The following is a 57,671-nucleotide window of genomic DNA, read 5'->3' on the forward strand; positions in this document are numbered from 1 at the left end:
GAAGTATAATTCTACAGTTATCTTAAAAATCTTAATAATCATTATTTTATTCAGATATATGAGCGATTTAATAAACAACGATTCTAACACTGAAAAAGAAGGTTTTTTTTCAGAAAAAACAGGAAAAAGAATAAGCATATTTGGCTTAATTGTAATTGCTATAACAATATTTTTGTACTTGATTTTTGGCAGTTGGTATTTTGAATGGTACTTTGATGAAGCCATTATGGGACAATTTGGTGATTTTATTGGTGGGTTTATTGGTAGTTTATTTTCGCTTGCTGGTGTAATACTTTTTTATGTGGCATTAAAGGAACAAAGAAGGGATATTAATATAAACCAGATGAATCTAGGTCTACAGACTGATGCTTTGAATCAGCAGGTTCTTGAATTTAAAGATCAGAAAGAAGAGCTTGTGGAAACAAGGAAAGTTTATGAAGAGCAGACCAAGTTAATTATGGAACAAACAAATCTCTATAGATTACAGAATCGAGAATTGAAGGAGCAGTCTGGTATTGCCAAAGTTCAACAATTTGATACAAGCTTTTTTTCTTATCTATCTGTTTTTAACAATTATAAAAATTCTCTTAATATTGAAACAAAGAATTTTTTTGGTACACTTACTGATAAGCTAAAGGATGTTATATTAGATGATCGAAGTGTGGGGAAGTCCATTGAAAATATTTGTGAAAAATATTTAGAAATTTATAATGAGAATAGAGATAAATTATCACCTTATTTTAAAACTTTGTATAGATTAATGGTATTGGTAGAGTCCTCCAATATTGATGATTATAAAAAAGTTGAATATTTCAAGCTTATAAGATCTCAGTTATCAGATGATGAATTGCTAATACTAAATTACAACTACCAAACAAATCTTGGAGTTAAGGTAAGATCTTATGTAATTAAATATGAGCTATTAAAACACTTAAATATATTGGATAAGTTTGAATTTGAATGCGGTTTAAGTGGTATAAAAAAGTATAAGCTAGAACAATTTCTAAAATTTAATGAAAGTTTTATAGTTGATGGTTTAAAAGATTTTGGGAATATTGAAACTACAACAGATGTAAATAAATCAAGTCTAGTTAAACTATTTAATTTGGATGTTGAGTTAAAATTAATAATTACAGATAACTTCTTATTTTCTGTAACATTTAAATTAGACGATTTCAATAGTAATACTGAACTTACTAGGGAGCTATTAAAGAAAATTATTAGTCGACATTTATATACAATCCTATTTTTTTCAAAATATCAATCTCCAACAGAGACTGAATTAAATGCTTCTTTTAAGGAGGATGATGAAACTATAGAATTTTTGTTTGCTATTGAAAAATTAGAAAATTTATAATATGAGTAACTTAACTGAAAAAAATTTCATAGATATATTTAAAGGAAGTCTAAAGATTACTCCTAGAACCATATCCATAAAAACATTACTAAGTGAACGCAATCTGCGTAGAATTGATTATAAGCCTTATTATCAACGTAATTATGTCTGGGATAATGTAAAACAGACATTCTTTATTGAAAGTGTAATTTTAGGAACAGAGATTCCTCCATTAATTTTATTTAAATCGGGAACTAATATTGAAGTAATTGATGGTAGGCAAAGATATGAGACTTTAAAAAGATTTATTGAGAATGATTTTTCTCTAACAGAGAAGGGACTTTTGTCGTTACCTGCACTTGCAAAACAAAACTATAATAAATTGAATGATGCTGTTAAAGAAATATTTTGGAATTCTAATATAAGAATTTTTGAATTTGAAGTAATTGTAGGAATTGATGAGAAGTTGGAAGACAAGATTAAGAAGGAGATTTTTAGGAGATATAATACAGGTATTACTTCTCTAACTTCAGTTGAAGTTGATGCTGCAAAATATGACACGGACTATCTTTCAAAATTATTTGAAAAAGAAATTAAAAAAGACCAACAATTTTATTCAAATATCAAAAAATGTTTTTTCGCAAATGACTACGCTACTGCTGATATTATAGAGAAAATGATAGATTTTTTGCGAAGATCATTTATTCTTTCAAAATTTCCAATATCCCAATACGCTAGGGGCACTAGAAGGAGTGAAATAATGTCAATACTTTATGAGACATTTGTAAATACAATTGAAGATCTGGATTCAGAATTTTTGGTATATAAAAAGCAACTTAATAAATTGTTTGCAATTAATAATTTCTTTCTCACTAATGGATTTGATCATAACAATAGATTTATTAATGAAACATTATTATGGGGTATTCGGATTTTAGAACAGGAAAATATTTTCATTAATATATCTGAGATACAACAAGATTTATTGAAGTATTTAAAGGAGCATCAAATAATATATGCAGAAGATAGTGCATATTTTTATAAGAATATAATTGATAGATTTGGCAACATTTCGAAATTTTTTAATAAAAAATATAAATTTGATTTTGAAGTATATTTACGCAAGTCAGATTTTAAAGATGAATTAAAAGATTTACTTCAGACTGACAGTGATGCACAAGATGTATTAAAGAATTTAGCTAATTTAAGGATAAATAAGCCATCCCCAGTTTCAAAGCCTATAGAAGAAATTTTATCTGATGTAAATTCATATAAATATTTAATAAGACCATCTTACCAAAGACAAGAAAAAATATCTGTATTTAAAGCTTCTTCGATTATCGAAAGTATTTTACTAGGCATTAATTTACCACCGATATTTATATATAAAAGAAAAGATAATGTAAAAGAGGTAATAGATGGGCAACAAAGATTATTATCTATTATAGCATTTCTAGGAAGGACTTATGTTAATGAGAATGGGGATTTAACTTATTCAATAAATAATAATTTTAAATTGAAGGGGTTAAAAATTCTTGATAAAAATGGGATGAATTATTCTGCATTATCAAATTTGGAAAAAGATAAGATTTTGGATTTCATTATTGATGAAATTATAATTGAAGAGAGCTTAAATGAACAGTTCTCGGCAACGGATTTATTCATTCGTTTAAATCAAAAACCATATCCTATAAATAATAATTCTTTTGAAATGTGGAATTCCACTGTAGATAATGAGGTAATTAACAAAATAAAAAAAGTCACAGAGGAAAATATTTCTTGGTTTTATAGTAAAGAAAGAACTGAAGGTAAAACTGATAGAATGGAAAATGAAGAGTTAATTACCATTTTGTCTTATCTGATCTATCAATTAGATAAAAACGAATCTTATGACAAGGTGTTAGGTCTATTTTTACGAATAGACCGTATTACCTGTAGGATAAAAAATAAATCATCGATAACAGATTTCTTGACGAAATTAGATGAAAACAGTATGGAAAAGCAGATGTTTATGGATAGTATAGACAAAACAAAAAGACTGATAGAGAAATTTGGTGAGTTATTTAATTCTGAATTACAAAAAGATGAAATAAATGATTTTTTTAATGTTAAAAAAACTAAGTCTTTTAGGAGATCCTATCAAGATTTCTATATAACTTGGTTAGTATTAAATTCTGAGAAGAGCAAAATGCAGCCAAATACAATTAAAAAAACAATAGAAGATATGTTAATTCTCTTGAAAAATGCAAATAATGAAAACGTAGACGATGCCTATTTTGACAGATTTTCTTCAAAATTAAACGCTATTGTTGAAAATTAAGATTATATAGTTTGAAAACTATCAAAATATTTGTTAAGTAAGTATTTTAATCAATTAAAAGCATCATATCTGTAAATATATAAAAGATTATTGTATGTTAGGTATTTACGCAAGAATATCAAAAGAGAAAGAAGAAGGTAAAGATAGATCAATTAATGACCAAGTTGAATTGGGAAAATCTTTAGCGAATAAATTAGGGATTAGTTACAATATATATATTGATGAAGGATATTCAGGAAGTCTCGACATTGATAATCGACCAGGATTAGCAAACTTAGTTGAAGATATATTTGATAATAAAATAACACATGTTTTTTCTTTCGACCAATCAAGATTAGAAAGAAATAATGATATTTGGGCAAAGCTTTACAATTTATTTCAAAATAAGAAAGTTAGACTTTTCTATAATGGTACTGGAGAATTTGATTTTAATAGTGATGAAAACTATTTACAATCACATATTATTTCATTAATGAATAATTTCTACATTAAGATAGGAAGTAGAAAAATCAAAAGTGTATTAAAGAGAAATATAGAGGCGGGTAAAGTACATGCAATCCCCCCTTACGGGTATAAAAAAGATTCTGAAGGGTTTTTGGTTATTGATGAACAGGAGAAAGAAATTATTCACAAAATATTCAGTTTATCATTGGAGGGGAAAGGTACAGATACAATTGCAAATGTTTTAAATGATACAAATATTCCAACATCATATAATAAAATTGGAAAAGGCGTATATACAACAAAAAATAAATATACAGGTGAGATTAAAGAAATAAAAAAAACTGATGCAAAATGGAGAGGAAATACCATAAGAAGCATTTTAAAAAATACCATATATAAAGGGCAAAGAAAATGGAAAGATGAAATTTTTGAATCTCCAATTGTAATTTCAGAGGAATTATGGGATAAAGTGAATGAAAATCTTATTAACAACTCTAATAATACTGGTAAAAAGGTCAATTACAGATATTTACTAAAAGGATTAATCCGTTGTGGAAAGTGTGGAAGGAATATGGTTGGAAGAAGTAGAGAGAACAAAAAAGACCATGCTTATCAATGCTCATCAAAAAGATATAAAGGAGAAAGTTGCGGTAATAGGAGTATCAACATTGATAAGATTGAAGGAATAATTTGGTCAAGATTTTTTAAAGGTTCCGATTTGTTAAACCTTTTACAGAAGGATATTTCAATGAAAAGAGATAATAAAGAATCAATTTCAGAAAATATTTTTGCTGTAAGAAAACAATTATCAAATTTGCAACAGCAGAAAGATAATTTAATTATTGCTGTGTCAAAAGGGTTACTAAGTGAAGAAGAAATAAAAAAGCAAAAAAATAGCATTGATTCGGAAATAAGAGGGGCTGATATTTTATTGAAAGATTACGAATTACAACTAAGTAATGTAGTTAATAGCGATGAGTTGATAAACAATTATGAAGAAGAATTTGAACAATTTACAGATTCACTTTCATTTTTAGAGCAAAAGGAAATAGTTAATAAATACATCCAGAATATAAAAGTTATTTCTTCTGAAAAAAATCAAGATGTATATTCTTTAATTATAAGATTTAAAATTAAGTCAGAAGAAGAACATTATTTATTCTTTAGAAAAAAAGATTTACTTTATTCCATTACAGATAATGAACTTTTATTTTCCAAGTATTTTAACAGTAAAGCGGAAAATATGATAGATTTTATTGAGAGTTCAATTCTGGAAAAAATTATCTTTATTCCGTCTGAGGAGAAATTTGTTTTACCTCCATATATCCAAAATGGAGAAAATTTACAAATTATTAGTAACTCTATATATCCCTATGGAAACATTCAAAATTGGACTTCTGGAAAAATAATTGAATTTTATTCCAAAAATCCCGAATTACTATGTAAAGATTCAGGATTAAGCACATTATCAGTTGCTAGGGAGAAAGACTCTTATGCATTTTTTTGTGAAGAATATAAACTATATAAAAATAAACCTCTTGCTAGTTGGGTAAATATATGGCTTAAGAACCAAGCACTTTTTTCACCTTCTGAACAGTCCCCAAACTAACATTACATAGTTTAGCTGTATTTCTGAGGGATTGACCTTTATTTAAAAATTTAACAATTTCCTTATATTTTTCTAAAACTTGCTCATTGGTCTCAACAGAACCTTTAAGCCTACCTTTATAAACACCTTTAGCAACAGCAATTTTTATACCTTCCCTTTGTCTTTCAAGCAATGTTTCCCTTTCCATTTCTGCAATATTAGCCATTACAGATATAATTAACTTAAAGGCAGAATTAGGCTTTTTATTGACTAAACTTTCAATTCCGAGGTTGTCCACCTTTAAAGTAATTTTCTTGTCATTAAGAAGCTCTAAAGTGGCTAAAATGTCAAATAAATTTCTGCCCAACCTATCAATGGAATGAACATTAATATAATCTATATTTCCTTTCTCAATATCTCTTATTAGTTCTTTTCCTTTTTCTCTTTCCTTAAATGGAATTGCCCCACTAATAATATCAATGTATAGCTTTTCATCAGGGTAACTTTTCTGTAATTGTCTTTCCGTCTTTTGGTTAGCAGTGGAAACTCTTATATATCTTGCTTTCATTTTGAAATAACTATAAAGTGTGATAAATTTAATGTGGGTATATTTGACACATAACTAAGCTCTTATTAACTTATTTTGCTAAGTAAAAACCGTATTTTATTTAGAGTATAATCTAAATTTGATACATTTATAAACTCAATATTCATGCCAATTAACAGAGGTTTTAACTTTAAAATAAAAGTTTTAGAAATATTTTCAAGCATAAACCGCCACAAACAAAAACTGTCATAAAATCAAACTATAAAACCAACAGTCTAAAAGAATATCATCATTAAAAAAGAGTAAGTGGAAAATAAAAACAGATCCAGAAAAACCAAATAAAACAAAATCTACTTTTGAGAAAAGATTTGACAGTTGGTGGGGGGATATAAAATTTTTTTAATTTAATGGCATGGTTAGGGGGAAAGTGGGTTGAGTCTGTACAATCAAAATAATTTTACTGGTATTAAATTGTTACAAATTCTACTATAAAGTAACATATGATTTTTTGAGAGATATTTAGAGGGGGGAATTTGTAGGAGGAGATTCACCAATGTGTTTTTTCACCCCAATAAAAAAAGGGTAAAAATTTTTTGATAATTGTTTATTCAAATGACCCAATTCAATTATTAGAAGTAGATTCTAATTTGTAAATTGCTGGTAAATTAATAAATATGGAAGAAACTAATAAAACATTTGAATTACATTTAAACGAATATATTATTAAAGGAATAATTACTTCGCTCAATGATGAAGAAATTGACACAATTGAAAATTTAGGAAGTAAAGAATATTCAGAAGCTGTTTTCAAGGTTATGGTAAGCTCTGAGCCTCTAGTTGATTTAGAGCTATTTAATATTTCCACTACAAAAATTTATATTGTTGGCTATAAAGGTAGAGAAGGACAGTTAGGCTATCTAAAAAATATGCAATTCATTCCAGATGATGAAGAAAATCACTTTGTAAATGTTATAAGTACAAATATTTTGAGTGTCTTGATGCTAAATGGAAACTCTGGGCATTTTACTTCGAAATAAATTTAAGAATATAGAATGAAAAATATTTATTTTAATACTGAAAATGTTGAATATGTAATTTTAGAAGTCGAAAACGATCAGAAAATAATTTCTGGAATTGAAAGTTATGTGAAGACAGATGGGAAATTAGAAGAAATCTTGTTAAAAACCTATTTTAATGACTTTCAATATATTCTTTTAGGAAAGTTATCTGACACATTTCTTTATTCAAAAATTCACGATTATGAAATTAATACTAAAGAAAAGTTTCAAAGTTTTATTTCAACGAACCATATAGAACTTGATAAAAATAAAATATACTATTTATTTAAAAAGAACAAAAATGGCTAATGTAAAAATTATTAGAGAAGTTACAAATGGATCTCCTGGAAATTGGAGACTTTGTTTTCAGTGGTGTGAGTATATTTATGATAATGGTTCAACAGAAAAAGGATATAGATTCATATGGAGAAGAGATGATGATACACTCCAAGCTGCAAGAGGACAAGCAAGAATACCAAGTTTCAGAGATATGCAAGAGTTAATTTTTCTTGCTGCTCAAGATGGATGGTTAGCAAGTATAGAATAAATACACTATACCTAGTAAATAACATTTAAAGGAACAATTTTTGCTTATGAAACACAGATTACAAAAATTTATATCTTTGTAATTCAAATTTTATCGAAAAAAGAAGCATAGCTTTTATTTTGTTTATAGAAATCTGACAGTTTCAAAAAACGATACAAAATAAATAGTTGATGACTCGTGCTATATGGCATGGGTTATACCTATTTGTATCGTTGGGTTTTGTCAGAACCTCTATAAGCAAGTATGGTTGATCCCATGCTTTCTTCATTTATAACCTTTCACTTTTGGGACTGAGTGAGTAAAATATTCACTTATGAAAAAACTATTATTCACAGTTTTTACAGCATTATCATTTATTGGTTGTTCAAATCACGATGATGAAAACACACAAACAACAACCAATCCAGTAGCAACACAGTATTTCCATCCTCCAACGTGGATTCAGGGGAAATGGCAGAAAGACGGTACGGCACTCTACAAGTTTACTAATGATGATTTTTATACTATTGCAGGGAGTATCGAAACAAGTTATAAATCAATATTACAGCAAGGTGCAAGTTTAGGAGCCTCTTCCAGTGTTCCAGAAAATATTTCCGAAACTGTATATGAATTTACGATTAAATCAGGTTCTGCAAATGCAGAATACAAGTTCAAAAAGATCAATTCTACCACAATTGAATGGGTAAATTATCCTTATGCTTCAACAGTAGGTGCATTTTATTTAACTAAACAATAATAATACTATCATGAAAAAGTTTTTATCAGCATTAGTAATTATTGTTTCAACAATAACTTTTGCACAACAAACAGAAAATCCAAAACAAACTGTCAAAGAATGTGATCTACCCTCCAATTATCAGGAGCCAAAACAAGACAAAAAAATCCAGTCTTGGTTAAAACGAGGTGATGCTACTATTGAAGATTTAAGAAAACATATTGCAGTTGAAAATGACTGTAACGAGAAAGATGTAATCTTTTTAAGAATTTCAGAACAGAAAGGAAATGGAATGTATTCCGTTTGCGTTGAAGGAAAGCCAATGAAATACAAACGTATGGGGACAGTTTTTATGGGTGCAGGGGAAAATCCTTTTAATGTGGCAAAATAATGGAAAATAGTGCAGAGTTACAATTAAAAGAGACTATCAGCCAAATGGTCGAAAAGTGTCTTGTAGCGGATCTGAAGGACATATTTATGGGTAAGAAAAACTATAAATCTAGCCTTGAACTCATTCTGGATTATGAGAAGTATTGGAATACCTCAGTCAATGAAATTTCAATGACTGCCAAAATTTCTAAAATCAAAATACAGGCTATTATCAGTGAAACATTTCAAACTATTAGAAAAACTTATCATCAACAGCCTATATATAGTGATTTAAGTCATATCATAGACAAGTATGTGAATAAATTAATTTCAGATCTCAACCATACAATCTCCAACTATTTAAAAGAAGACATAAAAGCAATAAAATACAAAAACAGTGATGATTTGAAGTTTATTTATGAAAATATGATTAATCACTATTTCATAAAAACTTTGAATATGAAAGAAAAATTTGCAAAAGGTTATTCGATTGAAGAAAGCCTTACAGAAAAGGTTATTCACAATATTTTTTATCAACTTAATAAAGATTATACCAAGGAGAGCAATTCAAGTGATTTGAGTTTACAAAGCCTTCTATTAAAAATGGAAAATATAAACACTAAAAAGAATTAAAATCCAATATGAAAAATCACAAAATCCATTTAAAACAATACGACAATCTGTTTCCTACTGATAAGGAAATTCGGATAGCACTACGAAAGTTAGGATTAAAAGATGTTGCATTCTCCATATTGAAAACTGTTGAGTTTGCCGAATTATCTGAAAAAAATTTAAAAACTGTCATTACGAGCAAACCTCAAAGTCCTTTAGAGGAATTATTAAAGACTCAACTTTTAAAATAAAAAACGTCAAGTTTTGACGTGATGCTAAAATATATTGTGAAAAAACTATACAAATTGTTATTTTCGTCATTCTATGGCTAAAAAGCTTTTTGATACAATGTATTTGGATTGGTTGGTATCTTTGAAAACTGAATGATTAAAATATAAAGATACAAGATTACACAACTAATAACTGTCAGATATTTATAGAGAAAATATGTTTTATTTCAGAACATCAATTTAGTATCTTTGAAACACCTGATTTAATAAAAAACTAATATTATGCAAATTGATATTGCTGGAAAAGTAAGAGAGAAAAAACTTGCTCATAATAATGTCCTCCTGCCTTTATATGAGGCAATAGTTAATTCAATACATGCAATTGAAGATGCAAAATTAAGTGAAAAAGGATTAATTGAAATTGATTTAATAAGATTAAACCAAGAAGAGTTCCCTTATGATGATTTACAAAAATTACCCCCTATTATTGATTTCCATATAAAGGATAATGGCATCGGATTTAATGAAGAAAATTATGATTCTTTCAATTTTGCTCATTCATCATATAAATTTGAAAAAAGAGGAGGGAAAGGAATAGGACGTATAACTTGGCTAAGAGCCTTTGAAAAGGCAATAATTGAAAGCCAATTTAAAGAAGGAGAAGTATTTAAAAAAAGAACATTTAATTTTGTACCAACTAAAAAAGGAATTGAAAAGGAGTCTTTAATTGAAATTGAAAGTAAAGAAGATTTTTGGTCAACAATTGTAATTTTAAAAAACTTAAAAGAAAATTACAGAAGATGGTGTAACAATAATTCCGAAGATATTGCATTTAAAATTATAGAGCATTGTTTTTCATTTTTTTTAGATTCTAATTGTCCTACAATTGTTTTAAAAGATGTAAATAAACCGATTGTCGTAAATGATTATTTCTCAATGTATATTAATAAAGCTGTTGAAGGAAAACCATTTACTATTAATACAAACAAATTTGATCTTGATATAGTAAAGTTATATAACACAAGAACAGATAATAAAGTACACTTACTTGCGCACAAAAGAGAAGTTATAAATTACCCAATTTCTGATACAATTCCTGAAATACCCGATTATTTTGTTGATGAAATTGGACAAAAATTTTCAATCAGCATATATGTCTCGGGAGATTATTTTGACGAGAATGGAAGGGTGAATGAAGAAAGAACAGGAGTTATTTTTGATAATGAAGAAAGTATGTTTGAAGAAGCTGTTACATTTCAAGATTTAAAAGATGGTGTTGCAGAAATCATTAGGGAACATTTCAAAGAGCATTTGGTTGAGTTTTCGGAGAAAAAATTTAATAGGGTTAGAACCTTTGTTACTTCTCATCCAAGATATAGACATTTATTGAAATATAAGCCTAATGATATTCTCAAAATATCTAATTCAAATGATGATTCAAAACTTGAAGTAGAATTATTTAAGATTCAACAAAAACTTGAATTAGAGGTTTTAAATGAAACAAAAGTTGAATTGCAGGGTATTGAAAACAAAGAGGATAAAATGAACGATGGTTTATATGAAAAAATTCTGGATGTTGGAAACGCTAAGCTTTCAGAATATATTCTACATAGGAAACATATTTTAGATCTGCTTGAATTAAATTTAAGAAAAAAGGAAAATAAATATTCTACTGAAGAAGTTATACATAATCTAATATTTCCACTTCGTAAAACTTCAGATGAAATTTCCCTTGATGAACACAATTTATGGGTGATTGATGATAAATTATCCTTTCATGATTATTTGGCATCTGATAAAACTTTTAAGTCAAACGAACGAACAGAATCAAAATCTACAAAGGAAACAGACTTATTGATTTTCAACAAAGCTCACTTGCTAACAGATGATGAAAAACCTTATTCATCGATAATAATTGTGGAGTTTAAAAGACCAATGAGAAATGATTATACAGATAGTGAAAATCCAATAAACCAGATAAATACTTACGTTAGGGAAATTATTAATAATAAAGTATTGGATAAGGACGGTAGACCTTTTGATATTAAGGATAAAACTCCAATATATGCATATATAGTTTGTGACTTAACCCCTAATATGAGAAAATTTGCTGAGGATCAAAATTTCACTGTTTTACCTGATAATGATGGTTATTTTAATTACAATAGGAATTATTATTTATATGTGGAAATAATCAGTTTTGATAAATTGATAAGAGATTCTAAGAACAGAAATAAAGTCCTTTTTGAGAAACTTAATTTACCAACTGTCTAAATTGAATAAATCAAAATATGTAAGATTTAATATCATAAATGAAGGGTTTTACTATCCATATCACTATAGTAAAACCCTTCATTTTTAATAATTAATAGGAAGAGGGTAAGATTTATTACAATCTTCAAATAGCTGGTTAAATTTCTGAATAATCAAATCTTTTATATATATGAATTTTTTATCCATTTTTTTATCCTCAATAAACTTCAACAATTTCTTTTTATGTCTACTTTTTGTAGATTCTGAAAAATCTTTTCTTTTCCAATAAGAATATTCCAGTTTGTTGCCGAGATTTGCAATTTCTTCCTTAGAAAGTCCCTCAGTAAATCGATCATCAATAATAATAAGATCTTCAAACTTTTTCATAAAATCATTAAATAGACCCAAGTTTTTATGAGGGTCGTATAAATCAAGAAAGTTGATTATTCCTAATTTCTTTAGCTCTTTCGTGTTATACTTCAATTCGACTCTTAATAGTTCATAATCAAGCTTATTTTGTCTGCCTTTATCATAAATTTTAAAGATGTGATTTCCTGATTTAAACTTTTTAAGTACAAAATTTTTGTTATCTTCAAAAACATAATGGGGTTTAAAATTATATAATAAAACATTTTTTTCAATCAGATCCTTTACGTTTATATCTACTGCAAGATTGAACCCAAATTCCAATGATGTAATTTTAGTATCTAAGAAATCATATTCAGGAAATTCATTTAATAATTCATCTAAGGTTTGTACCAGATCACAATAAGAAAAATCGTTATAATTATATTCTTTTCCTGTCATAATTAAATTATGATACTTATGTATAGAATTTTCAATATAAGCACTTTGGGGGTTTATGACATACACCAATGATCCAATTTTTCCTTTAATTGGATAGTATAAGGCTTCTGGATTATCATTTTTTAGATCCTCACTGTCAATAGTACAATTGAATTTTCTATTTTTCTTAATTAAACTTTCAAAATGCATTTTGTCTTTAAAATAAATTCTCAAATTATCCTGCATAGCTTCTTATTTTATGTTTAACAGATAATAATTGTTGATTACTTTTCCAACCTTTATTTTTGAAATAAAATTGCTTCTCATTTTTTAACATTTCTTTGTTTTTCTTTGTCTTCATTTAGCAATTTTAGTGAGCGATTTTGGAACGACAAAAAATGTTAAAATTATTTTAATGCTTTTGGTGTATTATTTTGTATTACAGCAAGTTAATTAATTTTATAAATACCCCCACATTTGATAAAATAACTGACGTAGCATTAGTTGGTGGGGGAAGTTATCCTCAACCAGGAGAAATTTCTCTGGCTCATAACGGAGTCTTGTTTCTGGATGAAATGCCGGAATTTAAACGAACTGTTTTGGAAGTAATGCGTCAACCGTTGGAAGATCGGGAAGTTACTATTTCAAGAGCTAGATTTACCGTTAACTACCCGGCAAGTTTTATGTTGGTTGCCTCAATGAACCCAAGTCCCAGCGGCTTTTTTCCGGATGATCCCAATAACACTTCATCCGTTTACGAAATGCAACGCTATATGAACAAGCTTTCCGGACCGCTTCTTGATAGAATTGATATTCATATTGAAGTTCAGAAAGTTGAATTTGAACAGTTGTCTGAAAAAAGGAAAGGAGAGAAGAGTGAAGATATAAGAAAACGTGTTTTAAAAGCAAGAGAAATTCAGAATGAAAGATATAAAAATCTGAATATAAGCAGTAATGCACAGATAGGACCTAAAGAACTTGAGGCTTTTTGTGAATTAGATGAAACCTCTTTACAACTTATAAAATTAGCAATGGAAAAACTTAATCTGTCGGCAAGAGCATATGACAGAATACTGAAAGTTGCCCGTACTGTTGCTGATCTTGAAGAATCTGAAAAAATTCTTTCACATCATATTTCCGAAGCAATACAGTATAGAAGTTTAGACAGAGAGTTTTGGAATGGCTAATTAAAATTCAGGTATTAAAATATAGGGAGTGAATAGCTAAACTCCCTTTTTTCCATTCAGGATCATTTGTATCATTTTGATTTTTCTGTTTTCTCTGGTTTCCGGTTTCTTTGCTTCCTCTATCCAGCGGATATATTCTTTTTTGTGAGTATAGCTCATCTTATCAAATAATAACTTGGCTTCCGGATTATCATTAAAAACCAAGGTAATATCATTCGCTATTTCAACAATTCGTTCTTCTTTATCTTCAATAAGAGAGACAATTATTTCATCTCCAAAAGTTTTTCCAAGCTTCTTTCTGATCACCTGTGTTATGCCTAAAATATGACAATCAGATTTCATTTTGGCAAGGCTTCCACGATATTCGATTTTATGATCAAATATTGCCTTCACTTTTATCATCCCTTTTTTATTAAACAGTTCTTCTGTGGAAAAGGGAAATTCGACAAATGCGGCATTCATCTCTTCGTTTTGTTTAATAATTGCAGTAAAGTCTATAGGCTGAAGTTTCATAACAGAACAAATTTTAATGATCAAAAATAAAAAAACCGTGAAAGTAAATTTCACGGTTTCAAAATATATCAAAAAAGATTATTTTTTCTTTGTTTTCTTAGGAGTTGTTGTAGTTCCTGAGTTTTTAGTTTTTGTATCAGCCGGAGTGTTTTCATCTCTTACAAGCTTTAATTCATCCACTAATCTTCTTGCACCAGCAAACTTATCAATTGTCCAAAGTACGAAACGAACGTCAACGTTGATTGTTTTCTGCCATTCAGGCTCAAATACGATATCTCCGCTTAATGCTTCACTGTTTCCATCGAATGCAATACCGATAAGGTTTCCATCACCATCAATTACCGGAGAACCAGAGTTCCCTCCTGTAATATCATTGTTTGAAAGGAAGTTTACAGGCATATATCCTTTTGCATCAGCATATTGTCCGAAATCTTTAAGGTTATAAAGATCAATTACTCTTTGAGGAAGATCGAATTCTTCATCACCTTTCTTGTATTTTCCAACAAGACCAGCCATGTCTGTATAGTAGTTATCTGTAACACCAAAGTAGTTTCTGTCTTCTCTGATAGGAAGCTTATCTACTGTACCGTAAGTTAATCTCATCGTAGAGTTAGCATCCGGGTAGAATTTCTTTTCAGGCATTGCTTTCACTAAACCAGCTAAGAATAGACGGCTGTTTTTTGCAAAGTTATCATCTACTTTTACATATCTTTCAGTGCTCATTTTCTGATCAGCAACAATACCATTAGCTGCTTTCCAAAGTGGATCAGCATCAAGTTTTAACGCATCTGGATTTAATAAGAAATTTGTTACAGAGGTTTTGTTAGCAAAAATAGAAGAATAAGCAAGGTTAGATACATTTTTAGCATCTAATCCTAAGATTGTAGCAGACGCCACTTCAGTATTTTTTACTTTAGCTTGGTAAAGACTAGTCATTGCGGCAAGCATTTCACCTTCTAAAGAAGGGCTGAAGTTTTCATAAGCAGCTTTAACCGCAGCTTCAGTTTTAGCTTTCATTGCTAATCTTCCTTGCATATCCTGAGCTGCATAAGCTTTTAATACAGAACCTACTTGTAAAGCAAGAGAAATATATTTAGCATTTCTTGAAAACTGAGAAGCATAGTTTCTTTCAACATTTCTGTCTGAAGTTTGCTTATAATAAGCTCCTATATCTTCTAAAACACCATCATACATGTTGTTTGCTGGCATAGCAGCCCATGTTTTGAAGGTTTCTTCGATTTTCATTTTGTCAGAAATTGTACCGTTTTTCTCTACAGCATCAATTGTTCCTTGTCTGTTTTTCCAGTAGTTTGCTACAGAAGCGTACTGAGAAGCATAGTTAAGCTGAGTAGCTTTATCTTTATCCATGTACTTCTTCATTACATCCATTGCAGTTTTAGAAGCCTCAACCCAAGCTGGGTAATCTTTTCCTACCATCTGCTGAATTCCGTAAGAAGTCAGGTAACGGTTTGTTCTACCAGGATATCCCATGATCATTGAGAAATCGCCAGGCTTAATTCCTTTAAGAGAAACCGGTAAGAAATGCTTAGGTTTCATAGGAACATTGCTTGGAGAATATTCAGCAGGGTTACCAGCAGCGTCAGCATATACTCTGAATACAGTGAAGTCTGCAGTATGCCTTGGCCACTCCCAGTTGTCAGTATCACCCCCGAATTTTCCTAATGATGAAGGAGGAGCACCTACTAATCTTACATCTTTGTAATCCTGGTATACGAAATAGTAGAATTCATTTCCGTTGAAGAAATCTTTTACTACTACAGTATATTTTCCGTTTTCAGAGTTTTCTGTTTGGATTGCTTTAGTTTCAGCATCGATAACAGCTTTTCTCTCTGCTCCGGTCATATTATTGTTTAGCTTAGACGTGATTCTTTGAGTAGCATCATCCATTCTTACTAAAAATCTTACATAAAGATCCTTTGCATTGAACTCGTCTTTTTGCTTCATTGCCCAGAAACCATTCTTTAAATAGTCTTTTTCAGGAGTAGAAGCTGCAGCCACAGCACCATAACCACAGTGGTGGTTTGTGAATAAAAGTCCTTTGTCAGAAACAATCTCACCTGTACAGAAACCACCGAAACTTACGATAGCATCCTTCATGCTGGAATTGTTCACTGAATAAATTTCTTCAGGCGTCAGATGTAGACCCTCCTTTTGCATATCAACACCGTTAAGTCTTTTGATGAGCATTAGCAGCCACATCCCCTCATCCGCCCTCATCTGAGCAAAGCTCAACAAGAAAGTGAATAGTAGAAATAGTCTTTTCATTTTATAAAATAATTTTTGTGATGCTAATTTACTAATTTTTACGAGATTCTGCAGTGGATTGGTATGAAAATGGGATGATAAAGCGCATGAAAAGAATACTATTATCCCTTTTGGCTGTTTTATTTTTAGGAGTTGTTCTAAATTGTTCAGCCGTTCCTCAGGTCAAAGATTACAAGATTCAGAGACAATGGATGTTGGTTTCCCTTGAAGGATTTTCTAAAGACCAGCTCATTGCTCATAAAGCAGAGCTTAATTTGACATCCCCAATAGAAGATGGTAAAATTCAAGGAAGTGTATATATGGGTTGTAATCAAATGTCTTATACCACTGAGTTTAAAGAAAATGGGACTGTGAAAATTTCAAATGGAATAGGCACCATGAAAGCATGCAGCGACATGAATCTGGAAACTGCTTTTCAGAAAAATTTTAATACGATGACAAAATATACTGTAGAAGGACATTTCCTTACTCTGTCTGATGATAAAGGAAACTCAATGAAATTTGTTGCAGCAGATTGGGATTAATTTATCCTGAATAAAAATATAAAAAGTCCGCTACAAAGCGGACTTCTTTTTGTTTGAAAAATCTAGTTTGGTTATCAGCTTTTGAGAGTTACTAGTTTTTGAGGGTCATTAGTTTTTAGGGATTGTTTTTTTTATTTCCTCTAAAGTTGCCGTGTTTGGCAGTCCAATGGTTGTTTTACTTGTGTTCCTAGAATTTATAGTATGAGATGCCTGTCTGTTGGGAATCGTTTTTTTGATGTCTTCAAGACTTGCTGTATTGGGAAGCATTTTGCCTGAAGAGTTGTCTGTGGATTTGGGTTTAGACTCTTTATTTTTAACTTCAAGTCCATGATCGGAAACAAATCCTGTTTGTGTCGTTTTTTTCTCCACATTTTCTTTAGTCTCCTTCAATATCTTTGCTTCATGCTCTTTTACCTGCTTTAATGTTGATGTCTGATCTTCTACAGGAGCAGATTTTGTACTTTCCTGGGCGTAGGTAATCATGCTTAGAAATAATAGCGGGATGATATATGCTGTTTTCATGACGGTTTATTTTATGTTGACTAATACTTGAATTTTTCCAATCTCTTTTTGATCATAATCCTGAAGTGCTTTTCCGATGACCTGTCCTATTTTTACCTTTTTAAGGTCAGCTTTCATTGCAGTACCAGCTTTGGATGAGGTAACCAAGAGATCTCCTCTTTTGATTTTACCGTTCTCCAGACAAACTTTTGTAGGTATAACGCCGATCACGCCCATCGGAACTTTATTGGAAAGGTCTGTATCAATATGTTCCTCAGTAAGAAGTACTCCTGGTTTGGTAGCATACACTCCGGCTACAAGATTAGAATAGGGGCTTGAAGATTTTTCTACCGTTCTGTCAGCTGTTGTTGAAATAGTAAGAATGTCACCCGGCTCATATTCAGAAATATTTCCATTTACATCAAATGCTTCTGCAACATCGGCACCACTGTTTTGTGTACCTCCGTTAAAAAAGCCTTTTCCGGTATTATCTATACGAGCCACATTTACCGTTCCTGGATTTCCAGATTTAAATACGGCAATAGATCCGGCACTATGGGTTTCTGCTGTAAGGACAGGATTAGTATTGGATGTATTAAAATTGACAAGTCTTGCTGCCCGTCCGGTTCCAAAATTAGGAACCCATGCGAAAAGAGCGTTTCCTGATCCGTCTGCTGTTGTTTCAACTCCATCTCCTGTATTGGATGCGTTGGCGGTGATTCCATTCCCGTTTCCATCTGCAATAGCAACTAAAGCAGGTCCGTTTCCGGCGGGGTTACTTGCATGAAATAAGCCACCAAACCCTCCTGTTCCTGAAGATATTCCATAAATACCGGCAGTTCCGAAATTAGCAAACTGAGAATTGACTTCTCCTTTTACTGCAGGAGATGTACCAGTAACCCTATCTACTTTAAAACTTCCGGCAGTACCATTTCCTATGGTCTTTACTGTTACGACATCACTTGTGTTATTTTCATTGAAGATTTCAAATCTACCAGCTCTTCCGGTTGAAAAAGAAGGAACCCATGCATACAAAGCATTTCCTGCTCCGTCAATATTGGTTTCCACACCATTTCCGTCTTTTCCGGCATTGGCTGTAATAGCATTTCCGTTTCCATCTGTAAGCGCAATTAAGGAAGCTCCGTTTCCTGAAGGATTGGATGCATAGAATAATCCGGCACGTCCTCCTGTTCCTGAAGACACTCCAAATACTGCTGCTGCTCCAAAGTTTCCGAAAATAGTGTTCACTTCCGCTCGTACTGCCGCTCCCACACTGTTAGTATTATCAAGCAGGAAAGAAGAGGCATTTCCTTTTGTATTGTCTGGAATATTACCATTTCCGTTTGATTTAACTTCAAAAGTATTGGCTTCGGTATTAGATTGATTTGTATTTTCAAACCTACCAGCCCGTCCGGTACTGTTGTTTAATCCTACCTGTCCATATACACCAACTCCGGTTCCTGCTGTATTGGTAGCGATGAAACCTCTTACTCCATAACCTCCGCCATCATTTCTTCCAACGACGGCTCCTGCGATATCACTTGTGGTAAGCCCTACAACAGCTTCTCCATTGCCATTATTACTACCCAACACCCCGGCAGAAGTCTGCGCACTGGTTGATCCTCTGAGGGCAATACCTGCTCCTGTAGAACTGGCTACACCATCACCATTACCTGATGTAGTAACGGTTACAACTGTTCCGTTTCCTACACTGGAAACATTGAGAGCGTTATTATTATTGGCATTATTGAAAATGGAAATACTTGCTGGAATACCATTATTACTGGTTGCTGTAAGTCCGGTACCTGTATTACTGTTGGCATAAACTCCGGTTCCGTTTGCTGTAGCGTTACCATAGACACCTAATCCGTTTGGAGTGGTACCATAAGCACCCCAGCCGCTTCCAGCCTGACTTCCCCATACTCCAATTCCAAGTCCTCCGGTTCCGTTATTAATTCCCCGAACGCCGCTGGAGAACCCACCTGGTGCTGTATTGCTTACAATACCTCTCACGGCGGTAATACTTGATGTGGTTGTATTGTTGACTCCTTCCAGTGAGGTTCCATCTCCGTCATTTGTTAATGAAAATAGGGTAGATGCATTATTAACCGTATTGGTGTAAGGAATGGTGAAACTGCCACCACCGCCACCTGCCGATTTTGCATACATAGCATAAGGTACACTTAATAGCTGGCTGGTTCCTACTATTGTATAGCTGGTTCCACCTGCTGGGTCAGTTTCTGTTTTTAAATAATAACTTCCTGAAGACCAGTCAATAGAAGCAAACGTTCCTGAAAGTACAGTTCCAGTACCTATTTCCATACTGATTAATCCATTGGCATTGGTATTTCCGGTAAGTCGTTCCGAATAAACAGCTGCTCCTGCGGGTGAGCCTTGTAGTACACTTACTCTAATGGCTATTGCCTGATTACCTAAAAGCTGTCCGGAACCATTTCTGATTACTGCTTGGTAGCTCATTTTTTCTGGAGCCTGTGAAAGCCCCATAAAGAGCCCAGACAAGATCCAAAACATGGATAATATTTTTTTCATGGTGATTATTTTTTAATGATTTTAAAGGTCTTGATGTTTTCTCCCCCCTGATTGATCCTTATGATGTACATTGCAGATGGTAGAGAAGAAAAATTAAGCTCGGATTTTGATTGTAAAATCATGTCTTTTTTGATCAGCTTCCCTTGTGAGTCGAAAAGCTGATATTCTGAACCTTTATAATTATTTGTGGTAAAATCAAGATACAGATAGTCTTTGAAAGGATTAGGATAAATTAAAATACCTTCAAGGTTTGAGTACGGTTCGAGGGTGGCAAGTGTAATGATTTCGTAAGGTTGCTGTACACCCTCCATGACCTGAGGATCAGTACCTTTGAAAAGATATGTGATCTGACCTACACTATAACAGCTTGAGCCATTACCTCCTGAGGCATCCGTTCCGGTTGCTAATACTGCTGATTGGGCATGCAGGATTGAAGCGGGAAAGATGAACAGAATACAATAATAGATAGATATTCTTTTCATGAATAACAGTTTTAAGTTACTAATAAATGTCTTTTCTCAATGTGAAATTTGGGAAGACTAAATTACTGCCTATCAGAATTGAATAAGAGAAAAATAGACGAACGGCAGAAATAATCGACCAATAGCATTTGGTGAATTATTATTGGAAATCAGTGCTTGATTTTTTAGGATTCAAAAAAGGAAAGATTATCCTTGTAGGTCCTTCCGATAGGAAGTTTGATCTGGTGTATCAGTTCTATTTCATGACAGTTTTTCCCACGGATGAGATGACGGGGTACAGCATAGCTCCGGTGGATTCTTACAAAAGAGTCAAAAAAGCTTTTATGAAGAAGATTACCTAGAGAATCCAGAATACAATGCTTTTTTTCAAGGGTAATAATTCTGGTATAATCTTTTAACGCTTCCAGATAGAGAATATCTGTTTTTCTGACCTGAAAAATATTGCCGCTTTCTTTTAATTTGATAAAATCCTGCCCTAGGATGGCATCGTAGCATTCACACTTTTCTTTTGCCTTAAAAAACTCAAACAGTCTTTGCATAGAATAATGAAAACGCTCTTTAGTTAAGGGCTTGGTAATAAAATCCAAAGTGTCCATTTCAAAAGCAGATGCAGCAAGTTCGGGATAAGAACTTACAAAGATGCATGCCGGTATTTTTCTTGCCAGTTTTCTAAATTCCAGACCACTCATAGCTTTCAGATTAGTTCCTGTGATGAGAAGATCAATGGGAAGTTCGAGATAAGGAATTGCTTTTTCTGCCGAATCAAAAGAAGCAACAATTTCAATATTTTCATATTGTCTGAGATAACGCTGAAGAACCAGCCTGTCCAGTTCATCATCATCAATAATCATACATTTGATATAGGGAATCATGATCTTCTGGGGTGTTAATTTTTAATTTAAATATTTAAAAATCAGAAAATTATTACATAAAGTTATTGATTTTTTATAAAACAATACGTATGTCAACTTAAATTTATATTAAAAAGTGTTATTAAATAAAAATTGATTTTGTTTTTTTTCTGAAAAATATTATCTTGTAAAAATCATAAACATAGACAGAACTTAATGTTAGAAAAGAAAGAACATAATTATGAGAAAGCAGTCTTGGTGGGAATTGTAACCCAACATCAGGACGAAGAAAAACTTACAGAGTACATGGACGAACTGGAGTTTTTAGCTTTCACTGCCGGAGCAACTGTACAAAAGCGCTTCACTCAAAAATTAACACAGCCTGATTCCAAAACCTTTATTGGAAGTGGAAAAGCACTTGAAATAAAAGAATATGTAAAAGAAAACGAGATTGGAACCGTCATTTTTGACGATGAACTTTCTCCTTCACAGCTGAAAAACCTGGAAAGAGAAATGGAAGTCAAAATTTTGGACCGTACCAACCTTATTCTTGATATTTTTGCGCAAAGAGCACAGACTTCTTATGCAAGAACTCAGGTTGAATTGGCTCAGTACCAATATCTGCTACCTCGACTGACAAGAATGTGGACTCACTTGGAGCGTCAGAAAGGGGGAATCGGGATGAGAGGTCCTGGGGAAACAGAAATTGAAACTGACCGTCGTATCATTCGTGACAGAATCACTTTGTTGAAAGATAAGCTGAAAACGATTGATAAGCAGATGGCAACTCAGCGTAACAATCGCGGAAAAGTAGTTCGTGCTGCGTTGGTAGGGTATACCAATGTCGGGAAATCTACTTTGATGAATTCTCTTTCAAAGTCTGAAGTTTTTGCTGAAAATAAATTGTTTGCAACTTTAGATACTACGGTACGAAAAGTTGTAATCGGGAATCTACCATTCTTACTTACTGATACGGTAGGATTCATCAGAAAACTACCTACACAGCTGGTAGAATCGTTCAAATCTACATTGGATGAGGTACGTGAAGCAGATCTTCTGATTCATGTGGTAGATATTTCCCATGAAAGTTTTGAAGACCATATTGCTTCTGTTAATCAGATTTTAATGGATATCAATGCTCATCAGAAACCAATGATCATGGTGTTTAATAAGATTGACGATTTCAGCTATGAGAAGAAGGATGAAGATGATTTGACCCCTAGTTCAAAGAAGAATATTTCTCTTGAAGAATGGAAAAAAACATGGATGGCGAAATCCAAGTATCCTACTGTTTTCATCTCTGCACTTACAAAGGAAAACTTCCCGGAAATGAAAAAGATGATCTACGATGAGGTTATGAAGATTCATATTTCCAGATTTCCGTACAACGATTTCCTTTTTGAGTACTTTGATGACGAGGAGGAAGAAAACAACAAATAATGAGATACCATTTTTTCCTTTTATTCATTCTGTTTTCGGTTTTTGGGTTCAGCCAGAAATCAAAAGTAGATTTTAAGGCTATTGAAAAAAGTCTGAAAAAAACTGATTCTCCATACAATTATGAGAAGCTTATTTTTAAATATAAAGGTTATCCTAAGTCTTTAGATAGTATAGAATCTCAATATCTTTATTATGGAAGGAATTTTAGAAATGATAAGATAACGACTTCAGATGATGGTTTCAAAAACCTGGCAGAGGCTTTTAAGCAAAATAGTTTTGAAGAATGTATCAAGCAAGGGAAGGCTTTGTATGATAAAGATCCTACCAATCTTGATATTCTTTTAATTCTTCTTAGGGCATATGATTCTAAGAAGGATGGTAATAATTTTATGCACCATCTTACTCAGTTTCGTTCACTTGCAGATGGAATAAAGAGTTCAGGGGACGGGAAATCCGAAAAAACGGCTTATTTAGTCAATTCCGTAGGGGATGAGTATATTCTTCTTAATATCCTGAATATAGGAAAGGATTACACAAGAGGTTCAAAACCATCCAAAGACGGGATGTATGATATCTGGGAAAAAGATGGTAACAAAATTTATATCAAAGTACTTTATTTAGAACTAACCAATTAATCTTAAAAAACACTTAGTGGAATTATATTATTCATTTTCAGCATTAATCGTATTAGCATCTATATTTGCATATCTTAACTACAGATTCTTAAAACTTCCAAGTACTATTGGGATTATGGTGATTGCCATTGTGGTTTCCATCTTTCTGGTATTGTTTGGAGAAACTGTATTACCAAGAACTTTCGGACACCTTAATAGCCTTATGGAAAGTATTGATTTTACGGAAATTCTGATGGGAGCAATGCTTAACTTCCTTCTCTTTGCAGGAGGAATTCACATTAATATTAATGATCTCAAAGAACAGTTTCGTCCGGTACTGATATTTTCCACGGTGGGAGTGGTGATTTCCACTTTTGTGGTTGGTTTCGGGATGTTTTATTTGCTTCCTTATGTAGGAGTTAAGCTTCCGTTTATTTACTGTCTTGTATTTGGGGCATTGATTTCTCCTACGGATCCGGTAGCGGTACTAAGTGTCTTAAAACAGGCAAAGGTATCAAAGTCTCTGGAAACAAAAGTTGCCGGAGAATCTCTTTTCAATGATGGTATGGCTGTTGTGGTCTTCACAGTAGTTTTACAGCTTGCAGTGGGGAAAGAAGTGGATCTTGGGGTGGAAAGTATAGGTTTACTGTTACTTCATGAAGCTGGTGGAGGTATTCTATTAGGTGTTTTGCTGGGATGGGTAACGTCCAGATTGATGCGTGAAGTGGATGATTATATTATTTCCGTGCTGGTAACACTTTCTGTGGTGATGGGAGGTTATCTTATTGCCAGACAAATGCACATTTCAGGTCCATTGACGATGGTCGCGGCAGGATTATTTATGGGGAATTTTAACAGAAACTTCAAAATGAAGTCCGTTACTCAGGATTATCTGATCAAATTCTGGGAACTGATTGATGAAATTCTGAATGCTGTACTATTCCTGTTTATCGGATTTGAGCTTTTAATGATCAAAGATCTGAAGCACTTCATGATTCCTGGATTACTAGCGATTTTTGTGGTTCTATTTGCAAGGTTTATCTCAATATGGGGTCCTACAAAATTTACTTCTCTAAGAAAGAGTTTCAGCCCGCAGACGGTGAAAGTATTGGTTTGGGGAGGAATTCGTGGTGGGGTTTCCATTGCATTGGCGATGTCTATTCCTAAAAGTGAATATAGTGAGATTATTCTTAGTATTACCTATTGTGTGGTAGTGTTCTCTATTATTGTTCAAGGACTTACCATAGCTAAAGTAGCAAATCCCAACCAGATTGTAAAAGAAGAAGAGGAACAAGGGATTTTAGAAGATGAAGCTTAGTTTTTTTTAAACAGATTGTTATTAAAATGAGTAGTATTGTTAAAGAAATCAAGGAAGCTCTTGCCGTCTTATCCATTCCTGAAAAAGCAGAATTCTTTCCAAGGTTTTTCAAAACAGGAAAAGGAGAGTACGGTGAAGGAGATCTGTTTTTGGGAGTGAAAGTTCCTGATCAAAGGTCGGTGGCAAAAGAATACTACTCAAAAATTAACTTGAAAGAACTAAGTGAGTTACTTTCTTCAGAATATCATGAACATCGTCTTACAGCTCTTTTTATGCTGATTTCAAAGTTTGAAAAAACAAAAGATATTGCAGTAAAAACTGAAGTGGTGGAATTCTATCTTAATCATCTTCCTTACGTTAATAATTGGGATCTTGTAGACTCAAGCTGTTATAAAATTCTGGGGAGATATGCATATGAAAATAAAAAAGAAAATCTTCTGAGAGAACTTTCGGAAGCTGAAGAAATGTGGCATAAGAGAATAGCAGTGGTAGGAACAATGCATTATATCAAAAAGGGTTCTTTTGAGCTTACTAAAGAATTTGTAACCAGAAACCTAAAGCATTCCCATGATCTGATGCATAAAGCAAACGGCTGGTTATTGCGAGAAATAGGAAACATAAACGAAGGAGAGCTCATCTCTTATCTGAACTCATATTACAAAGAAATGCCAAGAACCTGCCTGCGATATGCTATAGAAAAACTAGATGAAGGAATGAGACAGGATTATTTAAAAGGGAGAATATGATGGATTGTCTCTTTTGGAAATCATGTACTCATTATTTTTTGCACTTTGGTTTTCCGGTATTCATTGCATTGATCTTTTATCGTAAAAATTGGAAAAAAGTTTATCTCATTCTGTTGGCGACAATGCTGGTAGATTTGGATCACCTTTTTGCTAACCCTATTTTTGATCCTTCCAGAAACAGTATCGGATTCCATATTTTACATTCATATTATGCTATTGCAGTGTATTGCGCGATGCTATTTTTTAAAGGTAATATCAGAATTATTGCCATTGGACTTTTAATTCATATGATCACGGATTTTCAGGACTTTACCTTTTGGTGTCATTAAAATATCATTAATATTTTCTTTTAGTCTTTAAAAAGTTATAGTTTTTTTGTATTTTGTAGTCACTTTATGAGATTTAGAGAACTTTTACATTATACTTATATTTTTCCTGTCCTTGCGGTAGTTTACTACTTTTCAGGACTGATGGGTGGTGGTGTCATTTATGATATCATTGCCGGAATTTTACTCATTGGGAGCGTTCTATCGGCAGTGCATCACGCTGAAGTTGTAGCCCATAAAGTAGGAGAGCCGTTCGGGACTATTATCCTCGCACTTTGTATTACCATTATTGAAGTCGCTTTGATCATCTCACTGATGGTCGCCGGCGGAGATCAGGCGATCACGCTGGCAAGAGATACCGTTTTTGCTGCCGTCATGCTTATTCTTAATGGTATTTTAGGAATCTGTATTTTAGTAGGTGGCGTTAAATACCACGAACAATTCTTTGCGAGAACTTCTGCTACAACATATCTGGTAAGTATTGTTTCTATTTTAATACTGACCCTTGTTCTTCCTAATTTTACTTCAAGCGTTAATGGTCCTTTCTATAATGAAGCTCAGCTTATATTTGTATCCATCGCATGTCTTGTTATTTACGGAGTTTTCCTGATGGTTCAGACGATGAGACACAGAAGCTATTTCATTGTACCTGATGAACATCCTGAAGAACATTATATTCCTTCATTATCTAAAACTTTAATTAGTTTTGGTTTTCTGGTTGTTTGTCTTGTTATCGTCGTCCTTATGGCAAAAGGCTTGTCTGATACCATTGAAAACATGGTTCAGAGCTTAGGAGCGCCAAAATCCTTAGTCGGAGTTATTATTGCTGCGGTAGTACTTCTTCCGGAAGGTGTGGCGGCTATTCGTGCGGCAAGAGCCAACCAAATTCAATCCAGTTTAAATCTGGCTCTGGGTTCAGCATTAGCGAGTATAGGGCTAACGATTCCGGCAGTTTCTACAGTTTGTATCATGTACGATATTCCATTGGTTTTAGGATTGGATAAAAAAGATGTAATTCTGCTTTCCTTATCAGTGTTTATAGTGATGCTTTCCTTAAGCCGGGGAAAAACAAATATCCTTTACGGAACCGTTCTTCTCGTGAATTTAGCAGCCTATATTTTTACAGTGATTGTTCCTTAAAATCGTAAATCATATTTTTAAAAATAAAAAGAGTCTACAATATTTAAAATTGTAGACCCTGTATTTACTGTTTTTATCTTTTAGTCTTGCATATCCCATAGTTCTCCTTCTCCTTGGTAACCATTCTGTAACCACATTTTGTCAAAAGCATGGCTAAGCGTTTTACCCTTTTCTTTGCCATAGCAATTGAAGGAAACTTTATTCGGGCTGTGTACTACCAGTTCCCACTCTTCGCCTTCTCCCTGAATACCGTTTTGTAACCATAATTTATCAAAAGCATGGCTTAAGTATAGCCCTTTTTCTTTGCTGGTACATCTTAATGCCACTCTGTTGTTTGATAATTTTTCAAGAATGAAAACTTCGCCTAATCCTCTGATGCCATTTTGAAGAAATACTTCTCCATTTCCATGACTTAAGAATTGTCCTTGTTCTTTTCCTAAGGCTTGTAATAATACTACCTGAGCTGTTTCTACGTTTTCTTTAACTAGTTCCATGATTTCTGAGTTTTTAAAAAATTTCCTACTCTGATTGCTTTTCGGATACCGCAGTCAAAATTTGTTTAAGACGTCTGTAGTAATTTTGATGAAGTAAAGGTAGATATTAAAAAAACGAATTCAATCAGTAGAAATACTTAAAAATCAACTATTTACAAATATAACCAAATGGTGAGTTATTTTATTTCTTCTGATTATTCATGGCGTTTTGCACTTTAAAATTAAAAATGTACCTATGTTTGATGACGGAAAAATCTGATAATTTTCAGGGGAATGATAAGAAAATTAATGGAATATCTGCTTAAAGTCTTCTTGCCAGTTCCATTTTGAAAGCCATAAGCTTTGCTATATTTTCAGATTTGTAGATTGCCATATCTGCGTTTTCACCTACGAAATTCTCTTCGATGGTAGTTCGCCACAATTCCAGCCATCTGTCGAAATGCTTTTGTTCCATTGCCTGAATTTCATTAATAGGAAAATGTACCCCCATAGGATTTCCTTTGTAAGTCATCTGTCCAAATAAAATAGACTCCCAAAAAGAATACATCTTTGGAAGGTGCTTATCCCAGTCAACTTTTGCGACATCATTAAAAAAGAAGCTAATAGTTTCATCCTTAACGACTTTTGCGTAAAATGAATTCACAAGGTGTTCAATGTCTTCTCTTGATTCAAGCTTTTTCATATTTCAAATGTACAGCAAATTCAAAACATAAATCTATAGATTGAATTGATAAATTTCATAAAAACAATATTTTATCTTTGTACCCGGAGATGAAATAAAGAATGAATTTAGACTTTTATAAAAAACAGGCTTTACAAAAGCAGAAAGAACATAAAAAATTTCTGGACGGATTAAAGAAGAAACCGCCCAAAAATCTTGATTATATTGTACAGGAAACCCATGATGAAGTCTTTGATGAAATAGACTGTTTACAATGTGCCAATTGCTGTAAAACAACAGGTCCTCTATATACTGAAAAAGATATTGAACGTATTGCAAAGCATCTTCGTATGAAGTCTGCTGATTTTGAAGCCAAATTCTTAAGAGTAGATGAAGACAATGATAAAGTACTTCAGAACCTACCATGTTTCTTTCTAAATAGTGATAATACCTGCTCTATATATGAAGTAAGACCAAAGGCGTGCAGAGAATATCCGCATACAGATCGTAAAAAGATTTATCAGATTAATAATTTAATGCTGAAAAATACAGTCATTTGCCCAGCTGCATTTGAATTTGTAGAGAAAATGATGAAGAATGTCGGCAAATAATCAAGGTGAATAAAGAGCCGTAATTTATTTAACAGTTGTTATATCATGATAATGATCTTTAAAACAATTATTAAGGCTAAGAAATAGCGATTTTTTCAGGGTTTAAAATTTTCAGATACCTTTTTTCGGATTTCGGTCTTATATATAATTGCTCTTAAATAATTATAAAGTCCGTTAAATTAGTTTGTTACAGATAATTTTGTAAATAATGTCTCGTTTAGTTTAAACAATCATTTAAAATATTACATTATGAAAAAGTTATTTTTAACTGCGGCATTTACATTAGTTGGTGTCATTGCAGTATCAGCTCAAACGGAAACACAAAAGAAACCGGCTGAGACACCAAACACTACCCAAACACAACCAAAAACAGAAGAAATGAAAACAGACTGGAATACGCCTACAACGACAACCAGTCAAAAGCCGAGTACTCCCGCAACGAATGCTCCTGTTACAGAGCCGGCAGCTGATCCATCAGTAAACCCGGGAACGACTCCTGAAGCTACAAAACCTTCTGATGCAACCAAAGAAGAAAAGAAATCTAAAAAGAAAAAGTGATAGTATTTTAGTAAACAACTAGTCTGAATCCTGAAGTCTTGTATTTCAGGGTTTTTTCCGTTCTATTTCATCAATCCTAAATTCAACAATTTTAGTAATTAAATCAAACGGAAGACTTTCTGTGATGGGAAACTGTACAGCCCCTTTAGAAAATTTGTATTTTCTTTCTTCGAAATCTCTTTCGAAATTCTTAATTCCTTCAGCTCCCGGATAAAATCCGATATGTTTTTGATATGCTGCAAAGTAAACTAAAGGTTTTCCTTTATACTTGAAAGCAGGCATCTGATATCCTATATACTCCTCTAAATCTGGGGTAGCCGTATGGATTGTATTTCTCAGTTCAAGTAGTTTTTCCTGCACATTTATAGGAAATAGGAGAACATATTCATCAATATTTTTAAAGGTGTTTTTCATACACATAAAAATAAAAAAAGCGCTGCATATAGCAACGCTTTCTCCTTTCACTTTTTACTTTTTTCCCATTAACCCCGGGAACAGGCTATATTAAAAAAGGTCGGGAGTTTTTCCCAACCTTTGTTTTTTTATGTTACACAACTCCTTGAGCCAACATTGCTTCTGCTACTTTTACGAAGCCGGCAATATTTGCACCTTTTACGTAGTTTACATAACCGTCTTCGTCTTTTCCATAGTCTCTACAAGCTTTGTGGATACCGATCATGATCTCCTTTAATCTTGCGTCAACCTCTTCAGACGTCCAGTTAAGACGGATAGAGTTCTGAGTCATTTCTAATCCTGAAGTTGCAACACCTCCAGCGTTGGAAGCTTTACCAGGAGAGAATAATACTTTATTATCTAAGAAATAGTTGATTGCATCTAATGTAGAAGGCATGTTAGCCGCTTCAGTTACACAAAGACATCCGTTTTCAACTAATTTTCTTGCATCATCTAAATCTAATTCGTTCTGAGTCGCAGAAGGGAATGCTACGTCACATTTAACCTCCCAAGGACGTTTTCCAGCGTGGAATTCAGCAGATGGATATTTTTTAGCATAGTCCTCAGCTCTGTTGTTTCCAGAAGCTCTAAGTTCTAATAAATAATCAATTTTTTCTCCGCTGATACCATCTTTATCATAGATGTATCCATCAGGACCAGAAAGCGTTACAACTTTTGCTCCAAGCTCAGTTGCTTTTTTGATAACTCCCCAAGCTACGTTTCCGAAACCTGATACCGTTACAGTTTTACCTTGGAAATTCTCTCCAATAGTCTTAAGCATTTGCTCAGCGAAGTATACCACTCCGTATCCTGTAGCTTCAGGACGGATCAATGAACCTCCATAAGCAAGACCTTTTCCTGTAAGAACTCCTGTAAATTCGTTTCTGATTTTCTTGTATTGTCCGAATAAATATCCGATTTCTCTTGCTCCTACACCGATATCTCCTGCAGGTACGTCTGTTTCAGGACCGATGTGCTTGCATAATTCTGTCATGAAAGCCTGGCAGAAACGCATTACTTCCATATCAGATTTTCCTTGCGGATCGAAATCTGAACCTCCTTTACCACCACCCATTGGAAGAGTAGTCAAAGAGTTTTTAAACACTTGTTCGAAAGCTAAGAACTTAAGAACTGATAAGTTTACAGTAGGGTGGAAACGGATTCCTCCTTTGTATGGTCCAATTGCAGAGTTCATTTGAATTCTGAAACCTCTGTTAACCTGAATTTCTCCTTTATCGTCAACCCATGGAACTCTGAAAATAATAATTCTTTCAGCTTCAGCCATTCTTTCAAGCAGCTTCATTCCGTTATATTCTTTTCTCGTAGCAATGAATGGAATTACGGTTACGGCAACTTCTTTTACAGCCTGTAAGAACTCCGGTTCGTTAGGATTTTTTGCTTCAATTTTTGCAATAAACTCTTGGATTTTCTGGTCAATATTATATTGTTCCATATATTAAGGTTGAATATTATTGTCAACAAATTTAATTTTTTTTTCAAGATTCACAACACTCTATTTTAACATTGTTAAAAATTAAATAATAATGTTTCGTAATATTATTAAATTGATAATTTGTGAGCAAAAATTATTAAAAATGAAATGTTATTTGTGAAATAATGCAATATTAAGAAATCGTTAATTCTTAAATTGCTATAAATTGCCTCCCGGAAAATGATTTTACTTTCCCTAAAAGTTCCAATTCCAAAATTATCGGTAAAATTTTATAAGTAGAAACAGCAATTTCCTGTGCAAGATTGTCTAATGAAATCTGAGGATTGTCTTTGATAGATTGGAAAATAATATTTTGATTTTCAGTTAATTGTATTAAAGTCTCACTATAGGGAAACAGTTCTTCAATTTTTCCTGAAGGATTGTTAAATCCCAAAAGATTGATAAGATCTTTGATGGTAGAAATAGCCGTAGCTTTGTTATGGAAAATCAATTGATTACAACCTTGGCTATAAATGTCAGAGATTTTTCCAGGAAGAGCAAATACATCTCTGTTATAATCATTGGCAAAAGCTGCAGTACTTACAGATCCTCCTCCAAAAGCTGTTTCTACAACAATAGTAGAAGGGGAAATTCCGGCTACAATTCGATTTCTCTGAATGAAATTTTCCCGGTCTGGTTTTCTTGATGAATTGAATTCTGTCAATAATGCTCCTCCTTCCTCAAGGATTTTTTCAGAAAGCTTTCTGTTTTTGGCTGGGTATAAAAATTCAAAGCCGTATGCAAGGACTGCTATGGTTGGTTTTTGTTTCTGGATTGACTGCTCATGAACCTCTTTATCTACGCCTAAGGCAAGACCACTTACAGAAGTATATTTTGAAGAGAAGCTGGTCTCAAAGAAATCTTCAATGAACTGTTTGCCGTAGACAGTCATATTTCGTGTTCCTACAATACTTACTTTTTGAAGGTTATCATCTATATTCCCTTTCTGATAAAGAATTGCTGGTGCATCTGTACATTCGTTAAGAAGGGATGGCGTTTCTCCAAGATGCCTTAATCTTATCTGAACATTATTTTTTTCACAAAATGTTAGTTCTTTTTCAGCAAAGCGCAAGTGAACATCGTTTCCTATATCAGAAACAGTTTTAAGCCCCATTCCTTCTACCTTCTTGTATTGCTTTCTCGCATGCATCCATGCTTCCTGTGCACTTCCGAATGCTTTGATAAGTTTATTGAAATTAATATCGCCAATCTGGCTACATTCACGTAAGGCGATTGCATAGAAATATTCTTCGGTGATCATGTGTGTTTTTTTTCAAATGTAGTGAATTAAGTTTTTATTTTTTCCTTAATTCATCCAAATGATTCCAAATGTCATCTCTCTTTTTATAAGGCAGTTCCAGAAAGTCTTCCGGGTGATTTTCTTTGTATTCCTGCCAAAGTTTGTCGTCTTTTTCACTGTAATAATTAGGAAATTCCCAAATGTATTTTTTCTTTTTCTCACCTACATTTTTAAAGAGAAAAGCTATAATACTCCCGACTAAAGCACCGGAAAGGTGTGCTTGCCATGAGATTTTACTTGGTTCCTGCATATTATAGAAAAGCTCTTCAGGAAGCATTCCCCAAACTAAACTACCATAATACAATACCACAAGCAGTGAAATGGTAAGCAGCTTCATATTCCATTTAAATACTCCACTAAAGAAAAGAAAGAATGCAAGAACATATACTACACCACTGGCACCAATGGTACAGGTGTACATATATTCTCCTGTCATGATGTCAATAGGAGGAAGAAGCCATACCAAAAGTCCTGTTGCTATCCATCCGGTAAAGAAAACCTTGTTGGCGACCAATGGATAAAACTGATATAAAAGAAACATCAAAACTGCAATAGGAATTGAATTTCCAATGATATGATCCATGTTTCCATGAAGAAGAGGAGAAGTGATTATTCCCAACAATCCTTCCGGAACAAGAGGAATAATGGCTCCGAAGCAACTTCCAAAAAAGCCATGCATTTGTAAAAAGTACCCGAACCACATCGCAGAAAGCATCAGCAATGGGTATATAACCGCTCTTTTGGAAATTACATTTTTAAACATGAAGGTTTTACGTCAAATCAAAAGCCAATGATAAATTTCGGAAAATTTGTCGATGAATAGACTTCTAGTGATCTGATTTTAAGACAAAATTTGTCAATTTTAACGTTTAAGCTTTTTATTTTGGCATCAATTTTACTAAAGAACCTTATTGTTAGGGGATTAAACTTTACAAAAAAGTATTCTTTAAGGTTCAATTTGCCTTTTAAAAAAAATTATATTAATATTTTTGCATTGAAAAATTATTTAGAGTAATGAAGAAGTTTTTATTGATTCTCTCCTTTTTTACTGGTATTTATGCGAGTGCACAAGAAGAATTAAAAAAGGATTCCATAGAGGTAGACACAGTAAAGTACTGGTCGGTGTTAGGAAAAAACACTTTAATGATTAATCAGGCTGCCTTTTCAAATTGGGTAGGTGGTGGAGCTAATAATGTAGGTTGGCTTGCTGGTGCCAATTATAATATTACCTATGAAAAAGACAACGATCTTTGGGAAAATATTATCATCCTTGGCTACGGGCAAAATGATACTAAAGGACTTGGAGTCAGGAAGACACAGGATGTGATCAATGTTTCTACAAACTATGGGCGTAAGTTTTCGAAAAGCTGGTATTTCTCATTAGGAGCAGGGTTACAGTCTCAGTTTGCCCCAGGGTATGAAGATGGAAATAATCCGGAAGCAAAAAAGATTTCAAATTTTATGGCACCGGGTTATCTGAACGTCGGGATGGGTATCACATACAGACCTAATGATAACTTAACGGTAACTTTACGTCCTACCAACGCCAGATGGACTTTTGTCTTAGATAAAGATCTTCAGCTTGCAGGAAACTATGGTTTGAAAAGTGATGGTGATACTTCATTACTACAATTCGGTTTCTTGGGAACAGCGATGTATAAGCTGAAAATTATGGAAGATGTTCATTTGACGAATACAGCGTCTGTCTTTTCCAATTACCTGGATCGTCCGGATAGATTGGTTCTTGCTTATGGAGCGATTTTAAACTTAAAAGTTAATAAGTATATTTCATCCAATATAACATTAGATGTGCTATATGATCATAATCAAATCGAAAAGACCCAGTTAAAACAAACTTTGGGTATTGGTTTTGCTTATACATTGGATAATGGGGTAAAACGCTCTGACCGTAAAGACAGTCAATGGTGGATCAAAAAATAAATGAATAAATATATTAATAAGAAAGCACTTCAGGAATGAGGTGCTTTTTGTTTTAAATTATACTACAATTTTAAGTTTCTTTAAGTTTGTTATACAGAAATAAAATATTTAATTGCTTTAATTCTATTGCATTACATTGGATTTTTAAGTGAAATTAAATTCATTTCAGGGTGAATTTTGGGAAGGTGTAGATTATTATTTTATACATTTGTAAAAAATCGTTGATTATGAAAAAAGTTTTATTAATCGCCTCCATTTCTTTTGGGGCTATTGTAACAGCACAAGAAACTAAAGCTGATGCTCCGGCAGCAGATACCGTTAAAGCCTGGTCTATTCAGGGGCAAAACACATTAATGCTTAATCAGGCTGCCTTTTCAAACTGGGTAGGTGGTGGAGCCAATAACGTGGGATGGCTTGCAGGTGTCAACTATAACCTTACTTATGAAAAGAATAAAGATCTTTGGGAAAACATCATCATTCTAGGTTACGGGCAAAACAATACACAAGGTACCGGAACAAGAAAAACTCAGGATGTTATCAACTTATCAACCAATTATGGTAGAGAGTTCGCTAAAAGCTGGTATTTCTCTGCAGGTGCAGGTCTTCAGACTCAGTTTGCACCAGGTTATGAAGATGGAAATAATCCGGAAGCAAAGAAGATTTCAAACTTTATGGCTCCAGGATATCTGAATCTGGGTGCTGGTGTTACTTACCGCCCAAATGATAACCTGACAGTGACCTTACGTCCTGCAAATGCAAGATGGACTTTTGTATTGGATAAAGATCTTCAAACAGCCGGAACTTACGGTCTTAAAAATGATGGAGATTCTTCTCTGTTCCAGTTTGGTTTCTTGGGAACAGCAATGTATAAGCTAAAAATTATGGAAAACATTACTTTGCTTAATACAGCTTCTGTATTCTCAAATTACTTAGATCATCCTGAAAGACTTGTATTGGGGTATAGTGGAGTATTAAGCATGAAGATTAATAAATACATTTCTACAAATGTTACTCTGGATCTACTGTATGACCACAATCAGATCTGGAAAACACAGTTAAAACAAACATTAGGAGTAGGTCTTGCCTATAACTTTGATAACGGGAAAAAACGTTCCGAGAATAAGGATAATCAAGGCTGGTTGAAAAAATAATCCGAGAATTATGATACATAAAAAAGCACTTCAATCCGAAGTGCTTTTTCTTTATCAATATATATAAATTTTAAAATTCTATATCTACTCCAAGTTTCTCTGCCAAAAGCTTTGAAATCTTCTCTTTTAGAGGTTCAATATCGATATTCTGCATGGCATCATTCGCAAATGCATATAGAAGTAATGCCTGAGCTTCTTTCTTAGAGATCCCTCTTGCTCTCAGGTAGAATAATGCATCTTCATTAAGTTGACCTACTGTACATCCGTGAGAACATTTTACATCATCTGCAAAAATCTCCAACTGAGGTTTTGTATCGATGCTTGCTCCTTCGCTTAGCAATACGTTATTGTTTTGCTGATAAGCATTGGTTTTTTGAGCAATTTTATCAACAAATACCTTTCCGTTGAAAACTCCGTGTGCATTACCATCAAAGATTCCTTTGTAGTTCTGGTAACTCTCACAGTTCGGGAAATTGTGGTGAACTGCCGTATGGTGGTCTACCAACTGATCTTTTCCGATAATCGTAATACCATTCATGAATGAATTAATATTAGAACCATTCTGGATAAAATCAAGGTTGTTTCTTACCAGTTTACCTCCGAAAGAGAATGTATTTACAGTCGTTAAGCTGTCTTTCTCCTGTTTTGCGAAAGTATTGTCAATAAGATATGAAGTATTGTTATCGTTCTGAAGTTTGTGCCAATCTGCTTTTGCATTTGGATAAGTGAAAATCTCAGTCACAGAGTTTGTCAATACATAAGTACTGTCAAAATTGTGGTGACTTTCAATAATTTCTACTTTTGCTCCTTCTTCTACGATCAATAGATTTCTCGTGTTGTAAAACGTGTTTTCTTCTTGGTTCTGAGAAATGTAGAAAACATGAATTGGCTTTTCAATCACTACATTTTTTGGAACTTTCAAAAAGAAACCGTATTTGCAGTAAGCAAGGTTTAAGTTAGTGAAAGCTAAATCCTTAGAAGCAATTGTGTTGAAATATTTTTCAAAAACCTCTTTATGTTTGTCATCATTCAATGCATAATTGAATGAAAGGAATTCTACATTTTCAATAGATACTTTTGAAAGTTCTTTGTGAAGTTTACCGTTTACGAAAACAATCCAATCAAAATTTTCTTCACCAAGGTGCAATTGGTCAAACTGCTCTTTAGTGATATTATGGTGCTCATTCGGAAAGAAATTATAGCTTTTTTCCGTGATCTCCTTTAGATTGGTATATTTATATTCTTCGTCTTTTTTTGTCGGAAAACCAACACCTTCAAATTTCTGAAGAGCACCTTTTCTATCGTCATCCAGAAATCTGTGACGAAGGCTCTCCAAAAACTCATTATGGTTTTCGATGATTTGTTCTTTTAATGCCATTACTGGTATATCTGTGGTTTGCACCATTTTTTCTTTTTATTTTGAACTAAAAATATTGCTATTCCGAAGAATAGGTAATCCAATTTTTAATATTAGAGATTCTTTTTTGCTGCGTTTATGAATGAGTGCGAAAATTTTTAATCTCTGAAATACTGCTTTTTATTAATTTAAAAGCCAGTCGTATCCTTTTTCTTCAAGTTCTAATGCTAAAGATTTATCACCTGTTTTGATGATTTTTCCGTTGGCTAAAACGTGAACGAAGTCAGGCTGAATATAGTTAAGCAATCTTTGATAGTGAGTAATCAAAAGAACTGCATTTCCTTCATTTTTAAAAGCATTTACACCATCTGCAACGATTCTCAATGCATCAATGTCTAATCCTGAATCTGTTTCGTCAAGGATAGCCAATTTAGGGTTAAGCATCATCATCTGGAAGATCTCATTTCTTTTCTTTTCACCTCCTGAGAATCCTTCGTTCAGTGATCTTGAAAGGAAATCTTTTTTGATCCCTAATTTTTCAGATTTTTCACGAATCAATGCAAGCATTTCTTTTGCCGGCATTTCTTCTAATCCGTTTGCTTTTCTTGTTTCGTTTAAAGCAGCTTTGATGAAGTTCGTTACAGAAACTCCCGGAATTTCCACTGGATACTGGAAAGATAGGAAGATCCCTTTGTGTGCTCTGTCTTCTGGAGCATCTTCAATGATGTCTTCTCCTTGGAAGATAATCTCTCCACCTGTCACTTCGTAATCCTCTTTTCCAGCGATTACAGAAGAAAGGGTAGATTTACCGGCTCCGTTTGGTCCCATAATAGCGTGAACTTCGCCTGGCTTTATTTCAAGGTTAATCCCTTTTAATATTTCTGCGCCGTCTTCAATTTTGGCGTGAAGGTCTTTAATTTGTAACATTCTTGCTAACTTTTTCTTTTTATAATTGTACTAGCTTCCTCTGTATGTGGAATATCCAAAAGGTGATAAAGTAATCGGAACATGATAATGCTCGTTGTCCTTGATCTTGAATATTACTTCAATAGACGGATAGAAGCTTTCTATATTTTTATGTTTGTAATAATCTTCTATGAAGAATATAAGTTTGTATTTTCCGTTATTACCGGCTTTTTGATATGGTAAAAAATCTGAAACCCTGCCATTATTATCAGTTTGCTTTTTACCCAGAGAAACCCATTGTTTTGAGGTTTCATTATATTTTTCCAGTTCTATTTCAACTTTTCCAGCAGGTTGTCCCTGTGAGATATCAAGAATATGACTTGATAATTGAAATCCTGTTTTCTCCTGCGCGGAAAAACTTAGAAAAATAAATCCAAAAAATGCCAATAAGAACTTTTTCATAGAGACTATCTTTTTCAATTGGTTATCCAACTGAACCTTCTAATGAAATTTCTAATAATTTTTGTGCTTCTATAGCAAATTCCATTGGAAGTTTATTTAATACTTCTTTACTGAAACCGTTTACGATCAAAGCAATTGCTCTTTCAGTATCAATACCTCTCTGATTACAGTAGAAAATCTGATCTTCTCCAATTTTTGAAGTCGTTGCTTCGTGCTCCAATTGTGCGGTAGGATCTTTAATTTCAATGTAAGGGAAAGTGTGTGCTCCACATTCATTACCCATCAATAAAGAGTCACACTGAGAGAAGTTTCTTGCTCCTTTTGCAGAAGGCATTACTTTTACCTGTCCTCTGTATGAGTTTTGAGATTTTCCTGCAGAAATACCTTTGGAAATGATCGTTGACTTGGTATTTTTTCCAATGTGGATCATTTTTGTTCCTGTGTCTGCATATTGGTGGTTATTCGTTACCGCGATAGAGTAGAACTCTCCGATTGAATTGTCCCCTTTCAGAATACAAGATGGGTATTTCCATGTTACAGCAGAACCTGTTTCCACCTGTGTCCATGAGATTTTTGCATTTCTTTCACAAAGACCTCTCTTCGTTACAAAATTGAATACCCCTCCTTTTCCTTCTTCATTACCTGGGTACCAGTTCTGTACTGTAGAATATTTGATTTCCGCATTATCCATTGCGATCAACTCAACAACAGCGGCGTGAAGTTGGTTTTCGTCTCTTGACGGTGCTGTACATCCTTCAAGGTAAGAAACGTAACTTCCTTCGTCTGCAATCACAAGCGTTCTTTCAAACTGCCCTGTTCCTGCCTGGTTGATACGGAAATAAGTGGAAAGTTCCATAGGGCATCTTACCCCTTTTGGAATATAACAGAAACTTCCGTCAGAGAATACTGCGGAGTTTAATGCTGCATAAAAGTTATCACCTCTTGGAACTACTTTCCCAAGATATTTTCTTACTAAATCAGGGTGATTTTTGATAGCTTCAGAGATAGAACAGAAAATAATTCCTTTTTCCATCAATGTTTCCTGGAAAGTGGTTTTTACAGAAACTGAATCTATTACGATATCTACAGCTACTCCTGACAGTCTTTTTTGTTCCTCAATATTAATCCCTAGCTTTTCGAAAGTTTTCAATAATTCAGGATCTACCTGGTCAAGGCTTTCCAGTTCTGGTTTTGCCTTTGGAGCCGCGTAGTAACGGATTGCTTGAAAATCTGGTTTTTCATATTTGATATTTGCCCACGTAGGCTCTACCATTTTCAACCAGATTTTGAAAGATTCCAAACGCCATTCAGTCATCCATTCCGGCTCTTCTTTTTTAGCAGAGATGGCACGGACGATATCCTCATTTAAACCAATTGGGAAGTCTTCGTAATCAATCTTAGTTTCCCAACCGAATTCATATTTTTTATTTTCTAGATCGACTCTTAAATCGTCTTCAGTATATTTACTCATTACTATTTTTTAGATTTCAGATTTTAGACCTCATGTTTCTGGTGTCTAGTATCTTATGTCTTTTCTCTAAAGACTAAATGATTCTCCACATCCACATGTTCTGGATGCGTTCGGGTTGTTGAAAACAAACCCTTTTCCGTTCAATCCTCCTGAATATTCAAGAGTAGTTCCTGCTAAATAAAGGATGGATTTTTTATCTATAATAATCTTAATATTATTATCTTCAAAAATCTGATCTGTGTCTGTTTTTTGGTTGTCAAACTTTAAAACATACTCTAAACCAGAGCATCCGCCGCTTTTCACCCCAACTCTTATATAATCTTCAGCAGGGTTAAAACCATCTTCCGTCATAAGTTGGATGGCTTTCTCCTTTGCATAGTCTGATACTTTTATCATTGTATTTATTTAGAATGATTTAATGAGGCAAAAATACGAACAAAAATCAGGATATAAAAATCAGCATTTTTATTTTATCGATTTTTATCATTGATGAGTTTAACCTTGGTAATCTTTTGAAATCCAAAACATAAATTGACTCATAATGAAAAAATTAGGCATTATTGCTCTGGCGCTCTTTATACAGCAGGTTTCGGCACAGACAAACAGGTTTGTATATCAGGTAACGATGAAGCCGGATGCTGAAAATAAAACAGATATTAAATCTGAAAATGCATATCTCGATATTTCTCCTGAAAAATCTGTTTTTTACTCCGAAAACAGAATTAAAAGAGATTCTATCATGCAGAAAGCCTTTCAGGGAGGCGGTGGAAGAGGAAATATCAATAGGGATCAGATGGAAAGTTTAAGGACTAATATCAATTATACTGTAGAAAAGGATAAGACGAATCAGAAAACTTATTTTAAAGACAGAATAGGGCGAGATTTGTATTCTTATGAAGAAGACAGACCATTGGTATGGAAAATTTCTTCGGAAACTACAAAAATAGGAGAGTACAAGGTTCAGAAAGCTGAAACGGACTTTGCTGGAAGAAAATGGACGGCATGGTTTACTACGGATCTACCCTATCAGGATGGTCCGTATAAGTTTGGAGGGCTTCCGGGATTGGTGGTAAAGGCAGAGGATGACAAAGGGGATTACTCTTTTGATTTAATGAAAAATTATAAAATTGCTGAGTTTCCAACTTTGAATCAGTTTGGTAATACTTTAAAAGTGAAAAGAACGGATTTTGTAAAACAACAGCAAAAGTTCAAAACAGATCCAATGTCATTTATGACTCAGGGAACAGGAGGAATATCTGCTCCAATGAGAATGGGTGGTGGAAGAGGTCCTGGCGGAGGGGGGAATCAGAATCCTGCCGATATGAGAAAAAGAATGGAGGAGAGGGTAAAAGAAGAAGCAAAAAAAAATACGAACCCAATTGAATTACAATAAATGAAAAGACTGTCTCATGAGACAGTCTTTTTTATTTTTAATGGTGTAATTTACTTATTTTAAAAGCTGGTTAAAAGTATCACCTTGTCTGATATCTCCGGTATTATATCCTTTCATAAACCATTCTTTACGCTGTGCAGATGATCCGTGAGTAAAGCTTTCCTGATTCACATATCCTTGCCCTCTCTTTTGAATATTATCATCTCCTACGGCTTCAGCAGCATCTATAGCAGATTGTATATCTCCCGGTTCCAGAATTTTTTTTGAATCATCGGTACGTCTTGCCCAAACTCCGGCATAAAAATCTGCCTGTAATTCTGTAGCAACAGATACTTTGTTCATTTCTGCTTCTGAATATCTTCCACTTCTTCTTAAGGCGTCTACTTTCTGTGTGGTTCCTAAAAGTGTTTGTACGTGGTGTCCTACTTCATGAGCAAGAACATAAGCCACTGTGAATTCAGTTACTTTAGCCCCAAACCTCTGTTGAAGTTCACCAAAGAAGCTCATATCCATATATACTTTTTGGTCGGCAGGGCAATAAAATGGACCCATTGCAGATTGAGCGGTTCCGCATGCAGAATTTGTCGTGTCTTCAAAAAGTAAAATTTTAGGATCAACATATGTCATTCCGTTTTCTTTGAAAACCTGATTCCAGGTTTGGGAATTCCATGCATCAAGCATATCAACCATTTGTCCGATCTGTTTTTCTTCTGCTGTAAGTTCTCTTCTTTCAGAATTACCGGAAGATTGTACGCTGCCGGAATTCAAAATACCAGAAGGATCTCCGCCTAAAAAGAAAACAATGGCTGCTATAATTAAAGTTCCGAGTCCGCCACCTACGATCATACCTCCTCCGCCACCGGAGCCACGGCGATCATCAACGTTGCCGCCTCTGTCGTCTGTCCATCTCATAATAATATGTTTTTTTGTATCCGTAAATTTATAAAATTAAAGTTTACGATAATTTATTAAGTTACATATGGTTTACTGATCATTGAACTTTTCTACTAAGATTCTTTTATAATAGTCTTTATTATGTCCGTTGATATGCTCAAGGTAATTGTATTTATCTATAAAATATTGTTTTTGGCAGCTGATAGGAAGGTGTTGAATACTATCATCATCCGTATGCTCTACAATAGGATATGTTGGAAGATTTATCTGTAAAAATTCTTGGTTTTTTGCTAAGGTTTCAATGATACTATAATCTAAGAAGTTACTGCACCGATATGTTTTTATATCTGTTTCTATGTATTTTTTGTAATAATAATTAAGAGCTTCTTTTCTGAAGGTTTTATCTCTTCTGTTAAAAGTAGAGAATAATGTAGAAAGCCAATTATATTTAATACGGTTCTTTAATCTTTTTATTGAATCTTTATCTTCAGGAGAAACAATTATGCTGGATAGTTTTACTTTCTTTAATATGTCTACTAGCAGCAGTTCTGAAACGGTTTTTTAGTTCGTTGAAGTTTTTCTTTTCACCAATTTGTTCATAAAGAGGAATCTTTCCAAAGAGATCTACATTTAGTGTTTCAGAAATATATTCATGAAGAAAAGAATGATTTCCGGTGAATAATAAATTTTTATCCTTTTCAATAGTTATGGATAATTTTTCTTTAGGTTCTAAAAATATATTGATAGTTCTGGATAGGTTTGAACCGTTGATTGAAATAGAGTTTACCCCTGAAAATTCTTTTTTACTCTCATTGTTAAGCTTTACAGACTGATTATTATTCTTTATCATCACAGACTCATTGGTTGCATTGATAACTGTAATATTTTGGCTCTGTAGTGTTATAAAACAAAATAAGAGGATACCGAAAGTTATCCTCTTATTTAAAAACGAATATTTCATATTCTAAAATATAAAATTATCTGTTAAGTTGTTTGGTTTTCAGCCAATACGATGTTGACTGATATGCTGAAATGGCATCATCCACTAGCTTTTGATCTGTGTTTTTTAATAGCTTCTCATCATAATACAGTTTGAACGCAGGTGCTAAATTACTCTTTTCCAGTTCCAAAGAGTATTGTTTTGCTTTTTTAACAGGAGAAATGATGGTTAAACGATTGTCTTTTACAAGTCCAAGGTCTTGATAAGTAGCAATATATGCCTTAGGCTGAAATTCTGGTTTGAAAACATCCTGTCCCAGAAATTTAGATTTATAGCTGAAGTTCAATAAACCGAAAAGAGTAGGCATTAGATCAATCTGTGACATCAAGGTATCAAACTTTTGTGGCTGAATAAATCCTTCTGAGAAGATCATTGCAGGAATTCTGTATTTGTCCATAGGAAGCTCTGTTTTTCCTGCACTTGAAGCACAATGGTCTGACACAATTACAAAGACCGTATTTTTATACCAATCCTGCTTTTTTGCCATATCGAAAAACAGCTTTAAAGAGTAATCAGTATATTTTACACCTCCTTCACGGGATTTAGCTGTTCCCGGAATATCAATTCTTCCATCAGGATATGTAAAAGGTCTGTGATTGGAAACGGTCATCCAGTGATTAAAGAACGGTTTTCCCGATTTTGCTTCGGCATTCATTACCTTAATCGCTTTTCTTGCCATATCTTCATCAGCAACACCCCAAACATTAGCAAAGGTTATTTCTTCCGGTTTAAAGTTATTTCTGTCTACAATATCATATCCATTTCCTCCAAAGAAGTCCTGCATATTATCGAAATAACTATATCCACCATAAAGATATTTAACATCATATCCTTTTGATTTGAAAACACTTCCGGTCGTGAATTTGTTCTTGTTATCATCTCTTTTAATGATACTTTCTCCAGCCGTAGGAGGAATACAAAGGGTTAAAGCTTCCAAGCCGCGTACAGTTCTGTTTCCTGTAGCATAAAGATTGGTAAACATAAGTGATTTTTCAGCAAGACTATCCAGGAATGGGGTGATCTTCTGAGTATTTCCATAATGTTCAAGGAAATCTGCGGAAAGGCTTTCAATAGAGATTAAAACAACGTTTTTCTTTGCCTCAGGCTGTTCTGCAACAATGTTTCTGGATAGTGTATGTTGTGGATACTGGCTTAAGAAATTCTTTTCTGCCTGCTGTTGATCAAGTTGTGAATAGAATTGGAAATAGTCCAGTTCATTATGAGTAAATGCCCAATAGAATTTAGGAATTCCGTTAGCTTCAATTTCATCAGCGAAAACGTTATCGGACTTTATTTGCATTAATGAAGGAATTACCATTAAACTGACAGCGCAGAGAATTGTAAATGTCCCCAGTAAGATCAATTTCTGTTTAAAGTTTGGAAGCTCAAGCAATTCATCCTTTGTCTTTTTATAGATAAACCATGTAATAGTAAGGGTAACAATCAGTATGGCTGAAAACAATGGAACTACAGGATAACTTTCCATGATGTTTCCAATCACTTCATTGGTGTAGATCAGATAATCTACCGCGATAAAGTTATAGCGTACTCCAAATTCATTGTAGAAAAAGTATTCACTTACTCCGTTGAATATGATTGACAGAACATATAGAAGTAATGTGATAAAGTATAACACATTACGGATTTTGATTCTTTTTGTAGGAAGGAAAAGCATTAATCCGAAAAGGAATGTTTTTAATCCAACAAAAGCAAGTGCAATTTCCGTTATTGAGCCACCGTACTGTTTGAAAATATTATTAGGAATCAACCAAATGTAAAGGAAAAATAAAACCAAAGCACCAAAAATAATATAGCCGTAAGGTTTCTTATATTTTGAATTGGAAAGAAACAAGAAATAGAGGGCTAGTAGGGCACTGGCTAAGATAAAGACAAAAAAATCATTGACAATACCTACAAAGAGTACTTTAATCACCTCAAAGAAACTGAAACTAGCAGTGGTAATGGGATGAAAAAAGAATACTGTTCTTATAATTAGAGATAGAATAAGATAAAAAACTCCTAAATACAGGAATGGTTTTACTTTTTTTAGAAACATGGATTTATGGTCTATACGATTTTCGCAAAGATAGTTGTTGTATACAACTTTTAGCTTAAAAAAAGTAAAACATACTATTTATTAATAAGATTTTAAGAATATAAGGTAGTGATTTAAACAGATGTTTAATGGATTTGGCATTATTTTAAAACCTTTCAACAAAAAAGGACTATTAAAAAAATAGTCCCATATATTGTTAAAGTATATCAAAGTTTAAGAATGTCCAAAACCGATATTTCCTTTTTTATCAGATAGATTCTTTTTGAAATCAATCATTCTTAAAGCAGTAACTGCTGCTTCAACACCTTTATTTCCAAGGTCGCCTCCGCTTCTAGCGATAGATTGTTCCTTTGTATCATCTGTTAATACACAGAAAATAGTAGGAGTATCCGTCATGATGTTACAATCCTTAATACCTTGTGCTACTGCAGAGCATACATAGTCGAAGTGAGGCGTTTCACCACGGATTACGCATCCGATAGAAATTACTGCGTCGTATTTTCTTTCTTTACAAAGCTGCATACTTGCATAGCTCAATTCAAAAGCTCCGGGAACAGGGAAAAGCTTAATGTTTTCAGGTTTTACGCCTTCTTTTTCAAGAATTTCCAAAGCTGCGTCACGAAGATTGTACGTTACAAAATCATTCCACTCAGAAAAAACAATGCCGATAGAAAAATCTTCGGCATTAGTTATATGAAGTGGCTTGTAATCGGAAAGATTAACTGTTGCCATTTTTTAATAATATTTAGTCATTTCAATGTAAGAATCAGACATTCCGTTGTCATAATCCTGGTATTTCTCGTCAATTGCAGAGAAGTATTTTTTAGCTTCTGCATTTTTCTTTAATCCTAATGCTACGATACCTGCTTTTCTTGTGAAGAAATAAGTTGTATATGGATCATCAGAAGCAGTAGCTGCTTTGTCTAATAGTGATAAAGCTTCATCATTTTTATTCAATCCTGACTTCGCATCTGCCATAGCACCATATTTCATTGCTACTAACGTTTTGTTGTCTGAAGAGAATTTATCTAAAAGATCATAAGCTTCCTGAAATTTTCCTTCTTTGAACTTCAATAAACCAGCGTTGTAAGCAGATAATTGTCCGATGCTTGTTCCAGAATATTCATTAGCCGTACCAATGAAACCTGGGTTTGCAGCAGATTTTCCACCTAAAGCTTCTTTCTCTTTATTTTCATTAAGATTTTTCTGAGCAGCAAGGAAACTTTTTACAGCTTCAACATTTTTAGGAGCAACTACAAATTGCTTATATCCGAAGAATCCTAAAACTCCTAAAACTAAAACTCCAAATACAATACCTAAAGGTTTTGAATATTTTTCAAGAAATCTCTCAGTGTTTAAGGCTTCTCTGTCAAGGTCTTTGAAGAACTCAACGGTTTCTTTACCTTCTTGCTCGTTCTGAGCATTCTTTCCCAATTTTGCCATAAGTTTTTAAAAATTGAATTGCAAATTTAATTGTTTCTTAGAGATTTACAAAATACTTTTAGAGCATTGTTCTATAAATGTTATGAATTATCAATCATTAACAATAAAAATGCCTCGAAAACATAGTTTACGAAGCATTAATTTTTTTGTCTGTGTAGATTAATATTCTAAAATGTGGTAAACTTCTGCACCGAATTTTTTTAGTTTTTCATCGCCATTCAGTCCTTTTAAGCCAATCAGGAAACTGAATTGAGAAACAGTTGCGCCTTGTTTTTCTACTAATTTAGCGGCTGCTTCCGTAGTTCCTCCTGTTGCCAAAAGATCATCATGAATTAAAACCCTTTGTCCGGGCTTTATTTGTCCTTCGCGGGTTTCAATGATAGCACTTCCATATTCCAGGTCATATTTTTCTGAAATGACTGGTGGTGGAAGTTTTCCTGCTTTTCTTATTAAGATAAAAGGAACTTCTAAAGCTACTGCAATAGCAATTCCGAAAAGATAACCACGGCTTTCTATTCCGCATACTGCATCTACTTTTCCTTTACTGTTGGCAGCAAGGTCTGCAATTACATCTTCATAAAGTTTAGGATCTAAGAAAATAGGGGAAATATCTTTAAACTGAATCCCGGGAATGGGAAAGTCTGAGATATTTTCAATTGTTTCTTCTAATTTTCTGATCAGTTCTGGTGAAGCCATTTATGGATTGATTTTATAGCTGGAAATTTTCCAGTCTCCGTTTACATTTTTAAGTCCGAAAGTTACTTTCAGAGAAGTTGTTTTACCGCTCTTATCCGTTACATCATACGTAGCGTTTACACTTGCGCCATTAGCATTAGAAGCACTTGTTGTAATGTTTTTTACACTTACATTTTTTACTGCACCAAAACCAGAGTTAGGATTAGAGAATGACTCATAGCTTCCCCAGCTTGGATTATTGGATGCGTCATAAGCTGCTTTTAGATTTTGAGAGCTTACACTGCTCAAGAACTTGCTAACTGTATTTTTAGGATCTGCAGCTGGCTGTTTTGGAGCCGCTGGAGCAGTAGGTGTTGCTGTTGCAGGATCTGTTGTTGCAGATGGAGTAGTGGCGGATGGATTATTTGGATCTACCACAGCACTTGGTTGTTGTACAACAGCTGCTGTATCTGTTTTAGGAACTGCTGGAACTTTCAGGGCTGCTGCGTTTACATCAAGCCCGATTTTTGACATTTTAAAGGTCTTTGCAGTTGTTTTTACTGAAACTGTAATGTCGATTTTATTATCTATCACTTTAGATGCCGGAATAGAAGAGAACTTAAGGTTAAACCCTTTAAAGTTGTTATCCTGCATTAAGTTTTTAGCTGTAGAAAGTCTTACCCCGTTGCTGAATACTTCCAATGTAGCTTCAAGCCCAGCTCCAGTGAATGATACAGGGTTTCCGGCAGCATCTACAAGTCTAGGTACAATTTGAATAGAAGTAGGTGCACCGCTTCCGTCATCACCAGTTGGTCTTGTGACAATGCTTAATGCTCCAGCTTTTACATCATTCGGATCGCTTTCTTTAGCTTTATCATCCCCGAAGATATTCATTTCACCTAGAGATGGCGGGTCAGTACTTACCCATTCTATACCATTTTTTTGAGCGACTTCGTCAGCAAGAGTCATGATCTCAGGAACTTTCTTTCCGTTAATCAGTTTTCCAAGAGCTTTTAACTCATTTACATCACCATCAGCCTCTACACCAAATGTTTTAAGGATATAAAGAGCTTCATTAAACTTAATCTGCTTAATGGTTGGTAGGCTGGAAGTCATATCATTAATACTTGACTGCAGCGTTTTAGTATTCGTAGCATCTACATGATCTTTCTTACATGCTGTAAAAAGCAACAGACTGAAAACAAGTAGAAAAGAAAACTTTTTCATTTTTATTTGGTTTGTTGCAAATTTAGTAAAACCTTTATTAATAGTTGATTTTATTTTTTGTTTTGTTTTTCCTGTAGATCGCCTTTAAAGAAACTACTGAAAATAGTCTGCATATTAGGGAATGAAGCGTCTTGCCAGTATTGAGTTTTATAATTGCTTATTTCTGTATTGAATTTTACACTTTCCATCTTATTCTCATTGCTGAAGCTGATTTCAGTAGTGTAAAAATTTTCATAGGAAATAACCTGATTATAGTCTTTCTCACTTTTATGTTTTAGCTTAATATATTCTATTTCATTAAATTCAAGAAGGTCTTTGAGGGTTTTCTGAGAATTTTTTTCAAAAGCAATATTTTGAATACCTCTTAAATCAAAAAATCGGAATCCAAATAGTGCAAACTCTTTTTTCTGAAGATATTCTCCTATAACTTCTATTTCATCTTTTGAAGTTCCTTTAAGTTCTTTAATTCTTGTATTCTTCTTTTTAAATTCTTCAAGATTACCTACCTTTTTCAGTTTAGGAGGATTCAGCGAGTTTCCATAGTCCCAGCTTGCTGTTTGTTTTTTTTCTTCTTTTGGGTCATTCAGTCTGAAAATTCTGTATTGTTCAACATTTGTACTTTTTAACTTTTTCGTTTTATTATCAAAAATATAGGTAATGACTCCATCCGCATAACCATTTAATTTGCTGTTGACCGTAACATATGAATTGAAGTTTCCTTTAATAAGAATATATTTTGCCGGTTTATTATTCTTGATTACTACAGTTTCTATTTCTTTTACCTGATCATTGATTTTGATGACAGACTGGTCTAGTTCTGAATACGAAAGATTGGCAACCGGAAAATTATTATAGACTAATTGAAATTTCTCCTGGGAAGGGGATAATGATTGTTTTTCAATTTTACCATCAGTATCTGAATAGGCGAGGATACTTCCATCTCTGCCAAATACTGAAACTTTAGAAAGCGGTTTATTCGTTTTTTCGGATATGAATGTAATAGTCTGCGCATTTGTAAAGACGGAGATTAGACTAAAGATAATGTAGAACAGGTAAATTCTTTTCATAGAAGGAGCTTATTTTGGTTTTAAAGATGAAGGCAGTCTTACTTAATGTGAGAATGAAAAATGATTGTTCTAAAAGACAATTATTCACCTCATGGCATAAAAAAAGACTGATCGTTTTAACAATCAGTCTTTTAGAATTTTATTTTGTTACAAGCTCCTTAGAAAGGATACTCATAAATTTCAGATTCGTGTAGGTAAGGGTTTCCTGTAGGGATCAACTTCAGTTTAGATAAAGCTGAAAGTACAGTAAACATAAATAGTCCAGCTACGAATAGAACCGCTCCCAGGATTAACAAGAATACTTCAGGAGTGTTCCAGAATGGTCCTACCGTTCCTGGCATTACCATGTTGAAGTAATCTAAAAGGTGTCCTAAGATAACTACTACTGCCATTGTGGTAACCACTTTGTAGTTTCTCTTGATGCTGCTACTTACTAATACCAATAGTGGTAATAAGAAGTTAATAATCAACATTGGTAAGAATGTAGTACCGTAGTGTTGGAATCTTCCAAAGAAGTAGTTAACCTCTTCCGGAACGTTTGCATACCAATAAAGCATGAACTGAGCGAACCATGTATATGTCCAAAGCATACTTGTAGCGAAAAGGAATACTCCTAAATCGTGTAAGTGATTATCATTGAACTGTGGTAAGAAACCATTTTTCTTAAGGTAAACACTTAATAGAATGATTACAGCAATACCACTTGAAAGGCAACTAACCATTGAATACCAGATATACATTGTAGAATACCAGTGAGGGTCAATAGACATCAACCAGTCCCAAGCCCAAGCAGCAGAAGCAAATCCGAAGAATGCGATATATCCTACTGCCCATCTGTAAAGCATTTGATACTCAACTTTAGATTTAGTATCATCCACTTTTTTAGACTGAGCTTTAAGTTTCCATGCGAAGAAAGAAGCACCTACTACGTAAATGATCGTTCTGATAGCATAGAAAGGTATGTTTAAGAATCTTTTCTTTTCGAATAAAATTACGTCAAAGTGTGCAGATTCAGGATTCGTTAATTCCGGATCCATCCAGTGGAATAGGTGACCATTGTGAGTGATATTTAAAATCATCATGATAACCAGAATAGCACCTCCGTAAGGAATATAAGAAGCAATAGCTTCCATTACTCTTGTAATAATAATTGGCCAACCAGCGTGGGCAGCATGCTGAATACAGTAAAAAAACAATACAGCACAACTTACTCCAAAGAAGAACACAGCTACAAAGTGCAGCGATGCTAACGGCTGGTTGTGTACTTGCATAGTAGCATGCTCTAAGTGAGCAGCATGATCCTGCGGTCCAACCATTTCACTTGAGTGTGTAGGAGCATCATGTCCAGAAGCGTGAACAGCTTCCATCATGTGTTCTATTTGCTCAGTAGAAAGTCCTTTGTTCATAAAGAAACCAATACCAAACAGAACTAAACCTACAACAAGAAGTATGATAGAAGTTGATTTTAATTTTGGTGAAAAACTATACATTTCTTTTCTTATTTTTTAGTTTCGGTAGTCGTTTCAGTTGCTGGTGCCGCCGCTGTAGCTGCTGCCGGTGCTGCTGCTCCTTTTTTGAAAGCACTCATCACATACATAGCTACTCTCCATCTGTCTCCTGCGTTTAATTGTCCCGCATAAGATCCCATGGCATTTCTACCGTTTGTTAATACATAATGAACAGACCCTACTGTAAGCTCTCTATCAGCATAGTTCGGCACTCCGGAGAATGCTCCTGTTTGTACAATTGGTCCTTGTCCATCACCTCCTGTTCCGTGACATGCAGCACAAGTGTGGTCGAACAATACTTTTCCTCTTTCAAGATCCTTAGCTGCATTAGCTGGGTTTAGAGGAGAAGCAGTAAGTTTTTTAGAAGCATCATAACCTGCGTTGTACTCGTCAACATTCTTTGGTTTCAACCCTTCTTCAAAAACTCCATCTTTATTTTGAGCAACTGATCCTTCTACTGGAGAAAGACCTGTTGCACCATTATTTCTAACAAAAGCCGGGATTTCATTTTCATGATCTGAATACGCATCCTGAGCTTTCATCAATGGATCATAAGCTACCGGAAAATACATGTCCGGGAAGTATACCAATGGAGTGTTCTCCTTTGGTCCGCAAGAGTTAAGTAAAACTGTTGTTAAACCTAAAACTGCTGTAATTCTTAATACGTTCTTTTTCATTTTAAGCGTCTTTAACAGTTATTTCTTCAACTCCAGTTTCAATTAGCAACTGCTTTACAGATTCTACATCTTCAGTTACGAATTCCATCATGAATTTATCGTCAGTAGTTCTTGGATCAGGATTCTGAGCTGGAGCTCCTGGATACATTTTGTTTCTAACTAAGAAAGTTAAAGACATCATGTGAGCTGCACAGAATACCATTAATTCAAACATTGGAACTACGAATGCCGGCATGTTGTGTGCCCAGTCAAAAGCAGGTTTTCCACCGATGTTCTGAGGCCAGTCATGATTCATCACATACCAAGTTATTGTAGCACCAATGGTAACCCCATAACAAGCATAGATGAAAGCTGCATCAGAAATTCTGGTTTTCTTTAACCCTAAAGCTTTGTCTAGTCCGTGAACCGGAAACGGAGTATAAACCTCGTTTATTGCGATTCCTTTATCGTTGAATGCTTTAACGCCGTTCATTAAATCGTCGTCGTCAGCATAAAGTCCGTATACAATTTTAGTGGTGCTCATCTCCTTCTTTTGCTTTATAAGTTTCACCTGAGATTTTCAAAATCGATTTTAATTCAGCCTGTGCAATTACAGGGAATGTTCTTGCATATAATAAGAATAATACAGAGAAGAATCCGATAGTTCCTAAGTATACACCTACATCAATGATCGTTGGCTTAAACATTGTCCAAGATCCTGGTAAGTAGTCTCTAGAAAGGTTGATAACGATGATATCAAAACGCTCAAACCACATACCGATGTTGATGATCAATGCAACAATGAATGTCCAGATAATGTTCGTTCTAGCTTTTTTGAACCAGAAAGAAGCAGGAACCACAAGGTTACAGATAATCAATGACCAGAATGCCCACCAGTAAGGTCCTACTGCAGCACCTGGAGAAAGGTAAGTAAAGTCTTCAAATCTAGATCCTGAATACCATCCGATGAAATATTCAGTAGCATAAGCTACAGTTACCATACCACCTGTAAGTACGATTACGATGTTCATAATTTCGATATGATACATTGTAATATATTCTTCTAAGTGACATACTTTTCTAGCAACCAACAATAGTGTTTGTACCATTGCAAATCCTGAGAAGATCGCACCAGCAACGAAGTAAGGAGGGTAGATAGTTGAGTGCCATCCTTTAATTACTGAAGTCGCGAAGTCAAAAGATACGGTTGTGTGTACTGAGAATACAAGTGGAGTTGCTAAACCTGCAAGAACCAAAGAAAGTTCTTCGAATCTCTGCCAGTGTTTTGCTTTACCACCCCAACCGAATGCAAGGAAAGTATAAATCTTCTTAGTCCAAGGAGTCTTAGCTCTATCTCTGATCATTGCAAAGTCAGGGATAAGTCCCATAAACCAGAATACAGTTGATACAGAGAAATACGTAGAGATCGCAAATACGTCCCAAAGTAGAGGAGAGTTGAAGTTCCCCCAAAGAGAACCGAATTGGTTTGGTAATGGGAATACCCAGTATCCTACCCAAACTCTACCCATGTGAATTACAGGGAAGATTGCTGCCTGTACAACCGCAAAGATCGTCATCGCCTCTGCAGATCTGTTTACAGACATTCTCCATCTCTGTCTAAATAATAATAATACCGCTGAGATTAGGGTTCCGGCGTGACCGATACCTACCCACCATACGAAGTTGGTAATATCCCAACCCCAGTTAATAGTTCTGTTAAGCCCCCATGATCCAATACCTGTTCCGATAGTATAAGCGATACATCCGAATCCATAGATGAATAGAACTAAGGCTGCATATAATGAAATCCACCATAATTTACCTGCTCTTTCTTCGATAGGTCGTGCAATATCTTCTGTGATATCGTGATAAGTTTTGTGACCAATAATTAGAGGTTCCCTTATCGGAGCTTCGTAATGTCCTGACATTTTTTACCTATTTATTATTTAAACTTTATTTTTCTACTCTGTTTCTTACTTTAGTGTGATAGAACACGTTTGGTTTTGTTCCGATCTCTTCAAGTAAATAATATCTTCTGTTAGAGGCATATACCTTTCTAATTGAAGAATCTTTATCATTCATGTCTCCAAATGTCATTGCACCAGTAGAACAAGCTTTAGAACAAGCTGTCTGGAATTCTCCATCCTGCACTCTTCTTCCTTCTTTCTTAGCCTCAAGAATTGTATTCTGAGTCATTTGGATACACATTGAACATTTCTCCATTACCCCTCTAGTTCTTACAACTACGTCTGGGTTAAGTACCATTCTTCCTAAATCGTTGTTCATGTTGTAATCGAACTTGTCATTTAGGTTATAAGTAAACCAGTTAAAACGTCTTACTTTGTACGGACAGTTGTTTGCACAATATCTAGTACCGATACATCTGTTGTAAGCCATATGGTTTTGACCTTGCTTACCGTGTGAAGTAGCCGCTACCGGACATACAGTTTCACATGGAGCGTGGTTACAGTGCTGACACATTACTGGTTGGAAGATTACATCCGGATTATCAGCAGGGTGGTTTAATGCACCTCCGTCTTTGTTGAATGCAGTACCATACAATTCAGGTACAGCCATTCCTTCTTTTAATCCTTCATATACTTCTACTTTCTGTCTTGAAGAATAGTAACGGTCAATTCTTAACCAATACATATCTCTAGACATTCTTACTTCTTCTTTACCTACTACAGGAACGTTGTTCTCAGCTTGACAAGCAATGATACATGCTCCACAACCTGTACAAGAGTTCAAGTCGATAGATAAGTTGAAGTGAGGACCGTCAGTATCATCAAATGCATCCCAAAGGTCGATCTTTCTTGCTGGAAGAGCTCCACTGATTGTGTGGTATTCCAAAGGTTTATTCCATCCTTTGTGCTCGTCATCAAATGGTACATTGATGAATTCAGCTAAAGGAACTTCTTTAGCGATTTCGTAACGACCCATTAATGTATTTTGAAGCTGGATACCTGCGAACTCGTGATCTTCTCCTGTTTTCTCAATTTTAACACCTGAAATAGCAAGGTTAGAACCATCGAATAGAGGATAAGCATTTACACCAGTATCTGCTGTAGCTCCTGAGTTTTTCTTACCATATCCAAGAGCAAGACCTACTGATCCTTCTGCTTGACCTGGCTGTACGAATACAGGAACGTCTTTTATTGTAACTCCGTTTACAGTAAGGTTTACGATAGAACCATCTAACTGCATTCTTGCGTTAAGATCGTTATCAATAGCAAACTTTTCTGCGTCTTTTGGAGAAATTGTCAAGTAGTTATCCCAAGCCATTCTAGTGATCGGGTCAGGTAATTCTTGTAACCAAGGGTTGTTTGCCTGAGTTCCGTCTCCCATAGAAGTCTTAGTGTATAATACTAATTCTAATTCAGAAGCTTTGAAGTTTCCTAATTCAGCAACAGCCTGTGCAGCGTTTCCACCTGCATAAGATAATGTTGTTGAGTTAGTAGAAGGATTGATACCGTTGTATAATGCTTTGTTGAAAGAAGTACCACCTAAAAGAGAAGCAGAGTTTGCTTTTAAATAATCGTAGTAGTTATTTGCAGCATTGTTCTTACCATTTTTCCATACCAATAGAGATTCTTCAATCTGTCTTGATTTGTAGATCTTTTGGATCGTAGGCTGCATTAATGAATATACTCCAGTCTGTGGTTCGATATCTCCCCAAGACTCTAACCAGTTAGCAACTGGGATAACAGCCTTAGCTGCTTTGTACATTTCATTTTTCTTATCAGCAACAGCGATTACGTAAGGAACTTTAGATAAAGACTTTTTGAAGTCTTCTCCTTTTGGATGAGCATAGATAGGATCTACGTTGTTTGTAATTAATACACCAACTTGTCCACCGTTTACCCATCCTAGGAATTCCTGGTATCTTGCACCGTTGAATTCTTTTAGGAAGTTTGCTTTACCTGTGAAAGCTACTGAACCTAATTTTTGGTTGATTAAGTGAGCTAAAACCTGTGCTCCTTTAGAACCGTCAGCGAAAACGACAGCCTTGCTACCTTTTGCTTTCAATTCGTTTGCAATTTCAGTAGCAGTCTTATCAGAAGTACCACCACCTACGATTGCATTGTAAACTTCAACTAATGTTTTGTTTACTGCACTTGGTTTTAATCTATATCTTGAGTCAGCATTAGCACCAGTTAATGACATGTTAGCTTCCACTTGGATGTGTCTCAACATGTTTGCTCCCGGTTTTCTAGCTGCTGCATAAGAAGACTCTAAGCTTGATGCGTTATAGTCCCCTAAGAAATCAGCTTGGAAAGAAACTACCAATTCAGAACCGTTAAGGTCATAAACAGGTAATGCTCTTTGCCCGAATACTTCCTGAGCAGCATCTAGTCCTGCAGAGTAAGGGAAAGCATCGAATGTTACTAATTCAGCTGTAGGATATTTTGCTTTGAATTCAGCAAATAACTTTTTGAAAGTTGGTGAAGCAAAAGAGTGTGATAGAACCACAATCTTTTTGCCTGACGCTTTTGCTTCTTCTAGACCTTTAATAACAAAACTATCTACTTTATCGAAAGTTTCATCTTTACCGTCTAGTTTAGGCTGCTTTACTTTATCGTTATCATAAAGAGAAAGTACACTTGCCTGAGCTCTTGCGTTAGTTTTACCTAAATCACCACCAGCTGGGTTTGGTTCAATCTTGATTGGTCTACCTTCACGAGTTTTTACTAAAACACTAGCAAAGTCGAACCCATCAAAATATGTTGAAGCGTAATAATTAGGGATTCCCGGAATAATATCATGCGGTTTTACCACATAAGGAATCGTTTTGATTACCGGAGCTTCACAAGCAGCTAATGTTACTGCTGCTGTAGAGAATCCTAGTAATTTAAGGAAATCTCTTCTTGAAGTACTTGATCCGTTTGTCTCAGCATCTCCAAGGAAATCTTCTACCGGAATTTCTTCCTGAAACTCTTTCTGAGCCAGCTTATTATTTAAAGCTGGATCTTTAAGTTCATGAATACTTCTGAATTGTATTTTGTTTGAAGCCATTTATACTTCTAATTTTTTAGTTATTAATAATGACATTTACCACACTCAAGACCTCCAATTGCATCTACCGTGATTTTACCTCCATCTTGTGGATATTGTTTTTTCAACTTGTCGTGTAGATTCTTGAAGTACTCTTTATTATAACCGTTGTTCATATCAACCTCAGTCGTTCTGTGGCACTCGATACACCATCCCATAGTAAAGTCGTTAGCCATCTGAACAACATTCATTGTATCAATTTTTCCGTGACAAGCTTTACATACAACATCAATTTTGTTGTTAGGATTCTTTTTGTTGAAAGAATTGATGATCGCTTGTTCACCAGCAATTACGTGCTGAGAGTGGTTGAAGTAAACGAAGTCTGGCATGTTGTGGATTCTTGTCCATTCAACCGGTTGTGTTTTTCCTGTGTACTGTTGTTTCGCAGGATCCCAACCTGTAGCCGCATAGATCTTCTGGATTTCTCCATCATAGAATGCCTTATCTTTTCCTGGCTCCATGTAGTGATCTGCGTTGTATTCAGAAATTGTTCTGTGACAGTTCATACAAACGTTCATAGAAGGAATTTCAGATACCTTTCCGTATTTAGCACTAGA

At 34.1% G+C, this 57,671-nt stretch carries 57 protein-coding genes and 1 pseudogene (1 of these 58 running past the window's edge); 24 read left to right on the forward strand and 34 right to left on the reverse strand.

The window, feature by feature from the left end:
- Window positions 1-58 precede the first annotated feature (58 nt).
- The 3 genes from BW983_RS10810 (at window position 59) to BW983_RS10820 (ending at window position 5,709) form a co-directional block, all read left to right on the forward strand.
- A complete protein-coding gene (locus BW983_RS10810; protein WP_076551971.1) occupies window positions 59-1,357 on the forward strand; it encodes a putative phage abortive infection protein in 1,299 nt (432 codons plus the stop codon).
- A 1-nt stretch (window position 1,358) separates the two neighbouring features.
- Entirely contained in the window at window positions 1,359-3,656 is a 2,298-nt protein-coding gene (locus tag BW983_RS10815; protein ID WP_076551972.1) for a DUF262 domain-containing protein, read from the forward strand.
- Window positions 3,657-3,750: 94 nt separating this feature from the next.
- Window positions 3,751-5,709, forward strand: coding sequence for a recombinase family protein (locus BW983_RS10820; protein WP_076551973.1), 1,959 nt, complete (start codon window positions 3,751-3,753; stop codon window positions 5,707-5,709).
- Here BW983_RS10820 and BW983_RS10825 read toward each other — a convergent pair.
- Complete coding sequence (locus BW983_RS10825; RefSeq protein WP_076551974.1) at window positions 5,663-6,256, reverse strand: recombinase family protein; 594 nt, start codon at window positions 6,254-6,256, stop codon at window positions 5,663-5,665. The genes BW983_RS10820 and BW983_RS10825 overlap by 47 nt on opposite strands.
- Window positions 6,257-6,909: 653 nt before the next feature.
- On the opposite strand from BW983_RS10825, the gene BW983_RS10830 reads away from it, so the two are divergent.
- The 8 genes from BW983_RS10830 (at window position 6,910) to BW983_RS10865 (ending at window position 12,040) form a co-directional block, all read left to right on the forward strand.
- On the forward strand, window positions 6,910-7,272 hold the full coding sequence (locus tag BW983_RS10830) for a hypothetical protein (protein WP_076551975.1): 363 nt from the start codon (window positions 6,910-6,912) through the stop codon (window positions 7,270-7,272).
- 15 nt (window positions 7,273-7,287) lie between these two features.
- Entirely contained in the window at window positions 7,288-7,602 is a 315-nt protein-coding gene (locus BW983_RS10835) for a hypothetical protein (RefSeq protein ID WP_076551976.1), read from the forward strand.
- Entirely contained in the window at window positions 7,595-7,840 is a 246-nt protein-coding gene (locus tag BW983_RS10840) for a hypothetical protein (protein WP_076551977.1), read from the forward strand. The genes BW983_RS10835 and BW983_RS10840 overlap by 8 nt, the downstream gene beginning before the upstream one ends.
- 313 nt (window positions 7,841-8,153) lie before the next feature.
- Window positions 8,154-8,576: a hypothetical protein gene (locus tag BW983_RS10845; protein WP_076551978.1), complete on the forward strand. Its 423-nt coding sequence runs from the start codon at window positions 8,154-8,156 to the stop codon at window positions 8,574-8,576.
- 10 nt (window positions 8,577-8,586) lie between these two features.
- Entirely contained in the window at window positions 8,587-8,946 is a 360-nt protein-coding gene (locus tag BW983_RS10850) for a hypothetical protein (protein WP_076551979.1), read from the forward strand.
- Window positions 8,946-9,557 carry a hypothetical protein gene (locus BW983_RS10855; RefSeq protein ID WP_076551980.1) on the forward strand — a complete coding sequence of 204 codons (612 nt, stop codon included), beginning with the start codon at window positions 8,946-8,948 and terminating at the stop codon, window positions 9,555-9,557. Before BW983_RS10850 ends, BW983_RS10855 begins: the two co-directional genes overlap by 1 nt.
- 8 nt (window positions 9,558-9,565) lie before the next feature.
- Window positions 9,566-9,787, forward strand: a complete 222-nt coding sequence (locus tag BW983_RS10860) for a hypothetical protein (RefSeq protein ID WP_076551981.1) — start codon at window positions 9,566-9,568, stop codon at window positions 9,785-9,787.
- Between the two features lie 261 nt (window positions 9,788-10,048).
- Window positions 10,049-12,040 carry a hypothetical protein gene (locus BW983_RS10865; protein ID WP_076551982.1) on the forward strand — a complete coding sequence of 664 codons (1,992 nt, stop codon included), beginning with the start codon at window positions 10,049-10,051 and terminating at the stop codon, window positions 12,038-12,040.
- An 84-nt stretch (window positions 12,041-12,124) separates the two neighbouring features.
- On the opposite strand, the gene BW983_RS10870 is transcribed toward BW983_RS10865, so the two are convergent.
- Together BW983_RS10870 and BW983_RS24505 are read right to left on the reverse strand one after the other, a co-directional pair.
- On the reverse strand, window positions 12,125-13,051 hold the full coding sequence (locus tag BW983_RS10870; RefSeq protein WP_076551983.1) for a hypothetical protein: 927 nt from the start codon (window positions 13,049-13,051) through the stop codon (window positions 12,125-12,127).
- Window positions 13,041-13,166 (reverse strand): hypothetical protein, encoded by a 126-nt coding sequence (locus BW983_RS24505; RefSeq protein WP_262484592.1) that lies wholly within the window; start codon window positions 13,164-13,166, stop codon window positions 13,041-13,043. Before BW983_RS24505 ends, BW983_RS10870 begins: the two co-directional genes overlap by 11 nt.
- A gap of 124 nt (window positions 13,167-13,290) precedes the next feature.
- Here BW983_RS24505 and BW983_RS10875 point away from each other — a divergent pair.
- Window positions 13,291-13,992 (forward strand): annotated as a pseudogene (locus BW983_RS10875) (YifB family Mg chelatase-like AAA ATPase); the annotation flags it as partial.
- Between the two features lie 36 nt (window positions 13,993-14,028).
- Here the strand turns inward: BW983_RS10875 and BW983_RS10880 are convergent.
- Entirely contained in the window at window positions 14,029-14,505 is a 477-nt protein-coding gene (locus BW983_RS10880) for a YdeI/OmpD-associated family protein (protein ID WP_076551984.1), read from the reverse strand.
- A 78-nt stretch (window positions 14,506-14,583) separates the two neighbouring features.
- Window positions 14,584-16,791 (reverse strand): S46 family peptidase, encoded by a 2,208-nt coding sequence (locus BW983_RS10885; protein WP_076551985.1) that lies wholly within the window; start codon window positions 16,789-16,791, stop codon window positions 14,584-14,586.
- 86 nt (window positions 16,792-16,877) lie between these two features.
- Between BW983_RS10885 and BW983_RS10890 the strand changes: the two genes are divergently transcribed.
- Window positions 16,878-17,315, forward strand: coding sequence for an META domain-containing protein (locus BW983_RS10890; RefSeq protein WP_076551986.1), 438 nt, complete (start codon window positions 16,878-16,880; stop codon window positions 17,313-17,315).
- Window positions 17,316-17,423: 108 nt separating this feature from the next.
- Here BW983_RS10890 and BW983_RS10895 read toward each other — a convergent pair whose 3' ends face one another.
- From BW983_RS10895 to BW983_RS10910, 4 genes are all read right to left on the reverse strand, one after another.
- Window positions 17,424-17,837 (reverse strand): hypothetical protein, encoded by a 414-nt coding sequence (locus BW983_RS10895; protein WP_076551987.1) that lies wholly within the window; start codon window positions 17,835-17,837, stop codon window positions 17,424-17,426.
- 6 nt (window positions 17,838-17,843) lie between these two features.
- The gene (locus tag BW983_RS10900; protein WP_076551988.1) at window positions 17,844-20,366 is read right to left on the reverse strand and encodes a beta strand repeat-containing protein; all 2,523 of its coding nucleotides are present in this window, start codon (window positions 20,364-20,366) and stop codon (window positions 17,844-17,846) included.
- Between the two features lie 5 nt (window positions 20,367-20,371).
- The gene (locus BW983_RS10905; RefSeq protein WP_076551989.1) at window positions 20,372-20,848 is read right to left on the reverse strand and encodes a T9SS type A sorting domain-containing protein; all 477 of its coding nucleotides are present in this window, start codon (window positions 20,846-20,848) and stop codon (window positions 20,372-20,374) included.
- A gap of 164 nt (window positions 20,849-21,012) precedes the next feature.
- Window positions 21,013-21,720: a LytR/AlgR family response regulator transcription factor gene (locus tag BW983_RS10910; protein WP_076551990.1), complete on the reverse strand. Its 708-nt coding sequence runs from the start codon at window positions 21,718-21,720 to the stop codon at window positions 21,013-21,015.
- Window positions 21,721-21,915: 195 nt separating this feature from the next.
- Here BW983_RS10910 and hflX point away from each other — a divergent pair, with 195 nt between their 5' ends.
- From hflX to BW983_RS10940, 6 genes are all read left to right on the forward strand, one after another.
- Window positions 21,916-23,139 carry a GTPase HflX gene (hflX, locus tag BW983_RS10915; RefSeq protein WP_076551991.1) on the forward strand — a complete coding sequence of 408 codons (1,224 nt, stop codon included), beginning with the start codon at window positions 21,916-21,918 and terminating at the stop codon, window positions 23,137-23,139.
- Window positions 23,139-23,774 (forward strand): DUF4919 domain-containing protein, encoded by a 636-nt coding sequence (locus BW983_RS10920; protein ID WP_076551992.1) that lies wholly within the window; start codon window positions 23,139-23,141, stop codon window positions 23,772-23,774. Before hflX ends, BW983_RS10920 begins: the two co-directional genes overlap by 1 nt.
- A 16-nt stretch (window positions 23,775-23,790) precedes the next feature.
- Window positions 23,791-25,071, forward strand: coding sequence for a cation:proton antiporter (locus tag BW983_RS10925; RefSeq protein ID WP_076551993.1), 1,281 nt, complete (start codon window positions 23,791-23,793; stop codon window positions 25,069-25,071).
- A gap of 26 nt (window positions 25,072-25,097) precedes the next feature.
- Window positions 25,098-25,817, forward strand: coding sequence for a DNA alkylation repair protein (locus BW983_RS10930; RefSeq protein ID WP_076551994.1), 720 nt, complete (start codon window positions 25,098-25,100; stop codon window positions 25,815-25,817).
- Window positions 25,814-26,146: a DUF6122 family protein gene (locus BW983_RS10935; protein ID WP_076551995.1), complete on the forward strand. Its 333-nt coding sequence runs from the start codon at window positions 25,814-25,816 to the stop codon at window positions 26,144-26,146. Before BW983_RS10930 ends, BW983_RS10935 begins: the two co-directional genes overlap by 4 nt.
- A gap of 66 nt (window positions 26,147-26,212) precedes the next feature.
- Window positions 26,213-27,283, forward strand: a complete 1,071-nt coding sequence (locus BW983_RS10940) for a calcium:cation antiporter (protein WP_076551996.1) — start codon at window positions 26,213-26,215, stop codon at window positions 27,281-27,283.
- Between the two features lie 80 nt (window positions 27,284-27,363).
- On the opposite strand, the gene BW983_RS10945 is transcribed toward BW983_RS10940, so the two are convergent.
- Complete coding sequence (locus tag BW983_RS10945; RefSeq protein ID WP_065395658.1) at window positions 27,364-27,777, reverse strand: fascin domain-containing protein; 414 nt, start codon at window positions 27,775-27,777, stop codon at window positions 27,364-27,366.
- A 301-nt stretch (window positions 27,778-28,078) separates the two neighbouring features.
- Window positions 28,079-28,459, reverse strand: a complete 381-nt coding sequence (locus tag BW983_RS10950; protein ID WP_076551997.1) for a group III truncated hemoglobin — start codon at window positions 28,457-28,459, stop codon at window positions 28,079-28,081.
- Window positions 28,460-28,560: 101 nt separating this feature from the next.
- Between BW983_RS10950 and BW983_RS10955 the strand changes: the two genes are divergently transcribed.
- Window positions 28,561-29,049, forward strand: coding sequence for a YkgJ family cysteine cluster protein (locus tag BW983_RS10955; protein ID WP_076551998.1), 489 nt, complete (start codon window positions 28,561-28,563; stop codon window positions 29,047-29,049).
- A 249-nt stretch (window positions 29,050-29,298) separates the two neighbouring features.
- Window positions 29,299-29,607 carry a hypothetical protein gene (locus tag BW983_RS10960; RefSeq protein WP_076551999.1) on the forward strand — a complete coding sequence of 103 codons (309 nt, stop codon included), beginning with the start codon at window positions 29,299-29,301 and terminating at the stop codon, window positions 29,605-29,607.
- Between the two features lie 45 nt (window positions 29,608-29,652).
- Here BW983_RS10960 and BW983_RS10965 read toward each other — a convergent pair whose 3' ends face one another.
- From BW983_RS10965 to BW983_RS10980, 4 genes are all read right to left on the reverse strand, one after another.
- On the reverse strand, window positions 29,653-30,021 hold the full coding sequence (locus tag BW983_RS10965; RefSeq protein ID WP_084184435.1) for an iron chaperone: 369 nt from the start codon (window positions 30,019-30,021) through the stop codon (window positions 29,653-29,655).
- Between the two features lie 133 nt (window positions 30,022-30,154).
- Window positions 30,155-31,513 carry an NADP-specific glutamate dehydrogenase gene (gene gdhA, locus BW983_RS10970; protein WP_076552001.1) on the reverse strand — a complete coding sequence of 453 codons (1,359 nt, stop codon included), beginning with the start codon at window positions 31,511-31,513 and terminating at the stop codon, window positions 30,155-30,157.
- A 190-nt stretch (window positions 31,514-31,703) separates the two neighbouring features.
- Window positions 31,704-32,813, reverse strand: coding sequence for a DNA-processing protein DprA (dprA, locus tag BW983_RS10975; RefSeq protein WP_076552002.1), 1,110 nt, complete (start codon window positions 32,811-32,813; stop codon window positions 31,704-31,706).
- Window positions 32,814-32,847: 34 nt separating this feature from the next.
- The gene (locus tag BW983_RS10980) at window positions 32,848-33,615 is read right to left on the reverse strand and encodes a rhomboid family intramembrane serine protease (RefSeq protein ID WP_076552003.1); all 768 of its coding nucleotides are present in this window, start codon (window positions 33,613-33,615) and stop codon (window positions 32,848-32,850) included.
- Window positions 33,616-33,866: 251 nt separating this feature from the next.
- Here BW983_RS10980 and BW983_RS10985 point away from each other — a divergent pair, with 251 nt between their 5' ends.
- On the forward strand, window positions 33,867-34,793 hold the full coding sequence (locus BW983_RS10985; protein ID WP_076552004.1) for a DUF3078 domain-containing protein: 927 nt from the start codon (window positions 33,867-33,869) through the stop codon (window positions 34,791-34,793).
- A gap of 227 nt (window positions 34,794-35,020) precedes the next feature.
- Window positions 35,021-35,944 carry a DUF3078 domain-containing protein gene (locus BW983_RS10990; protein WP_076552005.1) on the forward strand — a complete coding sequence of 308 codons (924 nt, stop codon included), beginning with the start codon at window positions 35,021-35,023 and terminating at the stop codon, window positions 35,942-35,944.
- A 70-nt stretch (window positions 35,945-36,014) separates the two neighbouring features.
- Here the strand turns inward: BW983_RS10990 and sufD are convergent, their stop codons facing one another.
- From sufD to BW983_RS11015, 5 genes are all read right to left on the reverse strand, one after another.
- Window positions 36,015-37,322, reverse strand: a complete 1,308-nt coding sequence (sufD, locus tag BW983_RS10995) for a Fe-S cluster assembly protein SufD (protein WP_076552274.1) — start codon at window positions 37,320-37,322, stop codon at window positions 36,015-36,017.
- A 162-nt stretch (window positions 37,323-37,484) separates the two neighbouring features.
- Window positions 37,485-38,228 carry a Fe-S cluster assembly ATPase SufC gene (gene sufC / locus BW983_RS11000; RefSeq protein ID WP_076552006.1) on the reverse strand — a complete coding sequence of 248 codons (744 nt, stop codon included), beginning with the start codon at window positions 38,226-38,228 and terminating at the stop codon, window positions 37,485-37,487.
- Window positions 38,229-38,258: 30 nt separating this feature from the next.
- Entirely contained in the window at window positions 38,259-38,669 is a 411-nt protein-coding gene (gene uraH, locus BW983_RS11005; RefSeq protein WP_076552007.1) for a hydroxyisourate hydrolase, read from the reverse strand.
- A gap of 22 nt (window positions 38,670-38,691) precedes the next feature.
- Window positions 38,692-40,140 (reverse strand): Fe-S cluster assembly protein SufB, encoded by a 1,449-nt coding sequence (gene sufB / locus BW983_RS11010; RefSeq protein ID WP_076552008.1) that lies wholly within the window; start codon window positions 40,138-40,140, stop codon window positions 38,692-38,694.
- A 66-nt stretch (window positions 40,141-40,206) separates the two neighbouring features.
- On the reverse strand, window positions 40,207-40,536 hold the full coding sequence (locus BW983_RS11015; RefSeq protein WP_027372006.1) for a HesB/IscA family protein: 330 nt from the start codon (window positions 40,534-40,536) through the stop codon (window positions 40,207-40,209).
- A 145-nt stretch (window positions 40,537-40,681) separates the two neighbouring features.
- On the opposite strand from BW983_RS11015, the gene BW983_RS11020 reads away from it, so the two are divergent.
- Window positions 40,682-41,533 (forward strand): GLPGLI family protein, encoded by an 852-nt coding sequence (locus tag BW983_RS11020; protein WP_076552009.1) that lies wholly within the window; start codon window positions 40,682-40,684, stop codon window positions 41,531-41,533.
- Window positions 41,534-41,587: 54 nt separating this feature from the next.
- On the opposite strand, the gene ypfJ is transcribed toward BW983_RS11020, so the two are convergent.
- From ypfJ to BW983_RS11090, 14 genes are all read right to left on the reverse strand, one after another.
- The gene (ypfJ, locus tag BW983_RS11025) at window positions 41,588-42,445 is read right to left on the reverse strand and encodes a KPN_02809 family neutral zinc metallopeptidase (RefSeq protein ID WP_076552010.1); all 858 of its coding nucleotides are present in this window, start codon (window positions 42,443-42,445) and stop codon (window positions 41,588-41,590) included.
- 469 nt (window positions 42,446-42,914) lie between these two features.
- Window positions 42,915-43,277, reverse strand: a complete 363-nt coding sequence (locus BW983_RS11030; RefSeq protein ID WP_076552011.1) for a hypothetical protein — start codon at window positions 43,275-43,277, stop codon at window positions 42,915-42,917.
- 127 nt (window positions 43,278-43,404) lie between these two features.
- Window positions 43,405-45,483 carry an LTA synthase family protein gene (locus BW983_RS11035; RefSeq protein WP_076552012.1) on the reverse strand — a complete coding sequence of 693 codons (2,079 nt, stop codon included), beginning with the start codon at window positions 45,481-45,483 and terminating at the stop codon, window positions 43,405-43,407.
- Between the two features lie 213 nt (window positions 45,484-45,696).
- The gene (gene ribH, locus BW983_RS11040) at window positions 45,697-46,215 is read right to left on the reverse strand and encodes a 6,7-dimethyl-8-ribityllumazine synthase (RefSeq protein WP_065395674.1); all 519 of its coding nucleotides are present in this window, start codon (window positions 46,213-46,215) and stop codon (window positions 45,697-45,699) included.
- Between the two features lie 3 nt (window positions 46,216-46,218).
- Window positions 46,219-46,926, reverse strand: coding sequence for a YfgM family protein (locus BW983_RS11045; protein WP_076552013.1), 708 nt, complete (start codon window positions 46,924-46,926; stop codon window positions 46,219-46,221).
- 159 nt (window positions 46,927-47,085) lie between these two features.
- Window positions 47,086-47,622 (reverse strand): adenine phosphoribosyltransferase, encoded by a 537-nt coding sequence (locus BW983_RS11050; protein ID WP_076552014.1) that lies wholly within the window; start codon window positions 47,620-47,622, stop codon window positions 47,086-47,088.
- Window positions 47,623-48,828: an NTF2-like N-terminal transpeptidase gene (locus BW983_RS11055; protein ID WP_076552015.1), complete on the reverse strand. Its 1,206-nt coding sequence runs from the start codon at window positions 48,826-48,828 to the stop codon at window positions 47,623-47,625.
- A gap of 50 nt (window positions 48,829-48,878) precedes the next feature.
- Entirely contained in the window at window positions 48,879-49,895 is a 1,017-nt protein-coding gene (locus BW983_RS11060; protein ID WP_076552016.1) for a hypothetical protein, read from the reverse strand.
- Window positions 49,896-50,053: 158 nt separating this feature from the next.
- Complete coding sequence (locus BW983_RS11065; RefSeq protein WP_045491796.1) at window positions 50,054-51,385, reverse strand: hypothetical protein; 1,332 nt, start codon at window positions 51,383-51,385, stop codon at window positions 50,054-50,056.
- A gap of 8 nt (window positions 51,386-51,393) precedes the next feature.
- Complete coding sequence (locus BW983_RS11070; RefSeq protein WP_076552017.1) at window positions 51,394-52,080, reverse strand: c-type cytochrome; 687 nt, start codon at window positions 52,078-52,080, stop codon at window positions 51,394-51,396.
- Window position 52,081: 1 nt separating this feature from the next.
- On the reverse strand, window positions 52,082-52,603 hold the full coding sequence (locus BW983_RS11075; protein WP_045491790.1) for a DUF3341 domain-containing protein: 522 nt from the start codon (window positions 52,601-52,603) through the stop codon (window positions 52,082-52,084).
- Window positions 52,590-53,987 carry an NrfD/PsrC family molybdoenzyme membrane anchor subunit gene (gene nrfD, locus BW983_RS11080; RefSeq protein ID WP_045491788.1) on the reverse strand — a complete coding sequence of 466 codons (1,398 nt, stop codon included), beginning with the start codon at window positions 53,985-53,987 and terminating at the stop codon, window positions 52,590-52,592. The genes BW983_RS11075 and nrfD overlap by 14 nt, the downstream gene beginning before the upstream one ends.
- 25 nt (window positions 53,988-54,012) lie before the next feature.
- Complete coding sequence (locus tag BW983_RS11085) at window positions 54,013-57,075, reverse strand: TAT-variant-translocated molybdopterin oxidoreductase (RefSeq protein WP_076552018.1); 3,063 nt, start codon at window positions 57,073-57,075, stop codon at window positions 54,013-54,015.
- A 23-nt stretch (window positions 57,076-57,098) separates the two neighbouring features.
- On the reverse strand, window positions 57,099-57,671 hold the 3' portion of the coding sequence (locus tag BW983_RS11090) for a c-type cytochrome (RefSeq protein WP_076552019.1). The gene runs 786 nt beyond the window's last position; only the last 573 of its 1,359 coding nucleotides appear in the window; its start codon lies off the right edge, out of view — the gene reads right to left on this strand; it ends in the stop codon at window positions 57,099-57,101.

Source organism: Chryseobacterium ureilyticum (assembly GCF_900156735.1).
GTDB lineage: Bacteria > Bacteroidota > Bacteroidia > Flavobacteriales > Weeksellaceae > Chryseobacterium > Chryseobacterium ureilyticum.

Bases quoted from the DNA above. Each gene is read 5' to 3' on its own strand.
- BW983_RS10810 (WP_076551971.1), top strand. From the start codon at position 59: ATGAGCGATTTAATAAACAACGATTCTAACACTGAAAAAGAAGGTTTT.
- BW983_RS10815 (WP_076551972.1), top strand. From the start codon at position 1,359: ATGAGTAACTTAACTGAAAAAAATTTCATAGATATATTTAAAGGAAGT.
- BW983_RS10820 (WP_076551973.1), top strand. From the start codon at position 3,751: ATGTTAGGTATTTACGCAAGAATATCAAAAGAGAAAGAAGAAGGTAAA.
- BW983_RS10825 (WP_076551974.1), bottom strand. From the start codon at position 6,256: ATGAAAGCAAGATATATAAGAGTTTCCACTGCTAACCAAAAGACGGAA.
- BW983_RS10830 (WP_076551975.1), top strand. From the start codon at position 6,910: ATGGAAGAAACTAATAAAACATTTGAATTACATTTAAACGAATATATT.
- BW983_RS10835 (WP_076551976.1), top strand. From the start codon at position 7,288: ATGAAAAATATTTATTTTAATACTGAAAATGTTGAATATGTAATTTTA.
- BW983_RS10840 (WP_076551977.1), top strand. From the start codon at position 7,595: ATGGCTAATGTAAAAATTATTAGAGAAGTTACAAATGGATCTCCTGGA.
- BW983_RS10845 (WP_076551978.1), top strand. From the start codon at position 8,154: ATGAAAAAACTATTATTCACAGTTTTTACAGCATTATCATTTATTGGT.
- BW983_RS10850 (WP_076551979.1), top strand. From the start codon at position 8,587: ATGAAAAAGTTTTTATCAGCATTAGTAATTATTGTTTCAACAATAACT.
- BW983_RS10855 (WP_076551980.1), top strand. From the start codon at position 8,946: ATGGAAAATAGTGCAGAGTTACAATTAAAAGAGACTATCAGCCAAATG.
- BW983_RS10860 (WP_076551981.1), top strand. From the start codon at position 9,566: ATGAAAAATCACAAAATCCATTTAAAACAATACGACAATCTGTTTCCT.
- BW983_RS10865 (WP_076551982.1), top strand. From the start codon at position 10,049: ATGCAAATTGATATTGCTGGAAAAGTAAGAGAGAAAAAACTTGCTCAT.
- BW983_RS10870 (WP_076551983.1), bottom strand. From the start codon at position 13,051: ATGCAGGATAATTTGAGAATTTATTTTAAAGACAAAATGCATTTTGAA.
- BW983_RS24505 (WP_262484592.1), bottom strand. From the start codon at position 13,166: ATGAAGACAAAGAAAAACAAAGAAATGTTAAAAAATGAGAAGCAATTT.
- BW983_RS10880 (WP_076551984.1), bottom strand. From the start codon at position 14,505: ATGAAACTTCAGCCTATAGACTTTACTGCAATTATTAAACAAAACGAA.
- BW983_RS10885 (WP_076551985.1), bottom strand. From the start codon at position 16,791: ATGAAAAGACTATTTCTACTATTCACTTTCTTGTTGAGCTTTGCTCAG.
- BW983_RS10890 (WP_076551986.1), top strand. From the start codon at position 16,878: ATGAAAAGAATACTATTATCCCTTTTGGCTGTTTTATTTTTAGGAGTT.
- BW983_RS10895 (WP_076551987.1), bottom strand. From the start codon at position 17,837: ATGAAAACAGCATATATCATCCCGCTATTATTTCTAAGCATGATTACC.
- BW983_RS10900 (WP_076551988.1), bottom strand. From the start codon at position 20,366: ATGAAAAAAATATTATCCATGTTTTGGATCTTGTCTGGGCTCTTTATG.
- BW983_RS10905 (WP_076551989.1), bottom strand. From the start codon at position 20,848: ATGAAAAGAATATCTATCTATTATTGTATTCTGTTCATCTTTCCCGCT.
- BW983_RS10910 (WP_076551990.1), bottom strand. From the start codon at position 21,720: ATGATTCCCTATATCAAATGTATGATTATTGATGATGATGAACTGGAC.
- hflX (WP_076551991.1), top strand. From the start codon at position 21,916: ATGTTAGAAAAGAAAGAACATAATTATGAGAAAGCAGTCTTGGTGGGA.
- BW983_RS10920 (WP_076551992.1), top strand. From the start codon at position 23,139: ATGAGATACCATTTTTTCCTTTTATTCATTCTGTTTTCGGTTTTTGGG.
- BW983_RS10930 (WP_076551994.1), top strand. From the start codon at position 25,098: ATGAGTAGTATTGTTAAAGAAATCAAGGAAGCTCTTGCCGTCTTATCC.
- BW983_RS10935 (WP_076551995.1), top strand. From the start codon at position 25,814: ATGATGGATTGTCTCTTTTGGAAATCATGTACTCATTATTTTTTGCAC.
- BW983_RS10940 (WP_076551996.1), top strand. From the start codon at position 26,213: ATGAGATTTAGAGAACTTTTACATTATACTTATATTTTTCCTGTCCTT.
- BW983_RS10945 (WP_065395658.1), bottom strand. From the start codon at position 27,777: ATGGAACTAGTTAAAGAAAACGTAGAAACAGCTCAGGTAGTATTATTA.
- BW983_RS10950 (WP_076551997.1), bottom strand. From the start codon at position 28,459: ATGAAAAAGCTTGAATCAAGAGAAGACATTGAACACCTTGTGAATTCA.
- BW983_RS10955 (WP_076551998.1), top strand. From the start codon at position 28,561: ATGAATTTAGACTTTTATAAAAAACAGGCTTTACAAAAGCAGAAAGAA.
- BW983_RS10960 (WP_076551999.1), top strand. From the start codon at position 29,299: ATGAAAAAGTTATTTTTAACTGCGGCATTTACATTAGTTGGTGTCATT.
- BW983_RS10965 (WP_084184435.1), bottom strand. From the start codon at position 30,021: ATGAAAAACACCTTTAAAAATATTGATGAATATGTTCTCCTATTTCCT.
- gdhA (WP_076552001.1), bottom strand. From the start codon at position 31,513: ATGGAACAATATAATATTGACCAGAAAATCCAAGAGTTTATTGCAAAA.
- dprA (WP_076552002.1), bottom strand. From the start codon at position 32,813: ATGATCACCGAAGAATATTTCTATGCAATCGCCTTACGTGAATGTAGC.
- BW983_RS10980 (WP_076552003.1), bottom strand. From the start codon at position 33,615: ATGTTTAAAAATGTAATTTCCAAAAGAGCGGTTATATACCCATTGCTG.
- BW983_RS10985 (WP_076552004.1), top strand. From the start codon at position 33,867: ATGAAGAAGTTTTTATTGATTCTCTCCTTTTTTACTGGTATTTATGCG.
- BW983_RS10990 (WP_076552005.1), top strand. From the start codon at position 35,021: ATGAAAAAAGTTTTATTAATCGCCTCCATTTCTTTTGGGGCTATTGTA.
- sufD (WP_076552274.1), bottom strand. From the start codon at position 37,322: ATGGCATTAAAAGAACAAATCATCGAAAACCATAATGAGTTTTTGGAG.
- sufC (WP_076552006.1), bottom strand. From the start codon at position 38,228: ATGTTACAAATTAAAGACCTTCACGCCAAAATTGAAGACGGCGCAGAA.
- uraH (WP_076552007.1), bottom strand. From the start codon at position 38,669: ATGAAAAAGTTCTTATTGGCATTTTTTGGATTTATTTTTCTAAGTTTT.
- sufB (WP_076552008.1), bottom strand. From the start codon at position 40,140: ATGAGTAAATATACTGAAGACGATTTAAGAGTCGATCTAGAAAATAAA.
- BW983_RS11015 (WP_027372006.1), bottom strand. From the start codon at position 40,536: ATGATAAAAGTATCAGACTATGCAAAGGAGAAAGCCATCCAACTTATG.
- BW983_RS11020 (WP_076552009.1), top strand. From the start codon at position 40,682: ATGAAAAAATTAGGCATTATTGCTCTGGCGCTCTTTATACAGCAGGTT.
- ypfJ (WP_076552010.1), bottom strand. From the start codon at position 42,445: ATGAGATGGACAGACGACAGAGGCGGCAACGTTGATGATCGCCGTGGC.
- BW983_RS11030 (WP_076552011.1), bottom strand. From the start codon at position 43,277: ATGATAAAGAATAATAATCAGTCTGTAAAGCTTAACAATGAGAGTAAA.
- BW983_RS11035 (WP_076552012.1), bottom strand. From the start codon at position 45,483: ATGTTTCTAAAAAAAGTAAAACCATTCCTGTATTTAGGAGTTTTTTAT.
- ribH (WP_065395674.1), bottom strand. From the start codon at position 46,215: ATGGCAACAGTTAATCTTTCCGATTACAAGCCACTTCATATAACTAAT.
- BW983_RS11045 (WP_076552013.1), bottom strand. From the start codon at position 46,926: ATGGCAAAATTGGGAAAGAATGCTCAGAACGAGCAAGAAGGTAAAGAA.
- BW983_RS11050 (WP_076552014.1), bottom strand. From the start codon at position 47,622: ATGGCTTCACCAGAACTGATCAGAAAATTAGAAGAAACAATTGAAAAT.
- BW983_RS11055 (WP_076552015.1), bottom strand. From the start codon at position 48,828: ATGAAAAAGTTTTCTTTTCTACTTGTTTTCAGTCTGTTGCTTTTTACA.
- BW983_RS11060 (WP_076552016.1), bottom strand. From the start codon at position 49,895: ATGAAAAGAATTTACCTGTTCTACATTATCTTTAGTCTAATCTCCGTC.
- BW983_RS11065 (WP_045491796.1), bottom strand. From the start codon at position 51,385: ATGTATAGTTTTTCACCAAAATTAAAATCAACTTCTATCATACTTCTT.
- BW983_RS11070 (WP_076552017.1), bottom strand. From the start codon at position 52,080: ATGAAAAAGAACGTATTAAGAATTACAGCAGTTTTAGGTTTAACAACA.
- BW983_RS11075 (WP_045491790.1), bottom strand. From the start codon at position 52,603: ATGAGCACCACTAAAATTGTATACGGACTTTATGCTGACGACGACGAT.
- nrfD (WP_045491788.1), bottom strand. From the start codon at position 53,987: ATGTCAGGACATTACGAAGCTCCGATAAGGGAACCTCTAATTATTGGT.
- BW983_RS11085 (WP_076552018.1), bottom strand. From the start codon at position 57,075: ATGGCTTCAAACAAAATACAATTCAGAAGTATTCATGAACTTAAAGAT.